The sequence below is a fragment of the Streptomyces sp. NPDC032822 genome, assembly GCF_055578825.1.
This window is the reverse complement of the sequence record NZ_JBVIOL010000002.1, coordinates 544,378-600,664: the sequence shown is the minus strand read 5'-3', so window position 1 is coordinate 600,664 and position 56,287 is coordinate 544,378. Positions and strand designations below refer to the sequence as shown.

General features: G+C 71.8%; 52 protein-coding genes (2 of these 52 running past the window's edge). 25 read left to right on the top strand and 27 right to left on the bottom strand.

The genetic code is table 11. From position 1 onward, the window contains the following. From ACZ5VD_RS08345 to ACZ5VD_RS08325, 5 genes are all read left to right on the top strand, one after another. Nucleotides 1–162: the 3' portion of an MmyB family transcriptional regulator gene (locus ACZ5VD_RS08345; protein ID WP_468551300.1), read on the top strand. 510 nt of this gene lie to the left of the window's left edge; only the last 162 of its 672 coding nucleotides appear in the window; its start codon lies off the left edge, out of view; the stop codon is at nt 160–162. 125 nt (nt 163–287) lie between these two features. Continuing rightward, complete coding sequence (locus tag ACZ5VD_RS08340; protein WP_468551301.1) at nt 288–1,439, top strand: NAD(P)/FAD-dependent oxidoreductase; 1,152 nt, start codon at nt 288–290, stop codon at nt 1,437–1,439. Beyond that, nucleotides 1,436–1,738, top strand: coding sequence for a (2Fe-2S)-binding protein (locus tag ACZ5VD_RS08335; protein ID WP_468681509.1), 303 nt, complete (start codon nt 1,436–1,438; stop codon nt 1,736–1,738). The genes ACZ5VD_RS08340 and ACZ5VD_RS08335 overlap by 4 nt, the downstream gene beginning before the upstream one ends. Beyond that, nucleotides 1,731–3,146, top strand: a complete 1,416-nt coding sequence (locus ACZ5VD_RS08330) for an FAD-dependent oxidoreductase (RefSeq protein ID WP_468681507.1) — start codon at nt 1,731–1,733, stop codon at nt 3,144–3,146. The genes ACZ5VD_RS08335 and ACZ5VD_RS08330 overlap by 8 nt, the downstream gene beginning before the upstream one ends. Nucleotides 3,147–3,249: 103 nt before the next feature. Then, nucleotides 3,250–4,152 carry a dihydrodipicolinate synthase family protein gene (locus tag ACZ5VD_RS08325; RefSeq protein WP_468551304.1) on the top strand — a complete coding sequence of 301 codons (903 nt, stop codon included), beginning with the start codon at nt 3,250–3,252 and terminating at the stop codon, nt 4,150–4,152. A gap of 70 nt (nt 4,153–4,222) precedes the next feature. Here the strand turns inward: ACZ5VD_RS08325 and ACZ5VD_RS08320 are convergent, their stop codons facing one another. The 6 genes from ACZ5VD_RS08320 to ACZ5VD_RS08295 are packed head-to-tail and all read right to left on the bottom strand — an operon-like array spanning nt 4,223 to nt 11,657. Then, nucleotides 4,223–5,854: a glycoside hydrolase family 13 protein gene (locus ACZ5VD_RS08320; RefSeq protein ID WP_468681505.1), complete on the bottom strand. Its 1,632-nt coding sequence runs from the start codon at nt 5,852–5,854 to the stop codon at nt 4,223–4,225. A gap of 47 nt (nt 5,855–5,901) precedes the next feature. Continuing rightward, nucleotides 5,902–6,756 (bottom strand): carbohydrate ABC transporter permease, encoded by an 855-nt coding sequence (locus tag ACZ5VD_RS08315; RefSeq protein ID WP_468551306.1) that lies wholly within the window; start codon nt 6,754–6,756, stop codon nt 5,902–5,904. Then, nucleotides 6,746–7,717, bottom strand: a complete 972-nt coding sequence (locus tag ACZ5VD_RS08310; RefSeq protein WP_468681503.1) for a carbohydrate ABC transporter permease — start codon at nt 7,715–7,717, stop codon at nt 6,746–6,748. Before ACZ5VD_RS08310 ends, ACZ5VD_RS08315 begins: the two co-directional genes overlap by 11 nt. Beyond that, on the bottom strand, nt 7,714–8,976 hold the full coding sequence (locus ACZ5VD_RS08305; RefSeq protein ID WP_468681500.1) for an ABC transporter substrate-binding protein: 1,263 nt from the start codon (nt 8,974–8,976) through the stop codon (nt 7,714–7,716). The genes ACZ5VD_RS08310 and ACZ5VD_RS08305 overlap by 4 nt, the downstream gene beginning before the upstream one ends. Nucleotides 8,977–9,015: 39 nt before the next feature. Further along, nucleotides 9,016–10,611, bottom strand: a complete 1,596-nt coding sequence (locus tag ACZ5VD_RS08300) for an FAD-dependent oxidoreductase (RefSeq protein WP_468681499.1) — start codon at nt 10,609–10,611, stop codon at nt 9,016–9,018. Further along, a complete protein-coding gene (locus ACZ5VD_RS08295; protein ID WP_468551310.1) occupies nt 10,608–11,657 on the bottom strand; it encodes a LacI family DNA-binding transcriptional regulator in 1,050 nt (349 codons plus the stop codon). Before ACZ5VD_RS08295 ends, ACZ5VD_RS08300 begins: the two co-directional genes overlap by 4 nt. A 170-nt stretch (nt 11,658–11,827) precedes the next feature. Between ACZ5VD_RS08295 and ACZ5VD_RS08290 the strand changes: the two genes are divergently transcribed. The 3 genes from ACZ5VD_RS08290 to ACZ5VD_RS08280 all read left to right on the top strand — a co-directional run bounded on the left by ACZ5VD_RS08290 (nt 11,828) and on the right by ACZ5VD_RS08280 (nt 16,253). Continuing rightward, a complete protein-coding gene (locus tag ACZ5VD_RS08290) occupies nt 11,828–14,155 on the top strand; it encodes a hypothetical protein (protein ID WP_468681497.1) in 2,328 nt (775 codons plus the stop codon). A 205-nt stretch (nt 14,156–14,360) separates the two neighbouring features. Next, the gene (locus tag ACZ5VD_RS08285) at nt 14,361–15,362 is read left to right on the top strand and encodes a proline racemase family protein (protein WP_468681495.1); all 1,002 of its coding nucleotides are present in this window, start codon (nt 14,361–14,363) and stop codon (nt 15,360–15,362) included. Nucleotides 15,363–15,563: 201 nt separating this feature from the next. Next, complete coding sequence (locus ACZ5VD_RS08280) at nt 15,564–16,253, top strand: GntR family transcriptional regulator (RefSeq protein ID WP_468551313.1); 690 nt, start codon at nt 15,564–15,566, stop codon at nt 16,251–16,253. A gap of 55 nt (nt 16,254–16,308) precedes the next feature. Here the strand turns inward: ACZ5VD_RS08280 and ACZ5VD_RS08275 are convergent, their stop codons facing one another. From ACZ5VD_RS08275 to ACZ5VD_RS08260, 4 genes are read right to left on the bottom strand one after another with little or no spacing between them, the layout of a single operon-like run. Next, a complete protein-coding gene (locus tag ACZ5VD_RS08275) occupies nt 16,309–17,115 on the bottom strand; it encodes an ABC transporter ATP-binding protein (protein WP_468681493.1) in 807 nt (268 codons plus the stop codon). 20 nt (nt 17,116–17,135) lie between these two features. Next, complete coding sequence (locus ACZ5VD_RS08270) at nt 17,136–17,915, bottom strand: ABC transporter permease (protein ID WP_468551315.1); 780 nt, start codon at nt 17,913–17,915, stop codon at nt 17,136–17,138. Continuing rightward, nucleotides 17,912–18,685 carry an ABC transporter permease gene (locus ACZ5VD_RS08265; protein WP_468681490.1) on the bottom strand — a complete coding sequence of 258 codons (774 nt, stop codon included), beginning with the start codon at nt 18,683–18,685 and terminating at the stop codon, nt 17,912–17,914. Before ACZ5VD_RS08265 ends, ACZ5VD_RS08270 begins: the two co-directional genes overlap by 4 nt. Beyond that, on the bottom strand, nt 18,682–19,653 hold the full coding sequence (locus tag ACZ5VD_RS08260; protein WP_468681487.1) for an ABC transporter substrate-binding protein: 972 nt from the start codon (nt 19,651–19,653) through the stop codon (nt 18,682–18,684). The genes ACZ5VD_RS08265 and ACZ5VD_RS08260 overlap by 4 nt, the downstream gene beginning before the upstream one ends. A gap of 186 nt (nt 19,654–19,839) precedes the next feature. Here ACZ5VD_RS08260 and ACZ5VD_RS08255 point away from each other — a divergent pair, with 186 nt between their 5' ends. Then, nucleotides 19,840–20,658, top strand: coding sequence for an IclR family transcriptional regulator domain-containing protein (locus ACZ5VD_RS08255; protein WP_468551318.1), 819 nt, complete (start codon nt 19,840–19,842; stop codon nt 20,656–20,658). Here ACZ5VD_RS08255 and ACZ5VD_RS08250 read toward each other — a convergent pair. From ACZ5VD_RS08250 to ACZ5VD_RS08240, 3 genes are read right to left on the bottom strand one after another with little or no spacing between them, the layout of a single operon-like run. Continuing rightward, entirely contained in the window at nt 20,609–21,547 is a 939-nt protein-coding gene (locus ACZ5VD_RS08250) for a PDR/VanB family oxidoreductase (RefSeq protein WP_468681485.1), read from the bottom strand. The genes ACZ5VD_RS08255 and ACZ5VD_RS08250 overlap by 50 nt on opposite strands. After that, entirely contained in the window at nt 21,544–21,759 is a 216-nt protein-coding gene (locus ACZ5VD_RS08245) for a hypothetical protein (RefSeq protein WP_468551320.1), read from the bottom strand. Before ACZ5VD_RS08245 ends, ACZ5VD_RS08250 begins: the two co-directional genes overlap by 4 nt. After that, nucleotides 21,756–22,823, bottom strand: coding sequence for a Rieske 2Fe-2S domain-containing protein (locus ACZ5VD_RS08240; RefSeq protein WP_468681483.1), 1,068 nt, complete (start codon nt 22,821–22,823; stop codon nt 21,756–21,758). The genes ACZ5VD_RS08245 and ACZ5VD_RS08240 overlap by 4 nt, the downstream gene beginning before the upstream one ends. A 690-nt stretch (nt 22,824–23,513) precedes the next feature. On the opposite strand from ACZ5VD_RS08240, the gene ACZ5VD_RS08235 reads away from it, so the two are divergent. Genes ACZ5VD_RS08235 through ACZ5VD_RS08220 form a run of 4 tightly spaced genes read left to right on the top strand, consistent with a single transcriptional unit; the run spans nt 23,514 to nt 25,168 of the window. Beyond that, nucleotides 23,514–23,708: a hypothetical protein gene (locus ACZ5VD_RS08235; protein WP_468681481.1), complete on the top strand. Its 195-nt coding sequence runs from the start codon at nt 23,514–23,516 to the stop codon at nt 23,706–23,708. Further along, nucleotides 23,701–23,835 carry a hypothetical protein gene (locus ACZ5VD_RS08230; protein WP_468681479.1) on the top strand — a complete coding sequence of 45 codons (135 nt, stop codon included), beginning with the start codon at nt 23,701–23,703 and terminating at the stop codon, nt 23,833–23,835. The genes ACZ5VD_RS08235 and ACZ5VD_RS08230 overlap by 8 nt, the downstream gene beginning before the upstream one ends. A gap of 9 nt (nt 23,836–23,844) precedes the next feature. Further along, complete coding sequence (locus tag ACZ5VD_RS08225) at nt 23,845–24,435, top strand: ATP-binding cassette domain-containing protein (RefSeq protein ID WP_468681683.1); 591 nt, start codon at nt 23,845–23,847, stop codon at nt 24,433–24,435. Then, nucleotides 24,428–25,168, top strand: coding sequence for an ABC transporter permease (locus ACZ5VD_RS08220; RefSeq protein WP_468681477.1), 741 nt, complete (start codon nt 24,428–24,430; stop codon nt 25,166–25,168). The genes ACZ5VD_RS08225 and ACZ5VD_RS08220 overlap by 8 nt, the downstream gene beginning before the upstream one ends. 937 nt (nt 25,169–26,105) lie before the next feature. Here the strand turns inward: ACZ5VD_RS08220 and ACZ5VD_RS08215 are convergent. Next, nucleotides 26,106–26,453 carry a DUF1330 domain-containing protein gene (locus ACZ5VD_RS08215; protein WP_468551322.1) on the bottom strand — a complete coding sequence of 116 codons (348 nt, stop codon included), beginning with the start codon at nt 26,451–26,453 and terminating at the stop codon, nt 26,106–26,108. Nucleotides 26,454–26,794: 341 nt separating this feature from the next. Here ACZ5VD_RS08215 and ACZ5VD_RS08210 point away from each other — a divergent pair, with 341 nt between their 5' ends. The 8 genes from ACZ5VD_RS08210 (at nt 26,795) to ACZ5VD_RS08175 (ending at nt 35,603) form a co-directional block, all read left to right on the top strand. Further along, on the top strand, nt 26,795–28,096 hold the full coding sequence (locus ACZ5VD_RS08210; RefSeq protein ID WP_468551323.1) for an extracellular solute-binding protein: 1,302 nt from the start codon (nt 26,795–26,797) through the stop codon (nt 28,094–28,096). Nucleotides 28,097–28,103: 7 nt separating this feature from the next. Next, entirely contained in the window at nt 28,104–29,012 is a 909-nt protein-coding gene (locus ACZ5VD_RS08205) for a carbohydrate ABC transporter permease (protein WP_468681474.1), read from the top strand. Beyond that, nucleotides 29,009–29,890, top strand: a complete 882-nt coding sequence (locus tag ACZ5VD_RS08200; protein WP_468551325.1) for a carbohydrate ABC transporter permease — start codon at nt 29,009–29,011, stop codon at nt 29,888–29,890. The genes ACZ5VD_RS08205 and ACZ5VD_RS08200 overlap by 4 nt, the downstream gene beginning before the upstream one ends. Before the next feature lie 2 nt (nt 29,891–29,892). Continuing rightward, complete coding sequence (locus ACZ5VD_RS08195) at nt 29,893–31,263, top strand: carboxylesterase family protein (protein WP_468681472.1); 1,371 nt, start codon at nt 29,893–29,895, stop codon at nt 31,261–31,263. Nucleotides 31,264–31,271: 8 nt separating this feature from the next. Beyond that, nucleotides 31,272–32,402, top strand: coding sequence for an ROK family transcriptional regulator (locus ACZ5VD_RS08190; protein WP_468681680.1), 1,131 nt, complete (start codon nt 31,272–31,274; stop codon nt 32,400–32,402). A 92-nt stretch (nt 32,403–32,494) separates the two neighbouring features. Further along, complete coding sequence (locus tag ACZ5VD_RS08185; RefSeq protein WP_468681470.1) at nt 32,495–34,054, top strand: GMC oxidoreductase; 1,560 nt, start codon at nt 32,495–32,497, stop codon at nt 34,052–34,054. Beyond that, nucleotides 34,054–34,665: a nucleoside deaminase gene (locus ACZ5VD_RS08180; protein ID WP_468551328.1), complete on the top strand. Its 612-nt coding sequence runs from the start codon at nt 34,054–34,056 to the stop codon at nt 34,663–34,665. The genes ACZ5VD_RS08185 and ACZ5VD_RS08180 overlap by 1 nt, the downstream gene beginning before the upstream one ends. Beyond that, nucleotides 34,662–35,603 (top strand): sugar phosphate isomerase/epimerase family protein, encoded by a 942-nt coding sequence (locus tag ACZ5VD_RS08175; protein WP_468681467.1) that lies wholly within the window; start codon nt 34,662–34,664, stop codon nt 35,601–35,603. Before ACZ5VD_RS08180 ends, ACZ5VD_RS08175 begins: the two co-directional genes overlap by 4 nt. Here ACZ5VD_RS08175 and ACZ5VD_RS08170 read toward each other — a convergent pair. After that, the gene (locus ACZ5VD_RS08170) at nt 35,592–36,890 is read right to left on the bottom strand and encodes an MFS transporter (RefSeq protein WP_468681466.1); all 1,299 of its coding nucleotides are present in this window, start codon (nt 36,888–36,890) and stop codon (nt 35,592–35,594) included. The two genes, ACZ5VD_RS08175 and ACZ5VD_RS08170, sit on opposite strands and share 12 nt — an antisense overlap. Nucleotides 36,891–37,141: 251 nt before the next feature. Between ACZ5VD_RS08170 and ACZ5VD_RS08165 the strand changes: the two genes are divergently transcribed. Next, on the top strand, nt 37,142–39,193 hold the full coding sequence (locus tag ACZ5VD_RS08165) for a phosphocholine-specific phospholipase C (RefSeq protein ID WP_468681464.1): 2,052 nt from the start codon (nt 37,142–37,144) through the stop codon (nt 39,191–39,193). A gap of 64 nt (nt 39,194–39,257) precedes the next feature. After that, entirely contained in the window at nt 39,258–40,079 is an 822-nt protein-coding gene (locus tag ACZ5VD_RS08160; RefSeq protein ID WP_468551332.1) for an LURP-one-related family protein, read from the top strand. 408 nt (nt 40,080–40,487) lie between these two features. Here ACZ5VD_RS08160 and ACZ5VD_RS08155 read toward each other — a convergent pair whose 3' ends face one another. Continuing rightward, a complete protein-coding gene (locus ACZ5VD_RS08155; RefSeq protein ID WP_468551333.1) occupies nt 40,488–41,441 on the bottom strand; it encodes a DMT family protein in 954 nt (317 codons plus the stop codon). Next, nucleotides 41,438–42,235, bottom strand: a complete 798-nt coding sequence (locus ACZ5VD_RS08150) for a phosphatase PAP2 family protein (protein WP_468681460.1) — start codon at nt 42,233–42,235, stop codon at nt 41,438–41,440. Before ACZ5VD_RS08150 ends, ACZ5VD_RS08155 begins: the two co-directional genes overlap by 4 nt. A gap of 208 nt (nt 42,236–42,443) precedes the next feature. On the opposite strand from ACZ5VD_RS08150, the gene ACZ5VD_RS08145 reads away from it, so the two are divergent. Continuing rightward, on the top strand, nt 42,444–43,058 hold the full coding sequence (locus tag ACZ5VD_RS08145; RefSeq protein ID WP_468551335.1) for a TetR/AcrR family transcriptional regulator: 615 nt from the start codon (nt 42,444–42,446) through the stop codon (nt 43,056–43,058). 208 nt (nt 43,059–43,266) lie between these two features. Here the strand turns inward: ACZ5VD_RS08145 and ACZ5VD_RS08140 are convergent, their stop codons facing one another. From ACZ5VD_RS08140 to ACZ5VD_RS08130, 3 genes are read right to left on the bottom strand one after another with little or no spacing between them, the layout of a single operon-like run. Further along, nucleotides 43,267–44,367, bottom strand: a complete 1,101-nt coding sequence (locus ACZ5VD_RS08140; RefSeq protein ID WP_468681457.1) for a DUF2510 domain-containing protein — start codon at nt 44,365–44,367, stop codon at nt 43,267–43,269. Nucleotides 44,368–44,427: 60 nt separating this feature from the next. Continuing rightward, complete coding sequence (locus ACZ5VD_RS08135) at nt 44,428–45,576, bottom strand: anhydro-N-acetylmuramic acid kinase (protein ID WP_468681455.1); 1,149 nt, start codon at nt 45,574–45,576, stop codon at nt 44,428–44,430. A gap of 4 nt (nt 45,577–45,580) precedes the next feature. After that, nucleotides 45,581–46,888: an MFS transporter gene (locus tag ACZ5VD_RS08130; protein ID WP_468681453.1), complete on the bottom strand. Its 1,308-nt coding sequence runs from the start codon at nt 46,886–46,888 to the stop codon at nt 45,581–45,583. 230 nt (nt 46,889–47,118) lie between these two features. Between ACZ5VD_RS08130 and ACZ5VD_RS08125 the strand changes: the two genes are divergently transcribed. Continuing rightward, nucleotides 47,119–49,803, top strand: coding sequence for an ATP-binding protein (locus ACZ5VD_RS08125; RefSeq protein WP_468681451.1), 2,685 nt, complete (start codon nt 47,119–47,121; stop codon nt 49,801–49,803). A 99-nt stretch (nt 49,804–49,902) separates the two neighbouring features. Here the strand turns inward: ACZ5VD_RS08125 and ACZ5VD_RS08120 are convergent, their stop codons facing one another. From ACZ5VD_RS08120 to ACZ5VD_RS08090, 7 genes are all read right to left on the bottom strand, one after another. Beyond that, on the bottom strand, nt 49,903–50,694 hold the full coding sequence (locus ACZ5VD_RS08120; protein WP_468551340.1) for an SDR family NAD(P)-dependent oxidoreductase: 792 nt from the start codon (nt 50,692–50,694) through the stop codon (nt 49,903–49,905). Between the two features lie 74 nt (nt 50,695–50,768). Further along, nucleotides 50,769–51,896: a bifunctional 3-oxoadipate enol-lactonase/4-carboxymuconolactone decarboxylase PcaDC gene (gene pcaDC / locus ACZ5VD_RS08115; protein WP_468681449.1), complete on the bottom strand. Its 1,128-nt coding sequence runs from the start codon at nt 51,894–51,896 to the stop codon at nt 50,769–50,771. Next, nucleotides 51,893–53,227 carry a 3-carboxy-cis,cis-muconate cycloisomerase gene (gene pcaB, locus ACZ5VD_RS08110; protein ID WP_468681447.1) on the bottom strand — a complete coding sequence of 445 codons (1,335 nt, stop codon included), beginning with the start codon at nt 53,225–53,227 and terminating at the stop codon, nt 51,893–51,895. The genes pcaDC and pcaB overlap by 4 nt, the downstream gene beginning before the upstream one ends. 23 nt (nt 53,228–53,250) lie before the next feature. Beyond that, on the bottom strand, nt 53,251–53,856 hold the full coding sequence (gene pcaG / locus ACZ5VD_RS08105; protein ID WP_468551343.1) for a protocatechuate 3,4-dioxygenase subunit alpha: 606 nt from the start codon (nt 53,854–53,856) through the stop codon (nt 53,251–53,253). Between the two features lie 6 nt (nt 53,857–53,862). Further along, on the bottom strand, nt 53,863–54,636 hold the full coding sequence (gene pcaH / locus ACZ5VD_RS08100) for a protocatechuate 3,4-dioxygenase subunit beta (protein ID WP_468681445.1): 774 nt from the start codon (nt 54,634–54,636) through the stop codon (nt 53,863–53,865). 142 nt (nt 54,637–54,778) lie between these two features. Further along, nucleotides 54,779–55,981, bottom strand: coding sequence for a thiolase family protein (locus ACZ5VD_RS08095; protein ID WP_468681443.1), 1,203 nt, complete (start codon nt 55,979–55,981; stop codon nt 54,779–54,781). Next, nucleotides 55,978–56,287, bottom strand: partial view of a CoA transferase subunit B gene (locus tag ACZ5VD_RS08090; RefSeq protein ID WP_468551346.1) — the end only. 335 nt of this gene lie beyond the right edge of the window; the window shows 310 of its 645 coding nt (coding positions 336–645); its start codon lies beyond the right edge, outside the window; the stop codon is at nt 55,978–55,980. Before ACZ5VD_RS08090 ends, ACZ5VD_RS08095 begins: the two co-directional genes overlap by 4 nt.

Genomic DNA, 56,287 nt, shown 5'->3' with positions numbered 1-56,287 from the left:
CGGATCGTCGACGAGACGCCCAGATCCCTGGCGGACCTGGGGTACACCCGCCTGACGCTGGTCCTGCGCCCCGTCCGCCGGCCGGCGCCGGTGTCCCGACGGACGCCGCGCCCCCGCCGCACGGCGAGCCACCTCAGCGTGGTGCCCGTCCCCGAGGTCTGACAGGCACCGTCGGCGTTCAGGTCGCCGACGGCGCCTTGTCATCATGCCCGGACCCCGCCCGCCCGCATCGCGTGACCGTCTTCCAGAGCATTCCCGCAAACAGCGGCATGTGACATAGTACTGCCGTGAGCGAGCGACTGACCTGCGACGTCGTGGTCGTCGGAGCCGGAATGGTCGGCGCGGCCTGCGCCTTGTACGCGGCCCGGGCCGGTCTCGACGTCATCGTCGTCGACCGCGGTCCGGTGGCAGGCGGCACCACCGGCGGCGGCGAGGGCAACCTCCTCGTCTCCGACAAGGAACCCGGACCGGAGCTGGACCTCGCCCTGCTCTCCGGCCGCCTCTGGGCCGAACTCGCCGAGGAGTTCGGGACGTTCGTCGAGTACGAGGCCAAGGGCGGTGTCGTCGTGGCCTCCTCGCCCGGCGGACTCGACACGCTGGAGCGGTTCGCCGCGACCCAGCGGGCCGCCGGAGTGATCGCCGAACCGGTCGGCGGCGACGCGCTGTACGACCTCGAACCCCACCTCGCCCCGGGCCTGCCGGGCGCCGTCCACTACCCCCAGGACTGCCAGGTGATGCCCGCCCTCGCCGCCGCCCACCTGATCCGCGCGTCGGGCGCCCGCCTCCTCACCGGCCGGACCGTCACCGCCGTACTCCGCACCCCGGACGGCGCCGTGCGCGGAGTCCGTACCGACCGGGGCGACGTCCACACCCCCGCGGTCGTCAACGCTGCCGGCACCTGGGGCGCCGAACTCGCCGCCCTCGCGGGCGCGTTCCTCCCCGTCCTGCCGCGCCGCGGCTTCGTCCTGGTCACCGAACCACTGCCGCGCCTGGTCCGGCACAAGGTGTACGCCGCCGACTACGTGGCCGACGTGGCCAGCGACTCGGCCGCGCTGCAGACCTCGCCGGTCGTCGAGGGCACGGCCGCCGGACCGGTCCTCATCGGCGCCAGCCGGGAACGGGTCGGCTTCGACCGGACGTTCTCGCTGCCCGTCGTCCGCGCCCTGGCCGCCGGCGCGACCCGGCTCTTCCCCTTCCTCGCCGACGTCCGTGCCCTGCGCGCCTACCTCGGCTTCCGCCCCTACCTGCCCGACCACCTGCCCGCCGTCGGCCCCGACCCCCGCGTCCCCGGCCTGCACCACGCCTGCGGCCACGAGGGCGCGGGCATCGGCCTCGCCACCGGCACCGGGCGGTTGATCGCGCAGGCGCTGACCGCGCAGGCCCCCGACCTCGACCTGACGCCGTTCCGGCCCGACCGCTTCACCGAGGAGGCCGTGTGAACTCCCCTCTGGACCGGGCCGGGGCCCGGCCGGGCCCCGCCTTCACGGCCACCCTGGACGGCCGCGAGATCGAGGCCCTGCCCGGCCGCACGGTCGCCGCCGCGCTCTGGGCGGCCGGCGTCACCTCCTGGCGGAGCACCCGCGGCACAGGCCGCCCGCGGGGCGTCTTCTGCGGGATCGGCGTCTGCTTCGACTGCCTGGTGACCGTCAACGGCCGCCCCAACCAACGGGCTTGCCTGGTTCCGTTGCGGCCGGGCGACGCCGTCAGCACCCAGGAGGGGACGGGCCACGATGACTGAACGCCCCCGTCTCGCGGTGATCGGCGCGGGACCTGCCGGACTCGCCGCCACGGTCGCCGCCGCGGCCCGCGGGGTACACGTCACGCTGCTCGACGCGGCCGCGGAAGCGGGCGGACAGTTCTACCGGCAGCCCGCCACCGCACTGCGCGCCGCCCGACCGCGCGCCCTGCACCACCGGTGGCGCACCTGGGAGCGACTGCGGGACAGCCTCCACGGCCAGGTGCGGGCGGGCACGGTACAGCACTTGACGGACCATCATGTCTGGTTCGTCGAGCGGCATCACCGGGGTTTCACCGTCCACGCGCTGCTCGGCCCCGAGCAGGAGGACCCGGTCGAGGTGCGCGCCGACGCCGTGCTCCTCGCCACCGGCGGCTACGAGAAGGTACTGCCCTTCCCCGGCTGGACCCTCCCCGGTGTCGTCACCGCGGGCGGCGCCCAGGCCATGCTCAAGGGCTCCCTCGTGGTGTCCGGCCGCACCGCGGTCGTCGCCGGGACCGGCCCGCTGCTGCTGCCCGTCGCGACCGGCCTCGCCGGGGCCGGCGTGGAGGTGTCCGCGCTCGTCGAGTCCGCCGACCCCAAGGCGTTCCTACGACGGTCCCGCGCACTCGCCGCCCGGCCGGACAAGGTCGCCGAAGGCGCCCGGTACGCGGCCCTGTTGCTGCGTCACCGCGTCCCGCTCCTCACCCGGCACACCGTCGTCGAGGCGCACGGTACCGACCGGCTGGAGGCGGTCACCGTGGCCGCACTCGACGCCGAAGGGCGCGTACGGCACGGCACCGGACGCCGCGTCCCCTGCGACACCCTCGTCGTCGGCCACGGCATGCTGCCGCACACCGACCTCGCGGACACCCTCGGGTGCGACCTCGACGGGCCGGACGTCCACGCCGACGACGAGCAGCGCACCAGCGTCCCCGGCGTCTGGGCCGCCGGCGAGACCACCGGCATCGGCGGCGCCGCCCTCTCCCTCGCCGAGGGGCACATCGCGGGCCACTCGGCCGCCGCCCGCCTGCACGGCGGCCGGCCCCACCCACGCGACCTGGCCGCGGCGGCACGGACCCGGACCCGGCTGCGGGCCTTCTTCGCCGCCCTGGACAGCGTGTACACGCCGCCCGCGCACTGGACCGAGCAGATGACCGACGACACCGTCGTGTGCCGCTGCGAGGAGGTCACCGGCGGCACGATCCGCGAGGCCGTGGCGGAACTGGGAGCCGGCGATCTGCGCACCGTGAAACTGCTGACCCGGGCCGGGATGGGCTGGTGCCAGGGCCGGGTGTGCGCACCCGCGGTCGCCGGGCTCACCGGCTGCGAACTCACTTCCTCCAGGGGGCCGTTCGCCCGACCGGTGCCGCTGGGGGTGCTGGCCCGGGCGGGGGAGTACGGATCGTCCGGCGAGTCGGGGGAGGACTGAACCCCGCTGTCTGTCGGCCGCCGCCCGCCGCCTCCGTGTCACTGTTCCCGGCCCCTGACGGCCAGTAAAATGTCACACCCTATTGAGAGATGGGACCCTCCGGATGACCACCACCGACCCCCGCCCCCGTCCCTGGCACGGTGTCCTCGTCGCCACCGCCCTCCCCCTGAACGACGACCTCGGCGTCGACTACGACCGGTTCGCCGAGCACTGCTCCTGGCTGGTCGACAACGGCTGCGACGGCGTCGTCCCCAACGGCTCGCTCGGCGAGTACCAGGTCCTCACCCCCGAGGAGCGGGCCAGGGTCGTCGCGACTGCCGTGGCCGCCATCGGCGGTGACCGTGTGATGCCCGGCGTCGCCGCCTACGGCTCCGCCGAGGCCCGCCGCTGGGCCGAGCAGGCGCGCGACGCCGGCTGCGCGGCGGTGATGCTGCTGCCGCCCAACGCCTACCGCGCCGACGAGCGCTCCGTCCTCGCCCACTACGCCGAGGTCGCCAAGGCGGGCGTCCCGATCGTGGCGTACAACAACCCCATCGACACCAAGGTCGACCTGGTGCCCGAACTGCTCGCCGTCCTGCACGGCGAGGGGTACATCCAGGCCGTCAAGGAGTTCTCCGGCGATGTCCGCCGCGCCTACCAGCTCGCCGAACTCGCCCCGGAACTCGACCTGCTGATCGGTGCCGACGACGTCCTGCTGGAGCTCGCCCTCGCGGGTGCCAAGGGCTGGGTGGCCGGCTACCCGAACGCGCTGCCCGCCTCGACCGTCGAGCTCTACCGCGCGGCCGTCGGCGGCGACCTGGGCCGGGCCAAGGTGCTGTACGAGCAACTGCACCCGCTGCTGCGCTGGGACTCCAAGGTCGAGTTCGTGCAGGCCATCAAGCGGTCCATGGACCTCGTCGGCCGCTACGGCGGCCCCGTGCGCCCGCCGCGCGTCCCGTTGCTGCCCGCTCAGGAGGCCGCCGTCCGTACCGCCACGGAGAAGGCGGTCGCCGCCGGTCTCGCGTAGCCGGTGCCGGGGCCCTCCCGGAGCGCTGCCGCAGGGGGTCCGAAGCCGGAGGGCTCGGGCCTGCCGACGGTCACACCGCCAGCCACACCGCCTGGTCCGGTTCCAGCAGGCCGTCTTCGACGGGTTCGCTGGAGAGGAGGACCGAGGTGTGTGCGGGGAGCGGGTACGGCTCGTCGGAGAGGTTGACCACGCAGGCGAGGCCGGGGGAGCGGCTGAAGGCGAGGACTCCCGCGGGGGTGTTGAGCCAGGCGAGCGTGGAGTCGCCGAGCGCGGGGTGCTCGCGGCGCAGGCGCAGGGCCGTGCGGTAGAGCTCCAGCATCGATGTGTCGTCGCCGGTCTGTGCCCGCACACTGCGCTCCGCCCAGTCCGCGGGCTGGGGGAGCCATGGGGCGGTGGGGGCGTCCTCGGGGCTGAAGCCGAACGGGGAGGCGGGCCCGGACCAGGGGAGGGGGACGCGGCAGCCGTCCCGGCCGCGTCGGGTGTGGGCGGAGCGTTCCCAGATGGGGTCCCGGAGGGCGGCGGCCGGGAGGTCCTCGACCTCGGGCAGGCCGAGTTCTTCGCCCTGGTAGATGTAGGCGCCGCCGGGGAGGGCGAGCATCAGCAGGAGGGCGGCGCGGGCGCGGCGGGTGCCCTGTGCCAGGTCGAGAGGGCCCTCCGGACGGTAGAGCTCGTTGGCCGGCCAGCGTCCGGTGGCCTTGCGGCCGTAGCGGCTGGGGTGGCGTACGACGTCGTGGTTGGAGAGCACCCAGGTGGCCGGTGCGCCCACCGCGCCGAGCATGGCGAGCGAGTCGTCGATGACCCTGCGCAGCTCCGCGGGGTCCCAACCGGCCATCAGGAAGTCGAAGTTGAAGGCGGTGTGCAGGCCGTCCTCGCGGACGTAGGCGGCGAGACGTTCGGGGGTGTCCGCCCAGGCCTCGGCGACGAAGGTCCGGTCGCCGGGGTATTCGTCGGCGACGCGGCGCCAGGCGCGGTAGATGTCGTGGACCTTGTCCCGGTCCCAGTGGGGATGGTCGGTGTGCCCCTCCCCGGTCGGGTCGGTGCGCGGTGGGAGGTCGGGGAGATCGGGGTGTTTGACGAGGCCGTGGGCGACGTCGATGCGGAAGCCGTCCACGCCCCGGTCGAACCAGAAGCGCAGGATCGACTCGAACTCCGCGTGTACGTCCGGGTGTTCCCAGTTCAGGTCGGGCTGCTCGGGGGCGAACAGGTGCAGATACCAGTCGCCGTCGTCGAGCCGGGTCCAGGCCGGGCCGCCGAAATTGGAGACCCAGTTGTTGGGGGGCTCGGTGCCGTCGGGGCCCCGGCCGGGACGGAAGACATAGCGTTCCCGTTCCGGACTGCCGGGGCCGGCCGCGAGCGCGGCCCGGAACCAGGTGTGCCGGTCGGAGGTGTGGTTGGGCACGATGTCCGGGATGATGCGCAGACCGTGCCGGTGCGCCTCCTCGATGAGGTGCTCGGCCTCGGTGACGGTGCCGAACAGCGGGTCGATCTCGCGGTAGTCGGCGACGTCGTAACCGCCGTCCGCCATCGGTGACTTGTACCAGGGGTTGATCCAGAGGGCGTCCACACCGAGCGACTTGAGGTAGGGCAGGCGGGAGCGGAGGCCGGCGAGGTCACCGACACCGTCGCCGTTCCCGTCGGCGAAACTGCGGATGTAGACCTGGTAGATGACGGCGCTGCGCCACCACGGGGCAGTTGTGGACATGTGGTTGCGTGACTCCTTGGGCTGTCGGAGAGGGCCCGGCTCGACGCTCACTTGAGGCCGGAGTGGGACAGCCCCTCGACGAAGTGGCGCTGGGCCAGGACGAAGACGATCAGCATCGGCAGGACGGTCATGGTGGCGGCGGCGAGCTGGGTGTTCCACATCTGGCCGCCGTAGGCGTCGGTGAAGCGGGTCAGCGCCTGGGGCAGCGTGAACATCTCGGGCGAGGTGAGGTAGACCGTGGGTTCCAGATAGAGGTTCCAGGAGGCGAGGAAGGTCAGGATCGCCACCGCCGACAACGCCGGTCTGGCCAGCGGCAGGCAGATCCGCCACCAGATCGCGGGCCGGCCCAGGCCGTCGAGGCGGGCGGCCTCCTCCAGTTCGACCGGGAGCGTGATGAAGAACTGCCGCATGATGAACGTGGCCAGCACACACGGTCCGGCCAGCGAGGTCACCAGGATCAGCGGCCAGTGCGTGTTGATCAGGCCGGCTGATTTAAACAGCTGGAACAGCGGCACGATCGTCACCTCGCTCGGCACCAGCATGCCGGTCAGCACCACCATGAACAGCGCGTTCGCCCCGGGGAACCGGATCCGGGCGAACGCGTACCCGGCCAGACCGGACACCGCCAGGGTGATCAGCGTGACCAGTACGGCGATGTAGACACTGTTCAGGTACTGCCGGGCGAAGGGCTGAAAGCGGAACGCCTCGGTGTACGCGGACAGGGTGGGCGAGTCGGTCCACAGCGACGGCGGGGACTGGAAGATCTCCGCCAGTGGTTTGACCGACGCCGCGACCATCCAGACCGTCGGCACCACGAACGGGATCGCCAGCACGGACAGAGCGACCACCAGCAGTACCGACCGGCCCCTGCGGCTCCGCACGGAGCGCCTGTCAGTCCTCATAGAACACCCACTTACGGCGCAGCTGCCATTGCAGCAAGGTGAGCAGCATGACGAAGGACAGCAGCATCAGGGCCAGCGTCGAGCCGTAGCCGATGTCGTTGAACTCGAAAGCCTGCTGGAACACGTAGTAGACGAGGACCGTGGTGGACAACCCCGGCCCGCCACCGGTCAGTACGGCGATCTGGGCGAAGGACTGCAGCGCCCCGACCACCGTGACGATGACGGTCAGCAACACCGTCGGCGAGATCAGCGGCAAGGTGATCCGGGTGAAGACCGAGCGGCTGCTCGCGCCGTCGATCCGGGCGGCCTCGTACAACTCCCGCGGCACGCCCTGCAGGGCGGCCAGGAACAGCACCACGTTGACCCCGACACTGCGGACCACCTGGGTGAGGATCACCGACACCATCGCGGTGTCCCCCTGCTGCAGCCAGTTCGGCCCGTCGATACCGACCGTGTCCAGCAGGCTGTTGATGCCTCCGTTGTCCTGGAGCAGGAAGCCCCAGACCAGGGTCCAGGCGACGACGGAGACCACCACCGGGGAGAAGAACAGCATCCGGAACACCGTGACTCCGCGGAACTTCCGGTTCAACAGGACGGCGATCAGCAGCCCGAGCGTGATGTTGACGACCACCACCCCGCCGGAGAAGACCAGCGTCGCCAGCAGCACCTTGGGCAGCTGGGGATCGTGGGCCAGGGCCGCGTAGTGCTCACCGCCCACGAAGTTCTGCCTGCCGGTGAAGATGTTCCGCTCGTTCAGGCTGTACCAGATCGCCATGCCCACCGGCAGCAGGACGAACACCGCCACCCCGGCGAGCTGCGGCAGGATGAACAGATAGCCGGTCAGCACGTCTCGCCGACGAGTGGTCCAGAAGCTCGGCCCGGTCGTCCGTGCGGACTTGGCGGCGGCGGGCGAGGCCGCCCGCCCGCCGGTCCGCTCGGCGGCCTGCGTGGTCGTGGTCACTTGGCCAGAATCGGTTCGATCGCGGCGCAGACCGAGCGCAGGACGGCGGGGATGTCGGCGTTCGGACGCCACATCGCGTCCAGCGCCGTCTTGCCCTTCTGCGCGATCTCCGCCGGACTGGCGTGGTTGGGCAGCGTGACGGCCTTCGGCAGCTGGTCGACCACCGCGTCCTGCAACTGGGCGGCGTCCAGGACCTTGTTGTTCGCGGCGAGCTTGGCCCCGGTGAGCAACGACTTCCGCGGCGGCGGGAAGTACTGGGCCAGCTTCGCGGCGTTCGCCGGATTCGTCAGGAACGCGAGGAAGTCCGCCGCCTGGTCCGGGTGCTTGCTGGAGGCCAGTACACCCACCCCGGCCTGGCCGAGGACCGCGTACTTCCCGCGGGGGCCCTCGGGCAGCGGGTAGAGACCGAAGTCGAACGAGCCGGTCAGCAGGGAGGCGCGGGAGACCTGGGCGATCGTGAAGGCGGCGTCGCCCGCGAAGAAGTCGGCGGTGGTGCCCGGGCCGGGCATCGCCTGGGTCTTGAACGCCGCGTCGTGCAGGAAGGTGAAGGCCTTCTGCATCTCGGGACTGGCGAAGGTGCAGGTCTTGCCGTCCGGACTCCACGCTGCCGCGCCCCAGCCGGTCCACACCGTGGCCAGCATGTTCCACGCCTTGTAGTCGAAGTCGCGGACGACGAAGCCGGCCTTGCCGGTCTTGGCGTGGACGGCCGCTCCGGCGGAGGCGACCTGGTCCCAGGTCGCGGTGGCCGGGTCGATCTTCTGGCCGGCCTCGGCGAGCAGGTCGGTGTTCACGTAGAGGGCGTAGGGCGAGTTGGAGAACGGGTAGGCGTACAGGGTGCCCTCGCGGCTGAACTCCGCGGTCACGCTGTCGAGCAGGTCGCCGTACTTCCAGCCGGAGGTGGCCTTGAGCTTGTCGGTCAGCCCGACGAGCGCGTCGGAGGCGATGAGATCGGTCGACAGGTCGCCCATCCAGGCGAGGTCCGGGGCGTTGCCGCCGGCGATCTGCGTGGTGAGCGTCGTGTTGTAGTCGGCGAACGGCAGGCTCTCGAAAGTGATCTTCGTGACGTCGGGATGGCTTGCCCGATAGGCGTCGCCGATGCTGTTCAGCAGCTTCAGCTGAGCCTCGTCCGAGGTCCAGACCGTCATCCGCAGCTGTGCCGCCTCGTCCGAGGTGTCGGCCGCCGGGCCGGCACAGCCCGCGCCGAGTGCGAGCACCGTCGTCAGGGCGACAGCGCTCAGCGCCTTTCTGGTTCTGGTCATGTGTGGGTTCCCTTCGAAGTGTGATCCGGCCGGTCCGGCTCAGTAGCCGACGATCTCCGGCCAGTGCAGTTCGACGCCGGCCTCGACCAGGCGGCGCTGGAGCTGATCGACGAGTGCGGGTTCGGCGGCGACCTGCTGCGGGCTCAGCCCGCGGTCGAGACAGAGAGCGGTGAGTTCGCCCGCGGACTCGCCGATGTTCCATTCGACCGGGTGGAGCCGGTAGGCGCCGTTGGTGATGTGGGTGGTGCCGATGTTCTTGGCGGCGGGGATCAGGTTCTGGATGCGGACCGGGACCAGAGCGCCCAGCGGGATCTCGAACGGCGCCGACTCGACGTCGATGTAGTTGTCGCCGCCGGTCGAGGGGTGCAGGTCGATGCGGTACATGCCCACCCCGACGGACGCGTCGAACCGGGCCGGACCGCCGTACCCGCGGGCCTTGATCGAGATGTCCTGCTCGCGGACGGTGGTCAGCGCCCTGATCCGGCGGGACTCCCGGATGTACGGCGCCTGCGCGAAGCCGTCGGTGGTTCCCACCAGGTCCCCGCGCAGCCGCAGCCCCGGCCACCCGCGGCCGCCGTCGGGCCGCGGCGCCTCGGTCTGCAGCCAGTAGACGTACGCCCTGGACTGCGCCTTCGCCGCGGCCAGGTGGCGCGCTCGTTCGTCGGTGTCGATGATCGAGCCGCCGACGTAGTCCAGTTGCGGCCAGTTGGCCAGCACGACATCGCTGTCGTACAAGCCGTCGGTGAAGGTCTGCCGGGCGGCGATCCGCCGGAACTGCCACAGGTCCCGGTCGCCGGCGTCGAACCGCGGATCACCGGAGACGTCCTGCTCCGGATTGACGATCATGGTGCGCTGCTCCGGCACCAGGGTGCGCGGATCGGGGGCCGTGAACGACAGCATCGGCGCCCCCCAGAAGGGCAGTTCGAACGAGCGCCACTCGTCGTAGTCGTCGGGCCGCGCGATGGTGTGGTCCCCGGCCGTGTGATCGAAGACGAAGCACCACGCGATCGACTGCACGTTGGCCGGGTCGGCGACGTCGGCGGCGCTCGGCTCACCGGTGTCGGACCGCGCCTCGGCACCGACGACGTACTCGGTGCCGGTCAGCGGCAGCAGGTCACCGGTCTCGGTGCCGTCCAGCACGAACCGCGCCGTGATCACGCTCTCCGCCCCGGTCCGCGGGTCCGCGACCGTCACCGTGCGGACCACCCCGTCCACGACGTCGGCCGCCACGGGAACCGCGGGCTGCAGCACGGTCAGCCGGCCGCTCGACCGGTACGGCGCGAGGAGGGCGTCGATCACCGCGAGGGCCACCCGCGGCTCGTGGCACAGTCGGCTCACCCGGCCGCGGCCCGGGTTGAGTTCACGGTCCGCGCGAGCCGCCGCCGACAGCGGATAGTGGTCCCGGTAGTAGCGACGGATGTTCTCCCGCAGCGTCCGGTAGCGGGCGGTGACGCCGAACTGCTCCACCCAGACGTGCTCGTCCGGCGGCACCGCCTGAGACGTCAACTGGCCACCCAGCCACGGGTACTCCTCGGTCATCACCACCCGATGACCGCGTTCCAGCAGCGCGAGCGCCGCCGCCACCGAGCCGAGACCGCCGCCTATGATCGCCACCTCCGTGGCGACGGCGTTCACGCGAGCCCCGCCGACCGGGCGACGATGGTGTCGCCCGCTTCGACCTCGGCCACCAGGAGCCGCTGGGCGTCCAGAGCGGCCCACTCCTGCGGGTCGGTGACGATCAGCCGCTGCAGCAGCTCCAGCGCTTCGACGGCGACCTGTTTGCGTGGCACCCGGAAGCCCGTCAGCGCCCGTCCGTCGGCACGATGACCGCGCACCTCGCCGAGCGCGGCGACCGAGATCTCGCCCGGCACCTCCACCCCGGCGGCGGCGAGCGCGAGGATGACGTCCTCGGTGAGGAAGGCGTCCTCGGCGATGATCAGCGTGGCGCCGGTGGCCCGGGCCAGCCGCGGCAGGTCGGCCACGCGCTCCTCACCGACCAGCATGAACGCCATACGGCCCGCCGCCGAGGCGGCCTCGACCGCACCGCGCCGGTCCCGTGCGGTGGCGGTGTCGCGGCCCCGGTGCACATACAGGGCCTGGCGGTGTCCGTTGCCCGCGGCCTGGTCGATCACGGCGACCGTCGGAGTGACGTAGTCGATGCCGACGTACGGCACGGCCGCGGCCGTCTCGTCCCTGCGGCCGACCGCGACGAACGGGAACTGCTCGGCGACCAGCCGCTCCAGCTCGGAGCCGACCATCTGTTGACCGAGCAGGATGCAGCCGTCGGTGAGCCGTAGACGGGTCTTGCGGTGGAACAGGCTGCGGGTGCCGTTCTCGACCGGCGAGGACGTGAAGAACAGCAGGTCCCAGCCGATCGTCTCGGCCGCGCGCTCGATCCCGTTCAGCAGCGGGCCGTAGAAGTCCATGCTCTCCGGCGAGAGGGCTTCCTCGTAGGTGAAGACGCCGATGATCTGGTTGTCCAGACCGGCCAGTCGGCGGGCCGCCGGGTCGGCGACGTAGGTCGCCTCCTCAAGTGCCCGCTTGACCCGCGCCCGGGTCTCCTCCGGGATACGCACGTTCGTGCCGTCACGGTCGTTCAGCACCACCGAGACGGTGGTCTGGCTGACGCCCGCGATCTCAGCGATCTCGCGCTGGGTCACCCGGCGCGGCTTCGGTGGCATCGATCCTCCGTTGATAATGCGTATCTGCAACGAACATTCGTGACCTTAAGCCGCTGGAAACAAGAACGCAATCCCCCCTTGACCGACGGGTCATCAGGTTGAGATGGTCCGTCTCGCCGCGTTGAAGATAGGCATTATCACTACCGTGCGCGGCCAGACAGGAGCAGACGATGACAACCCCGCATGCTCAAGGTCCCCGCCTCAGCCGTCGCGGTCTCCTCGGCGCGGCGCTCGCGGCCGGTGTCGTACTGATCGCCGAGCCCACCGCCGTGACGGCCCACGCGGCGGCCGGCGACGTCACCCTGACGGCCGGCGGGATCAGCCTGCTGGCGAGCGTCGGCGGCCGGCTGGCCATACGTGACGCGGCCGGTGTCACCCGCTCCGCCGGGTCGAAGTTCCAGATCAAGGACCAGCTCACCGGCATCCAGCTGTCCATCGGCGGCACTCCGGCACTGGCCGCCCTCCCGGACGGAACGCCGGCGATCCGGATGGACTACACCTTCGACGCGGCCGCCGGCCCGACCACCGTCGTCGGCTGGTTCAGCGTCACCACCGGGCACGCCCGCCTGGAGTGGCGGATCACCGGCGCGGACACCCTGGTGCCGGACGGCTTCCTGTTCAGCCGGGCGATCCAGGCACCGACCGCGCCCGACGACTACCTCGCGATCACCGAATGGGTCCGCGACACCGGCGGCGGCATCCCGTACGAGGACACCGTCGGCGTCGCGCACACCTCGACCTGGGGCAGCCGGCACGGGCTGTTCCTGCTGGAACGGTCACGTCAGGCCTGGACGAACGCGACCTGGGTCCACGCACCGGGGGTGGCCGACCCGGCCGGCGGGTGGACCAGCCGGGCCGACTTCTTCTTCTCCGAGACCAGGCCCTCGGCCACGGCCACCATCGGCCTCGGCCGCGAACTCGGCCTGGAACTGTCCACCGACCGCGACTTCAACCTCTACCAGGTCCCCGGCGAGCCGATGCGGCTCACCGCCCTGGTCGCCAACGGCGGAGCGGCGCGCTCGGCCGAACTGCGGCTGTCGGTACGCGACTTCGACGGCGCGTACCTGGCCGCCACGACCGTGACCGGCAGCATCGCCGCGGCGGGCACCTGGCAGCACACCTTCACCGTGCCCGCGCCGGCCGCCGGTATCGCGCTGGCCGAGGTCGTCGTACGGTCCGCGGACGACGAGGCCTTCGCCCGGACCAACCTCGCCACGCTGGCGCCGTACACCTACCAGGCCGGTGCGGACAGCATGTTCGGGATCGCCAACTACCCGTGGCTGCAACGGCCGAGCGCCGACGCCGTACTCGACCTCTGGCAGCGGGTCGGCATCTCACTGGTCCGCATCGCCTACGACGGCGGCCCGGGCCTGCCGCCCTCAGCGTTCGACGCACGCGGCATCCGCCACAACATCGAACTGCAACCCTCACTCGAAGCGACCGACACCGAGGCCGCCGCCTGGGCGGCCGACAAACTGACCGTGGCGCAAGCCGCCGAGGCCGGCTACTTCGAGGTCGGCAACGAACTCAACCGGCCGTTCAACACCGGAACGGCCGCCCAGGCCTACCTGGACAAGGCGCTGCGCCCGGTCTTCGACCGGCGGGCCGCGACCGACGCCACCGTCAAGCTGATGAACAACGGACTCGCGGGGATGGATCGACCGTGGGTGGAGAACTTCATCGCCGCAGGCGGCTGGGATCTGATCGACGCGTTCGCCTACCACCCCGGCCGCGGCAACTTCACCCCGGACCACATACCGCCGGGCGATGACTGGAGCACCGGCGCCGAGGGCACCTACTGGAACTTCTACGGCGGACTGAAGCAACTCAAGACGCTGATGGCGCAGCACGGCGAGAAGGAGATCTGGCTGACCGAGGCCTACGCGCCGACCAGGCCGAACAGCTGGTGGCACGACACCTACCGGCACGCCGCGGAGAACGTCCTGCTCAGCCTGGCCCTGGCGAAGGCCGAAGGCGTCACGTGCGTGTGCTGGTACCAGTTCCACGACAGCGTGCTGGGGATGCCGCAGGTCGCCGACCCGGACAACGTCGAATACCACTACGGGCTGATGCATCGCGACCTCAGCCCGAAGCCGTCGCTCCTGGCGTACGCGACCGCGGCCCGCGTCCTCGATCAGGCCACCTTCCAGGGCCGGTTGACCTTCGCCGACCCGCAGACGTTCGGCCTGTGGTTCGACACCCCCGACGGTCCGGCGGTCGTCCTGTGGAACCGGGCCGACGGCTACCTGTTGAACACCGCCGGCCAACGCACCGACTGGCACTTCCCCGCCCCCGAGGTCTGGGTCGACCCGTGGCCGACCAAGACCCTGCTCACGGTCGACGCCGGCAACGCCGTACGCGAGCTGGACGCCATCGGCCGCGGCCGGCAGCTGTCACCGGCCCAGGGCCGGGTGACCCTCACACTCGACGGGGCACCCCGCGTCTTCTACGGCCTGACGCCGGTGGCCGCGGCCGGCGGCCCTACGCTGGCGGGCTGACGCGCCACCGTCGTGAGGACGCGCGGACGAGGAGGCGGCCACGTGCCGGGGACCCGGACGGTTCCCGGCACGTGGCCGCCCTCCGCGGCCGTCACGCGCCTGCCGTGCGAACAGGACGAACGGGCCACCGCACCTTCGGCGGCGTAGGAGACTGGACACCCTCGGCCTCCGGCGAGGAGGCAAGGTCACGTCCATCAGGAGCGTCATGCGCAGCGCACTCGTCCTGCACGCCGTCGACTCGCACACCGAGGGCATGCCCACCCGCGTGATCACCGGCGGTATCGGCACGATCCCCGGCGCGACCATGAACGAGCGGCGCCTGTACTTCCGTGAGCACCGGGACGACGTCAAGCAGTTCCTGATGAACGAACCGCGTGGGCACGCGGCGATGAGCGGCGCCATCCTCCAGCCGCCGACCCGGCCCGACTGCGACTGGGGCGTCGTCTACATCGAGGTCTCCGGCTATCTGCCCATGTGCGGGCACGGCACGATCGGCGTGGCGACCGTCCTCGTCGAGACCGGAATGGTCGAGGTCGTCGAGCCGGTCACCACGATCCGGCTCGACACCCCGGCCGGAGTGGTTGTCGCCGAGGTGGCGGTGGAGGACGGCGCGGCCCGAGCCGTCACCCTCCGCAACGTCCCGTCCTTCGCGGTCGCCCTGGACCGGAAGATCACCCTCGCCGACGGGCGCACGGTGACATACGACATGGCATACGGCGGCAACTTCTACGCCATCCTGCCGCTGGAGCAGTTCGGGCTGCCCTTCGACCGCTCCCGCAAGGACGACATCCTCAAGGCCGGGCTGTCCCTGATGGAGGTGATCAACGCCGAGGAGGAGCCGGTCCACCCCGAGGACCCGTCCATCCACGGCTGTCACCACGTTCATCTGGTCGCCCCCGGTGCCACCGCCCGCCGCTCACGGCACGCGATGGCCATCCACCCCGGCTGGTTCGACCGCTCGCCCTGCGGCACGGGTACCAGCGCCCGGATGGCCCAACTCCACGCGCGGGGCGAACTGCCCCTGAACACCGAGTTCGTGAACGAGTCGTTCATCGGCACGCACTTCACCGGCCGGCTCCTCGGCACCACCGAGGTCGCGGGCCGCCCCGCCGTCCTGCCCAGCTTCACCGGACGCGCATGGATCACCGGCACCGCCCAGTACCTGCTCGACCCGACCGACCCCTTCCCGGCCGGGTTCGTCCTCTAGCGGGGCTCGGGGCAGCGGGACTTCCGGGCGGGAACCGCCTTCCGGGCGTGAGCGGGTCGCCCTCCGGGCCGGGCCCGGGACTGTGACGGCATCGGCCGCCGCATGGATACTGGTGCTGCGTGACATTGCACCGGCACGCACCGCGGAGCGCCCGCACCCCTGCCGACGCGCCGCCCCACCCCGCCCCCGAGGAGACCCTCCATGCCCACCCGGACCAGCAGCTCGCCTCCCGCCGGCCCGGTTCTGCCCACCCTCGGCGGCAAGAAGCGCAGCTACCGGGAGAGGGTCGCCGACGCCCTCAGGGCCGCCCTCGTCGCCGGCGAGCTGCTGCCCGGCGAGGTGTACTCCGCGCCGACGCTCGCCGCCCGCTTCGGCGTCTCGGCGACCCCGGTGCGCGAGGCGATGCTGGACCTGGCCAAGGAGGGCCTGGTCGACACCGTTCCCAACAAGGGCTTCCGGGTCACCGCCGTCTCCGAGAAGCAGCTCGACGAGTACACCCACATCCGTGCCCTCGTCGAGATCCCGACGGTGGTGGAGCTGGCCAGGACCGCCGACCCCGTCTCCCTGGAGGCGTTGCGCCCGGCCGCCCGGGAGATCGTGCACGCGGCGGTGGCCGGTGACCTCATCGCCTATGTCGAGGCCGACACCCGCTTCCATCTCGGTCTGCTCGCCCTCGCGGGCAACGCGCACCTCGTCGAGGTCGTCGGCGACCTGCGCAAGCGGTCCCGGCTCTACGGGCTCACCGCCCTGGTGCGGGAGGGCCGTCTGCTCGCCTCCGCGGAGGAGCACCTCGACCTCCTCGACGCCCTGCTGGACCGCGACGAGCGGGCCGTGCACGCCGTCATGACCCGTCACATCGGTCATGTCCGAGGTTTGTGGGCCGCCAAGTAGCCCTGCCCTTCCGTGCGGGCCACCCACGCGCGTCACCCGGGCGAGCCGACCGCGCTCACCGCGCGTCCTCCTTCCGGCCGGGGTCGGTCCCGCCGCGCTTCGCCGCCTGGATCTGCTCGTACACATGGGTCCGCAACTCGGCGAAGCGCGGGGAGACCCGGGTGTGCAACTGGTCGCGTTCGGCGGGCAGATCGACCTTGAGCTGCTCCTGCACGACGGTGGGGGAGGCGGACAGGACGACCACCCGCTCGCCCAGGTACACGGCCTCGTCGATGTCGTGGGTGACGAACAGGATGGTGATCCCGCGCTCCCGCCACAGTCCCCTTACCAGGTCCTCCAGGTCGGCGCGGGTCTGGGCGTCGACCGCCGCGAACGGCTCGTCCATCAGCAGCACCTGGGGCTCGTAGGCCAGCGCGCGGGCGATGGCGACCCGCTGCTGCATGCCGCCGGACAGCTGCCACGGGTAGGCGCCGGCGGCGTCTTCGAGGCCGACCGACCGGAGGGCGTCGTCGACCAGCTCCCGGCGTCGGGGCCTGCTCAGGTCCTTCTGTTTCAGGGGGAGTTCGACGTTCTGGGCGACCCGCATCCAGGGGAACAGGCTGCGCCCGTACTCCTGGAAGACGAAGGCCATCCCGGGCGGCGGGCCGTTCACCCTGCGGCCGTCCAGGAGGACTTCGCCGGCCGTCGGTGTCAGCAGTCCGCCCATGCACTTCAGCAGGGTCGTCTTGCCGCAGCCCGACGGGCCGACGAGGCAGACGAGTTCGCCCGACTCGACGGTGAAGGTGAGGTCGCGCACCGCTTCGACCCGGCGGCCGGACCCCTCGTAGACCTTCTTGAGGCCGGATACGACGAGTGCGTGCATGGACCGCCCTTTCACGGGACTCACGAGGACCGCCTGGTGGCGGCGCGCAGGCCGTGGTACCAGGCCAGGACCCGCCGTTCGACCAGGTGGAAGACGACGGAGAGCAGGAAACCGAGCAGGCCGAGGACGAGGATCCCGGTCCACATGTCGGGGATCGCGAAACTGCGCTGGAACTGGACGACGGTGAAGCCGATGCCGTTGCTGGCGGCGAACATCTCGCTGATGACCATCAGGATGATGCCGATCGACAGGGCCTGGCGCAGTCCCGCGAAGATCTGCGGGCTCGCCGAGCGCAGCACCAGGTGCGTGAGGCGCGAGGGCCCCTTGATGCCGTAGGAGCGTGCCGTTTCGGCCATCACCGGGTCGACCGCGCGGACGCCCTCGACCGTGTTGAGGAGGATCGGCCACACACAGCCGCTGGCGATGACGGTGACCTTCATCGTGTCGTCGATGCCCGCGAACAGCATGATGACCGGCACGAGCACCGGCGGCGGGACGGCCCGCAGGAACTCCAGGACCGGTTCGCAGACCGCGCGGACCCGCCGGTAGGAGCCGATGACGGTGCCGGCGGTGACGCCCACGACGGCCGCGAGCAGATAACCGCCGGTCAGCCGCAGCAGGCTGGGCAGGACGTCGTCCTTGAGCCGGTCTCCGGTCCACACGTCCGGGAATGTCGTCATGATCGTGCGCAGGGGCGGCCAGAACACGTTCGTGCTGTTGTCGGACGCGAACCACCAGCCCACGAAGAGGAGTACGGGCAGGGCGAGCACGAACAGCAGCCTCAGCAGGACGCGCCTCACACCGCCACCTCCCCGCGCACCGACTGGTGCCAGGCCAGGGCGCGTCGCTCCACGGTACGCGCGCCCACGTTGATGAGCAGCCCCAGCACACCGGTGACCACGATCAGCGCGTACATCTCCGGGACCGCCTGCGAGTTCTGCGCGACCGCGATCCGGGCACCCAACCCCGGTGCCCCGATGACGAGTTCGGCGGTGATGGCGAGGATCAGGGCGACGGCCGCGGCCAGCCGGATGCCGGTCATCACGTACGGCAGCGCGGTCGGCCACAGCACGTGCCGGACGCGCGCCCAGGTGCCGAGACCGTACGACCTCGCCGTCTCCTCGGCGACCGGGTCGACGTCCTGGACGCCGTAGAGGGTCTGGATGAGGATCTGCCAGAAGGCGGCGTACACGACGAGCAGGAGCACCGAGCGCAGTTCGGTGCCGTACAGGAGGACCGCCAGGGGGATCAGCGCCACGGAGGGGATGGGGCGCAGGAACTCGATCGTCGAGGCCGTCGCCTCGCGCAGGTAGGGGACCACGGAGATCAGCACCCCGGCGACGACGCCCGCCGCCACCGCGATCACCAGACCCAGTGCCCAGCCGGTGAGGGTGTCGCCGAGCGCGGTCCAGAAGGCGCCGTCGCCGAGTTCGTCGACGAAGGCGCCCGCGATGCGGCTGGTCGGCGGGAAGTACTCCTCCTTGACGAGGCCGAGCCGCGGCACCGCCTCGCCCAGGGCGAGGAAGGCCGCGAGCCCGGCGGTGCCGAGGGCCGCGTTCTCACCCCTCACGGCAGGAGCGCGTCCAGGTCGGGGGTCTTCTTGAAGAGCCCGTCCTCCTCGCCGAGCTTCTGCAGCGCCTCGATGGAGGCACGGTCGGCCGCGGCCGGCCACTTCGGCAGGGTCACGTTCGCCAGCACCGCGGCCGGGATCTTCGTGTACGTGGTGACGATCTCGCGGACCTCGTCCGGGTGGGCGTCGGCGTAGGCGAGGGACTCGGCGGTGGCCTCCTGGAACCTCTTCACCAGGTCCGGGTTCTTCTGGAGGTACTGCGACGAGGTGAAGTACATGGCGACGGTGAGGTTCGGCGCCACGTCGACCAGGGGCGAGGCGATCTCCGTGCCGCCCTGGCTCTTGACGGTGGCGAGCGCCGGCTCGACGACCATGGCGGCGTCGATCTGCCCGCCGTCGAGGGCGGCCGGCATCTGGTCGAAGGCCAGTTCCACGAACTTCACCTTGTCCGGGTCGCCGCCCGCCTTGCGCACCGACTCGCGCACCGCGCTCTCGTTGATGTTCTTCAGCGTGTTGATGGCGACCTTCTTGCCTTCCAGGTCCTTCGCGGACTTGATCGGGCTGTCCTTCTTCACCGTGACCGCGCCGAAGTCCTTCCCCTCGACGCCCGTCGAGGCGATGCCGTTGGCGATGGCCTTGATGGGGACGCCGTTGGACTGCGCGACCATCAGGGACGTCATGTTGGAGAACCCGAACTGGAACTGGCCGCTGGTGACTCCGGGCACGATCGCCGCACCGCCCTGGGCGGTCGTCATCTCCAGCTTCAGACCGTGCTTCTCGTAGAAGCCCTTCTTCTGACCGAGATAGACGGGCGCGACATCGACGATCGGGATGATGCCCACCTTGACGGTGGTGGTCCCGCCGGACGAGGCTCCCTTGTCCGACGTCCCGTCGTCGCCGGACGAACCACAGGCCGACGCGGCGACCAGGCAGGCTCCGGCCGCGAGAACGGCGAATGGACGACGCATGGCTCCTCCTGTGCAGACTTCATTGTTCCGACAGGGTGTGCGCAGACCGCACAGTGGTGCTCAGCGCGAAAGGTAGAGCCCTGGAGGGTTCCGGTCAATGCCTATGGCCGACAATATTGTTGACAGTTATCGAAGTGCGCACTCAGCCCACGCGGTTGACGTGCTTCGCGTCCCCTGGAGGCGACGATGCCCGCAGCAGCCCGCGCGCCCCATTTCGTCCGGTCCTTCGAGCGCGGCCTCGCCGTCATCCGCGCCTTCGACGCCGATCACCCGCAACTGACACTCAGTGAGGTCGCACGCGCCTGCGGCCTGACCCGGGCGGCGACCCGCCGCTTCCTGCTCACCCTCGTCGACCTCGGATACGTGCGCGCGGACCACCGCACCTTCAGGCTCACCCCGCGCGTGCTGGAACTCGGCTACTCCTACCTGTCGAGCTTCTCGCTGCCCCAGATCGCCGAACCGCATCTGGAGCAACTCGTCGAGCGCACCCGGGAGTCGTCGTCCCTGTGCGTGCTCGACGGCGACGACGTCGTGTACGTGGCCCGGGTGCCCGCCCGCCGCATCATGACCGCGGCGATCACCGTCGGCACCCGCTTCCCGGCCCATGTCACCTCGGTGGGCCGGGTGATCCTCGCCCATCTGCCGGACGAGGAACGGGAGATGCGGATCGGCCGCGCCGACCTGCGACCGCTGACGCCCCGCACCCTCGTGTCGGCGCGGGCGCTGCGGGCCGAACTCGACCGGGTGCGCAGGCAGGGATACGCCCTCGTCGACCAGGAGTTGGAGGAGGGACTGCGCTCGATCGCCGCCCCGGTGCGGGACCGGGACGGCGAGGTGGTGGCGGCGGTGAACATCCCGGTGCACGTCAGCCGCAACTCCCTGGCATCCGTACGCCGGGACCTGCTACCGCACCTGCTGGAGGCGGTGGTCGGCATCGAGACCGACCTCGGGCTGTCTACAGGTCGAGGACGAGCCGCTTCCCCCGGCACCGGGACACACAGATGAGCATCGTCTCGCCGGCCTCCCGCTCCTCGTCCGAGAGCACCGAGTCCCGATGGTCCGGCGTCCCTTCCAGGACGTCGGTCTCGCAGGTCCCGCAGGTGCCCTCGGTGCAGGAGAACAGCACCTCGATGCCCGCGGCGCGCACGGTGTCGAGCACGGAGACGTCCACCGGCACGGTGAGCGTACGGCCGCTCTGCGCCAACTCGACCTCGAACTCGGTGTTCCCGCCCGCCTCCTGCTCCTTGGGCTGGAACCGCTCGACGTGCAGCACCCCGGCCGGACACCGTGCCTCCACCGCGTCGAGCAGCGCCCCGGGACCGCAGCAGTAGACCAAGGTGCCCTCGGGGACGTCGTCGAGCACCGAGGGCAGGTCCAGCAGACCGGCCTCGTCCTGGGGAGCGACGGTGACCCGGTCCCCGTACCGCCCCAACTCGCCGGTGAACGCCATGGAACGACGGCTGCGTCCGCCGTACAGCAGCGTCCACTCGGCGCCGGCCGCCTCGGCCGCGGCCAGCATCGGCAGGATCGGTGTGATGCCGATGCCGCCCGCGACGAAGCGGTAGCGGGGTGCGGGACGGAGCGCGAAGTGGTTGCGGGGGCCGCGTACCCACACCTTGTCGCCCTGCCTCAACTGCTCGTGCACATGGGCGGATCCGCCGCGTCCCTCGCTCTCGCGCAGCACGGCGATCCGCCAGGCGGTGGCGTCGGCGGGATCGCCGCACAGCGAGTACTGCCGCTCCAGGCCGGGGCCGAGGACGACGTCGATGTGCGCGCCCGGCTCCCACCGCGGCAGGTGCTCGCCCAGCGGGTGGCGCAGGGTGAGGGCGAGCACGCCGTCGGCCGCGGACTCCCTGCTCCCGACGACGAGTTCGGCTTCGTACACGTCACTCATGAGGTGTTTCCCTGCGGCTCGTGACCTGGTGGCTCGTGTCCTTGCGCGGAGTGTCCGGTCGGGTGGGCGAGCATCCACTCCCACATCTCGATGGGGTCCTGCGAGGTGTGCTCGCGGCCGCAGTGACAGGTGCCGTGCAGGACGTCCGTGCCCGGCAACCAGTCGATGCGGTAGATCTCGCGGGGCGTCCCGGCGGAGAGCCCGCTGCTCACAGCGCCTTCTCCACGGGCTTGTCGCCCTCCTCGACCAGCCGGGCGAGGATACGGCGGGCGGCGAGCCCGCCGGTGTCGATGTTGATGCTCAGCTCCTGATAGCCGGTCCGCTCCGAACCGAGCGTCTCCTGAAGCAGGTTGAGCGCGTCGACGTCCTGCATGACGACCGTGTGGTTGTTGGCCCGCAGGAACTCGGTGACCTCGGCGTCCTCGGTCGCCCAGTCCCGCGAGACCATCCAGAAGTCGTACACCTTGCCGTCGGCGGACGGCGTGATGGCGTACGTGATCTCGGTGTGGAAGCCGTTCGGGTCGCTGCCGTCGGCCTCGGGCACCACCCCGACCGGTGCGATCCTGCTGTGCAGCAGATACAGGCAGGGCGCGTGGTACTCGATGTCCTGCCAGCGGGTGATCCGGCCCGCTATGCCGGTCGAACGGGCGTAGAACGGCGGGCACTCGGCGTCGTCCATGTGCCGGCTCACCCGGACGATCCCGGCGCCCTCGTCGACCTCCGTGGTGATCGGGGTCTCGGCGACCTCGGGGGTGCCGATGTAGCCGCCGTGCAGATACGTCTCGTGGGACAGGTCGAGGAGGTTGTCGACCAGCAGGCCGTAGTCGGCGTCGATCGGTTCCATGCCGTGCACGGTGACCCAGCCGGGGGAGTCGAGGTGGCGGGCCCGCGGGATGGTGTCGGCGTCGGCGAGCGCCGGGTCGCCGATCCACACCCAGATGAGGGCGTCCTGCTCGACGACCGGGTAGGAGGCGACCCTGGCGGTGCGCGGGACGCGTTTCTGGCCCGGCACGTACACACAGGTGCCGGTCCGGTCGTAGGTGAAGCCGTGGTAGCCGCAGACTATGCGGTCGCCGTCGAGGCCGCTCTTGGAGAGCGGGTAGCGGCGGTGCACGCACCGGTCGTGCAGGGCGACGGGGGTTCCCTCCGCCTCGGTCCGGTAGAAGACGATCGGCTCACCGAGGATCGTCCGGCCGAGCAACTCCTCGCGGCCCACTTCGTGGCTGTAGGCGGCGACGTACCACTGGTTCCTGGCGAAGGCGGTGGTGTGCGGCATCGTTGCGGCTCCCGTCGTTGGGTGATGACGACATCGTCCAGAAGAGCGTCACGGCGCCGCAATACCTCTTCCGCCTCGCGGAAGAACTTGAGGAAAGTGCCTGTTCAGGGCAGGTGGTCGTCTGCGGGAGTGAAATCAGGAGTGCGCTGGGTCGGCGACCTCGTTGAGCGTTTCCGTCGGTGCGTTGCGTCAAGCTCGGTGCTTCCGCTTTGCGATATAGGGCAGCTTTGAGAATTTTCTATCGATTGTTGTGCCGTGAACTGGTGGTACACCGGCAGAAGCCACATCGCCGCAGATCAGACATGATCATCTTTGCGTTGAGGGGCCGCGGGGTCGAATCCGGGTCGAATGAACCCCTCCTCCGACTCGCCGACGGGCAGGTGCAGGTCAGGAGTGGGTTAAGACGGCGTGGTGGCAGGCAGCGCGAGAGAGCTTGCGGCGCTCGTGGCCTGAAGGGGCCTGACCGTATCGACGGGCCGATGTCGGTGCACTCCGGCTTCGCAGGCCAGCTTCTCGGTCGGCGTCGCGACCAGCGGCGTGGCCTCGGCGAGCGCCGCGGTCAGCGTGGCTGTCAGTATCGCCACCTGAGTCCGACTGTGACTGAGCCCGGTGCCGTGGTGACGGCAATCATCCGCCGCCACGGCACCGGGCCAGTCCTTCAGAACCTAGCACCGCGAGGTGGAGGAAAACATGAACCGCAGGAGCACCGCGGGCATCGCCCTGTCCGTCGCCGGTCTTTGCGTGCTGGCCGCGCTGGCCGCCGTGGCAACCGCGTTCGAACTGTCGGGGGCGATGCGTGTCGCAGCCATCGCACTGCTGGTCTGCGCCATCGCCGGGGCGGCTGCCGTGGTGGGGTCTTCGGTGGTCAGGAGCAGTCGTGAGTGAGACGTCCGTCATCGAGTTCCACGGTGTGACCAAGAGATTCGGAGAGGTCACGGCTGTGGAGGACCTCACCTTCGCCGTGCGCCCCGGGCGGATCGTGGGCCTCCTGGGCCGCAACGGCGCGGGCTAGAGCACCGCGCTGCGTGTCCTGCTCGGCCTGGTCCGGCCAACGACCGGACACGCGAGCCTGTTCGGGCACGCGTACCAGGATCTGCCGGACGCCCCTCGCCGGATCGGGGTCAGCATGGACACGATCGGCCCGACCCCGGGTACGACGGGCCGCCGCGACCTACGGATCTGGGCGCGGAGCCTCGGCCTCCCCGAGAGCCGGGTAGAGGATGTACTGGACCAGGTCGGTCTCTCCGACAGCGCCGACCGCAAGGTCAAGGGTTACTCCACTGGTATGCGGCAACGGCTCGCGCTGGCCACCGCGCTGCTCCCTGACCCCGAACTCCTGGTCCTTGAAGAGCCGGTGAACGGGCTCGACCCGGACGGCATCCGGTGGCTGCGTGAACTGCTGCGCACGCTCGCGGCGGAAGGGAGAACCGTCCTGCTCTCCAGTCACCTGCTCGCCGAGGTCGAGCAGACCGTCGACGACGTCGTCATCCTCCAGCGCACTCTGCGCTACTCGGGCGCGCTGGCGAGGCTCACCACCGACGGCGCCGACCGTCTGGAGGACCGGTTCTTCGAACTGGCGGGCGCGAGCGCTTCGGGTGGTACCCGTGACTGACGCACTGCGCGGTGAATGGCTCAAGGCCCGGAGCGGCAGCGCGTGGATCGTGCTCCTGGTGTCCGGCACCTACATGTCGGTCATGACGAGCTTCGGCTACGGCTCCGAGGGGGACAAGGCGCTCGGCCAGGGCAGCGGAGATCTCGCCGCCGTGACCGACGACGTCGTGCGTGCCTGGATGATGAGCTTCCTCTTCGTTGCTCTCTACGGCGCCGTCGTCGTCACGCGCGAGTACAGCTCGGGCTCGATCAGTCGCTCCGTTCTCGTGACCGGGCGTGCACGCCTGTTCGGCGCCAAACTCGCCGTAGGCGCGCTGTTGGGTGCGCTGTCCGGAGTGGTCGCGGTGGTCTTCTCGGTGCTCTCGGCATGGGGCGTACTCGCCGTGTACGGGCGGGACTTCGCCTGGACGAAGGGGACGACCCTGATCGCGGCGGGCGTCTTCGTGTGCAATGTCCTCGCCGCTCCCTGGGGAGTCTTCATCGGCTGGATCATCCGTCATCAGATCGCTTCGGTCGTCACGGTCATGGCATTGACCCTGCTGGTCGACCCCGGTCTCCAGCGGCTCGCCCCGAAGGCCGCGAGTTACCTGTTCACGATCGCGATGAGCTCGGTCTACCGGGATGTGGGCCACGCACTGCTGTCCCCGCCGGCGGCCCTCCTGGTCATCGCGAGCTGGCTCGCCGCCGCCGGCTTCGCCGCGTACCGGCTCCTCCGCGTCCGCGACCTCACGTAAGGCAGGCAGACAGCATGTCCACCAAGACCGAGACGGCCCTCGTGCCCCCCGAGCTTCTGGCCCGTCCTCGGCTCGCCGCCGACGTGTCGGTGCACGAACCGGCCGACGAGGGGGCATCGTGGCTGATCCAGCAGAGCCAGGCACGGTACTTCCGGTCGGCCGTCGGAGGCGAGTCGGCTGTAGCTGCCGGTGAGGTCACCGAGCAGGGCGAGATCGGAGACAGCCGGAGGCTGTCGGTGGAGGCCCAACGGGCCGTGTGCGAGAGGGAGGTGTCGTTGGGGGAGTGGGTGTTGGGTGCTGTGGGGCACGGTGGGGTCGTCTCGCAAAGACGTGGACGCCACCCAGGCCCGCTAAAACCACGGGTGGTCTCCGGGACCGACCTCCAATCGGTGCCGGCCAAGGCCTCCAGGATTGCCGTCCTGGAGGGCCTCGTATGCCTGGCCCCGAGTGGAGGCAGGCGTCCCCATCGCAGCTCGACCGAGGTCGAAACAGAGCCCCGCCAAAGTCCCCCACTCGTGATCCGCACCGGTCAACTCGGTTACCGCAGAGGGCAGTTGCAGAGGCTACTGCCCTCTGACTGCCTCTGCAGCCTGTCCTAGCAGGTCACAGCCTCATCGCCCCCGCACAAACGCAGGTCAGAAAGATGTGCTAGCTGTACCACTGGTTCCTGGCGAAGGCGGTGGTGTGCGGCATCGTTGCGGCTCCCGTCTCTCTGTGATGGGCACATCATCCGGAAGGGCGTCGCGGTGCGGCAATGCCCCTTCCGCCTCACGGAAGGGAATCAGTGAAACCGCAGGTCGGAGAGTGATCGCGGGGGCCGGGTCGGCCGGGGCCCGGCGCCGGGTGAACGCGCGCCGGGCGGTGGGGCGGTGCGAGGCGGACGAAGCCGTCGCCGAGTGGCCGCCGTCGCACGCGGCGTGCGCGTGGCGCGGGAGGGCTACCGGGCCGCCAGGGACTCCCGTATCGCCTGGGCGGTGCCGCTCGCGTCGTAGCCCTCGGGGACACCCGGTACCAGGATGATGTCGCCGACGATGTGACGTGAGCGCAGCGAGGCGATCTCCTGGTAGGCGGCCGAGTCCCACCAGGCGCGCGCCTCGGTGATCGAGGGGAAACCGATCACGACGACATGCCCGGGCCAACTGCCCTCCTTCACCTCGTGCTGGGCCCCGTGGACGAGGAAACGGCCGCCGTACGGAGTGAAGGTCGCGGTGATGCGCTCGATGTACTCGGCGATCTCCGGGTGCGGAGCGGCTTCCTGAAGGTGGGCGATGGCGTAGGCGGACATGGTGTCCGGTCCTTCCGTCGGGCGGGAGTCCTTCCGGTCCTTACGCCGACGATCGTGGCACCCGGACGCCCCAGGGGTCGATGACCTCACAGGTAAGCGCCCGCCGAGGACGCCGAGCGGCGTGAGGGCGGTGGCGCCTAGGCCACGCCCGGATTTCGCTACATCTTCCGAAATTATTCGGGACGGCTCCGTGCACATGGCCGAAATACGCCCCTCGTAGCTTCGCTCCCAGGCCCCCGGGGTCCCCGGACGGAAAAAGCTACTTCCCCCGAAATTCCCCGCCGACCTCCCCACCGACATCCCCCACTGTCCTCAGCGCCTCCATGAGACAGGAGCCCAAGGTGCCTCACCTCTCCCGACGCGGTGCCCTGAAGCTGACCGCCGGACTGGCCGTACTCGGCACCCTCGGCCTGACGGGCTGTGGGCGCCAGGACGCCACCGCCGCCGCGAAGGCCTCCGCCCCACCCGTGGACGACTCCCCGGCCACCGGTACCGTCGACGTCTGGGCCGCCCAGGGCGACGCCGACGTGCTGGCGAAGGTGATCAAGCCGTTCAAGGCCGCGAACCCCGACCTCACCGTGCGGGTCACGCTCATCCCGAACGCCGACTACTACACCAAGCTGCAGTCGGCCATCGCGGCCGGCAAGGGGCCCGATGTCGCCCAGTTCTTCCCCGAGTCGCAGGCCCAGTTCCTCGACCCGTCGATCCTGCGGGCCGTACCCGACGGCCTCGTCGACCCCGACGGCTTCTTCGAGAGCCTGTGGTCCGCGGGCGTCGCCGACGACGTGGCCTACACCGTTCCCTGGTACGCCTACACCTATGCGCTCGTCTACCGCTCCGACCTCGCCGAGAAGGCCGGCGTCCAGGCGCCGGCCACCTGGGACGAGATGGTGCCGTTCCTCAAGTCCCTCCAGGGCGCCGGTGCCGGGCACGGCCTCGGCGCCGACAACGGCTGGGACATCTTCAACGGCCAGGACGTGGCGATGTACGCCTGGCAGGCCGGCGGCTCGCTTCTCACCGACGGCGGCAGGTGGACACTCGACACCCCGGCGATGGTCGACGCGCTGAAGTACAACGCCTCGTTCTTCACTTCGGGCGTCGCCGACACCGCCACCCCCACCTTCCTCGACGCGCAGCCGTACTTCGTCGGCGGGAAGACCGCCATGATGATCACCGGCCCGTGGGTCGTCGGCCAGCTCGACACCGCCGCGAAGAAGGACGGCTGGACGGCGTCCCACGTCGCCACCGCCCCCCTCCCGGCCGGGTCCTCGGGCAACGTCTCCTTCGCCGGCGGCGGCACCTGGGGCGTCCTCGCGAGCGGCGACAACGCCGACGCCTCCTGGAAGCTGGTCCGGTACATGGCCCGACCGAGCACCCAGGTCGCCCAGTTCAAGGCGTACGGCTCGCTCCCGGCGGTGCTCTCCGCCTGGGGCGACTCCGCGATCAGGGCCCGCCCGCTCCTCGCCGCCTTCCTCACCCAGCTCAAGAACACCAAGGCGTTCCCGCAGGTCGGCACCTGGCAGCAGGTCGCGACCCGGATCGGCAAGGAGATGGAGGCCGTCGCCAAGGGCACGGCGACCGCGGAGAAGGCCGCCGCGAACATCCAGTCCTACGCCGAGAGCCTCGGCTCGGGCACGAGGTGAGCCGCCGATGACCGCCACCCTCGTCACCCCGCGGCGGACCTCCCGCGGCGCCCGCCGCACCCTGGTCGCCTGGCTGTTCCTCGCCCCGTTCGTCCTCGTGTTCCTGCTCTACACGGCCGTCCCCACCGTCGCCGCCCTGGGGTTCAGCCTCACCGACCTGCGCGGCACGGACCTGCGACACCCCTTCGCGGTCGACTTCACCGGCCTGGACAACTTCGTCCGGCTGTTCCAGGACGCGACGTTCCTGCGCGACCTCCTGAACACCGCCCTGTTCGTGGCCGTCGGCGTGCCGTTGACCATGGGCATCGGCTTCGTGCTGGCCCTCGTACTGAACTCCGGCATCCGCCGGCTGCGCGGCACCTTCCGCACCCTGTTCTTCGCGCCGGTCGTCACCAACGTCGTGGCGGTCGCCCTGATCTGGCAGTACGCCTTCCAGGCCGACGGCACCGTCAACCAGGCGCTCGGCGCGGTCGGCCTCGCCGGACCGAACTGGCTGGACGACCCGAACCTCGCCATGCCGGTGGTCATCCTGCTCGGCGTGTGGCGCAACTTCGGCACCGCGATGGTGCTGTTCCTCGCCGGTCTGCAGGCCGTACCGGACGACGTGTACGAGGCCGCCGCCCTCGACGGGGCGGGCCGGTGGCGGCAGTTGAGGCACATCACCGTGCCGCTGCTGCTGCCCACCACCCTGATGGTGTCGGTGCTGCTGACCGTCTTCTACCTCCAGGTCTTCGACGAGCCGTACCTGCTCACGAACGGCGGCCCGCTCGGCTCCACCGAGTCCGTGGCGCTGTACACCTACCACCAGTTCGGAGCGGGCGAGTTCGGGATGTCCTCGGCCGCCTCCTTCGTGACGCTCCTGATGGTGGCCCTGGTGAGTCTTGTCCAGTTCCGACTTCTGAGGCCCCGCTCATGACCGCCGTCACCGCGCCGCGGACCGCCGAGACCGCCACCGACCGGAGTGCCGCGCCTCGCCGGTCTCTCGCCCGGCCGCTCCTGTACGGCGCGCTCGTGCTGTGCGCGCTGCTCACCCTGCTGCCCTTCCTCTGGGTGATCAGCGGCTCACTGCGCAGCCTCGCCGACATCCGCTCCGACCCCGGCGCCTGGCTCCCGCACCACGTCACCCCCGACAACTTCGTGCGACTGTTCCGGACCGAGGGCTTCGGGCGGTTCATGGTGAACAGCATCGTCGTCGCGGTCATCGTGGTGGCCGGCAACATCGTCGCCGCGTCGGCCGCCGGATACGCCCTCGCCAAGCTCGACTTCGCCGGGAAGCGGATCGCGTTCGGCGCGGTCATGGCGGCCATGATGGTGCCGTTCACCGCGGTGTTCGTCACCCAGTTCGTGATCACCGTCGACCTCGGCCTCGCGGACACCCTCACCGGGATCGCCCTGCCCGGCGTGGCCATGCCGATGTCCGTGTTCATCATGCGGCAGTACGCCACGTCGATCCCCGACGAACTGCTGGAGGCGGCCCGGATCGACGGCGCGGGAGAGTTCCGGATCTTCTTCGGGATCTTCCTCCCGTTGGCCGGGCCCGCCGTCGCGACGATCACGATCATGTCGTTCCTCACCTCGTGGAACAACTTCATCTGGCCGCTCATCGTCGCCCAGAGCATGTCCACCTACACCCTGCCGGTGGGCCTCGCCGCCACCAGCCAGGCCGCCGCCCATGTCACGGACTACGGCCTGATGCTGGCCGGTGCGCTCGTCGTGATGCTGCCCGTCCTGATCCTCTTCCTGTTCCTGCAGCGCTACTTCGTGCAGGGCATCTCCGGAACGGGAATGCGGTGACCATGACGGAGTCGGTCCTGGACACCCCCGCGGGCACGATCGTGGGACGCCAAGTCAACGGCGTACGCCGTTACCTGGGCATCCCCTACGCCGAAGCCCCCACCGGTGCGAGGCGGTTCGCCGCGCCGGTCCGGCGGGGACGGTTCGCGGAGCCCTTCGACGCCTCCCGGCACGGTGCCACCTCGCAGTGCGTCCCGCTGTTCGCCACGACCACGATCCCCGAGCCGTCGGTACCGGGCGACGACGTGCTGAACATCGGCGTCGACGCACCGGCCGCGGACCGTGCGCCGTGCCCCGTCCTGGTGTGGATCCACGGCGGCGGCTTCCTCGCCGGGAGCCCCGCCAGCCCCTGGTACGACGGCAGCGCCTTCGCCCCCGACGGCGTCGTCCGCGTCACCGTCGGCCACCGGCTCGGCGTGGACGGGTTCGCGGTCCTGGACGGCGTCCCCACCAACCTCGGGCTGCGCGACCTGCTGCTCGCCCTCGACTGGGTGCGGGAGAACATCGCCGCGTTCGGCGGTGATCCCGGCCGGGTCACCGTGGCCGGACAGTCCGCCGGGGGAGCGGCGGTGCTCGCACTGCTGTCCTCGCCGCTCGGCCAGGGGCGCTTCCAGCGGGCGGTCAGCCTGTCCGGGGGGTTCTTCGAAGGGGGAGGGGCGCCCGGTTTCCTCGGACGGCTCGGGGAGCGGCTCGGCGTTCCGGCGACCCGGGCCGGGTTCGCCGCCCGTGACGTGGCGGACATCCAGCGGGCCGTCCTCGGCCTGCGGGACGAGGGGGCGGCCGGTGACCCGCTGCCGCTCGGCCCGTTCGTCGGCGACGACCTCCTGCCGGTGCCCGTCGCCGACGGACTGGGCGTGCGCGGGCAGGACGTCCCCCTGTTGATGGGCGCCACCGGGGACGAGTTCGACGCCGGGGCGGCGCCCGGGGCCGGGTCCTCCGGTCCGGCGAGGGACGCCGCCCGGGCCGCGGGCACCCGCCCGACCGACACCCTGTTCCGCGCCGCCTGCCCGCGCACCGCGAGTGCCCGGCGTGCCGCCCGCGCCGGCACCTGGCTGTACTCCTTCGAGTGGCCCTCACCCGTGCTGGGCGGCGCCGCGCACTGTGTCGACCTCCCGTACTTCTTCGACGTGCTCGACGCCCCGGGAACCCCCGAGGCACTGGGGCCCAACCCGCCCCGGGAACTGGCCACTTCGATGCACGCCGACCTGGTCGCGTTCCTCCATGGCGAGGAACCCGCCTGGACGCGGGCGACCGGCACGCCCGGCGATCCGGCGCGCGAGTACGGCCGCCCCGGCGCGCCGCTCGTCGCCGACACCACGGGCGTGTTCGACCCCGTCGTGCGCACGGTGTCCGAGGCGGCGAAGGGGTGCTGATGTCCGGGATGAACCAGAGCGCTGTCCGGCGCGTCAACACCTCGGTCGTGCTGCGCGCCCTCGCGGTGTCGGCCGGTCCGACGACGCTCACCGCGCTCGCCGAACAGGCCGGCCTCTCCCGCCGCACCATCGAACTCATCCTGGACTCGCTCGTCGAGGCCGGCTGGGTGGCGGAACTGGACCGGGTGCCGATCAGCGGCTCCGCCGGACGCCCCGCCCGCCGCTACGAACTGCGCGCCGAACACGCCCTGTTGGCGGCCGTGTGCATCACCACCTCGGACGCGTCCGCCGTCGTCGCCGACGTCCGTGGCCGCATCCTCGGCCGGGCGCAAGGCCCCCTGCGGGCGTATCAGGACCCGCGGACCACGCTCGACGACGCGGCCGCCCTGGTCCGGGAGGCACTCGACGACGCGGGCGGTTCCGCGGACCGGCTGCGGGCCGGCGCGGTCGCGGGCGGCGGCGCGATCGACGACGAGGGCGTCGTACGACGCCTGGTGCACACCACGCGCTGGGAGGGCGTGCACCTGCCCGAGGAACTCGACCGGCGCATCCCGATGCCCTGGTTCGCGGACAACGACACCAATCTCGGCGCGCTCGCGGAGCGTTGGCGGGGCGTGGCCGGCGACCACGACAACATGGTGTGGGCGATCCTCGGCAACCGCACCGGCCTCGGCATCCTCATCCGGGGTGCCGTGCACCGCGGTCTCGACGGCGCCGCGGGCGAGATCGTCGAGGCCCGCTCGATCCCGACCGGGTCGGTGGAGAACCACCCGATGGCCTGGCTGAGTTCACCGGATCCGGCCAGGCGGAGCGTGGCCCTGGACCGGTTGGCCGCCGCCCGGGCCGGCGAGGCGGGCGCACTCGCCGAGGTCGACGAGTTCGTGGAGAACATCGCGTCGATCCTCACCATCCTGTCCTGGACGGTCGCCCCCTCGCTGATCGTGCTCGGCGGCGGTCTGGAGGACGGCGCCGACGTGCTGCTGCCCCGGGTGCGGGAGGCGCTGCGCGACGCCCGCGCCCCCGCGATCGAGCTGCGCGCCACCGGCCTCGGCCGCGACGCCGCCCTCGTCGGCGCCGTCAAGCTGGCCCTCGACCGCATGGACACGGAACTGTTCGGCCCCCTCGTCCCGCGCACGTGAACGCCCACGGCGCCCTCGCCGCCCCAGCCGAAGCCGACGCCTCCGCAGCCGTCCCCCCATGTTCCCCGCGGCCCGACCCCTGGAGTCCCACCGTGACCGAAACCCCCCGCACCGACGTCCTCATCGTGGGCAGCGGCATCATGGGCTCCCTCGTGGCCCGGCGGCTGCGCGACAGCGATCCGGCGCTGCGCATCACCATGGTCGACGGCGGCAGCGCGATCGGCGCGGCCCCCGGACTGCATCTGCACGACCTGGACGACCCGGACCTGTGGGCGCGCTACAACGAGCGGGTCGCCACCGGCGTCCAGGGCATGTACACGGGCGCCGAGGTGGTGCGCGAGGTCGCGGACCGCCTCACCGACCTGACGCCCGGCATGTTCCACGCCCTGGCCTTCGGCGAGGACGCCGAGGCGATGCCTGCGGCGGCGTTCGCGTGGAACGCGGGCGGCATGGGCGTCCACTGGACGGCCGCGACACCGTGGCCCGCCGGGGACGAGGTCTTCGACTTCGGCGACCCGGCCGGCTGGGCCGCCGACCTCGACACCGCGCGCCGCCTGCTCGCCGTCACTCCCTCCGCGATCGGCCCGACCGAGGTCGGACACCTGGTCCTCGATGTGCTGCGCCGGCGCTACGGAGGCCTCGGACCGGACGACCGGCGGCCCCAGCCGATGCCCATGGCCCTCACCCCGACCCCGGCCGGACCGATGCCCCGCACCTCCCCGGCGACGATCCTCCCCGCCCTCGCGACCGGCGCCGACCCGGCGTTCACCCTGCTCACCGGCACCCTCGCGACGGCCCTGCCGGTCTGCGGGGACCGGATCACCGGGGCCCGGCTGCGCCGCGTCGCGGACGGCGCCGACTCCGAAATCCACGCGGACACCGTCATCGTGTGCGCCGACGCACTGCGCACCCCCCAACTGCTCTTCGCCTCCGGAATCAGGCCCCCCGCGCTGGGCCGGCACCTCAACGAGCACGCGTTCATCACCGCCCGGGTCCTGCTCGACCTCGACCGGTTCGGCATCGGCGTCGACGCCCTGCCCCTGCCGCGCCCCAGCGAGTTCAGCACGGACTCGCTCTGGCTGCCGCAGAACGGCGCGGCGCAGCCCTTCCACGGCCAGATCATGAACCGCACCTACCTCGACGAGGCGGGCCGGCCCCTCGCCCACTCGGTGGGCCTCTCGCTGTACGCCCCTGTCGTCTCGCGCCCCGACAACCGCCTCGTCTTCTCCGAGACCGAGACCGACCTCGCCGGAATGCCCCGGATCACCGTGGAGTTCGGCTACGGCGACACCGACCGGGCCCTGATCGACCGGGCGCTCGCCGAAGTCCGTTCACTGGCCGCAGAGTTCGGCCCGTTCGACCCCGCGACCGAGAGCGCCCTGCTGCCACCCGGCTCGTCCCTGCACCAGACCGGCACCGTGCGCTGCGGCACCGCCGACGACGGCACCAGCGTGTGCGACCCGGACGGCAGGGTGTGGGGCTACGACAACCTGTACCTCGCCGGCAACGGCGTGATCCCCACCCCGATGGCCGCCAACGTCACGCTGACCGGCGCGGTGACCGCGCTCCGGGCGGCCCGGGCCGTGACCGCCCGCACCACCGCACCCGCCCCGCACCGACCACTCGCACGCACCGACCAGGAGACCCACTGATGATCGACATCGCGAAGGAATACCGCGTCGCCCTGCCCGCGTGGATCGACGACGAACTCGCCGACGTACCCGCCGCGATACCCGGCCGTGACGACCGGATGCGTCTCGTGCACCGCCTCGCCGACCGCAACTGGCGCGAGGGTGACGGCGGCCCGTTCGCCGCCCTCGTCGCGGAACGGGACACCGGCCGGATCGTCTCCGTCGGCGTGAACGTCGTCCTCGCCTCCGGCGTCTCCAGCGCCCACGCCGAGGTCGTCGCGCTGGGCCTGGCCCAGACGGCGACCGGCGGTTGGGACCTCGGCGGCGAGGGCCTGACCGCCCACGAACTGGTCGTCAACTGGCGTCCCTGTATCCAGTGTTACGGCGCCGCCATGTGGTCGGGCGTGCGCGGACTCGTGGTCGCGGGTGAGGGCCCGGAACTGGAGGAGATCACCACGTTCGACGAGGGACCGCTCGGCGCGGACTGGGCCGGGCAGTTCGCGGCACGCGGCATCGAGGTGACGGGGGACGTACTCCGCGACGAGGCCCTCGCGGTGTTCCGGGACTACCGCAAGGCCGTCGACGCCGCCGCCGGCATCGTCGTCTACAACGCCCGCGGCGGTGCCGCGTGACGACGCCCCGCTTCGCGACCGACATCATCACCTTCTACCACCCCGCGTTCTGGGGGCTGGAGTCCGCGGACGCCGTACGGGACTGGGCCCTCGCCCACCCCGACCGCTTCTGGGAGCGGGTGATGGCCGCGCTCGCCGACGCCGGGATCACCGGTGTCGAGCTGACCTTCGCGCCCGGCGACCTCGACTCCGCGCTGCGCGCCTTCGGCAGCGCGCCCGCCTTCCGGCGCGAACTCGCCGCCCGGGGCCTGTCGGTCGTCAGCGCCTTCATCGCCGACAGCGACGCCCCCGACTGGCGGCACGGCGAGAACCTGCCCGCGATCGTCGCCGACGCGGAGCGTCGCGCCGCCTTCCTCGCCGAGGCCGGGGCCGAACTCCTCGTCGCCGGGCTGCCCATGCGCACGACGTACGGCGAGCGGCCGCCCTTCTTCGTCGACGCCGCGTACATGACCCGCATGGCGGACATCGCCCACGTGGTCGGTGAGGCGGTGGCCCGGCAGGGCGTGAAGCTCGCCTTCCACACCGAGTCCCACAGCACCCTCTGGTACGAGCGGGACATCGACCTGTTCATGGCCCTCACCGACCCGCGCTACGTGTGGCTGTGCCCCGACTCCTGCCACATCGCCCTCGGGGGCGGGGACCCGGTGGCCGTCGCACGCCGCCACACCCCGCGCATCGCCCTGGCGCACTGGAAGGACGCGGTCGGACCCATCGACGTCGCCCTCACCGTCGACGAGACGGTCTACGCCGCCCAGCAGCCCTACATGGCCACCCTGGGCACCGGCATCGTCGACTGGCGGGGCTGGGCCGACGCGATGGCCCGCACGCCCGGCGCGGGCACCGTCCTGATCGAACTGGACGAGGCGGCCGACCCGGTGGCCGCACTGCGGGCGGGGAAGGCCGTCGCGCAGCGGTGGGCGACGGCCTCAGCGGCGTAGCTCCTGGTGCGCGGTCTCCGGCAGCCGCAGATACACCAGCGACGACACCAGACAGAGCGCGGCCACGTACCAGGGAAAGACCCCCGCGTGCCCCAACTCCTTGAACAGCGTGCCCACATACGGTGCCGTGCCGCCGAACAGCGCGACGGTCAGCGAGTAGGGGAAGCCGATGCCGGCGGCCCGCACCCGGGGCGGGAACACCTCGGCGTTCACCGCCGCGCTGATCGAGGTGAACCCGGTCAGCAGCACCATGCCCGCGCACTGCACGAGCAGCAGCACCACGAACGAGTCGCGCAGCGCGTGCAGCAGCGGCACGCTCAGCAGGGCGAAGCCCAGACCGAAGAAGAGGAGCAGCGGACGGCGCCCGAAGCGGTCGGAGAGCAGGCCCCCGAGGGGCTGGAGCAGGCCGAAGAAGGCGAGCGAGATCGTGCCCGCGAGCAGCGCGTCCGACTTGTCGACGCCCGCGTTGAGTTCGGCGTACGTCGGCAGGTACGACGTCCACGTGTAGTACGCGATGGTGCCGCCCGCGGTGATCCCGCAGATCAGCAGCGACTCGCGCGGGTGGTGGCGCAGCGCCTCCAACAGCCGGGGGCGCGGCCCCTGTTGCTGTTCCTCGCTCCGGGTCTCCTCGGCGCCCCGCCGGATCCAGAAGCCGACCAGGCTGAGCACCGCGCCGAGGACGAACGGCACCCGCCAGCCCCAGCCGTTCATGTGCCCCTCGCTCAACGTGCCCACGAGCAGGGCGGCGAGACCGGAGGCGACGAGCTGCCCGACGGTCGTCGACACGTACTGGAAACTGGAGAACAGCCCGCGCCTGCCGGGGCCCGCCGACTCGACCAGGAAGGTCGTCGAGGCGGCGAACTCCCCGCCCACGGACAGGCCCTGGAGCAGCCGGGCGAGGACCAGGACCACCGGAGCGAGGACGCCGACGGCGTCGTAGGTCGGGGTCAGCCCGACCAGCAGACTGCTGCCGCCCATCAGCAGGATGGTCACCGTCAGCGCGGCCCGCCGCCCCTGCCGGTCCGCTATCGCGCCCATCAGCAGCCCGCCGACCGGCCGCATGAAGAAACCGACCGCGAACACCGCGAACGTCGACAGCAGCGGCACCAGCGAGTTGTCCGCGCTCTCCGGGAAGACCTCGGCCGCGATGTAGGTGGCCAGAAACGTGTAGGCGTACCAGTCGTACCACTCCACGGCATTGCCCACGGAGGCGGCGAGGAGCTGGCGTACCGGCCGTCTCGTCGGCGTGGACGCCGACGTCTGCGTCTCTGTCATGATCGCGACCATCCCCCCGTCGCGGCCCCGGCACACCCCCCGTACCGCCGACTTTCACATCAGCGTCACCAGACCCTTCCCTGACGTTTGGTGCTCTTGGAACACTCCTTTCGCGCGCATTCCGTCATTCCGTCCCGTTCCGGCCCTCCGCCTTCCCCGACTCCAGCTCCCTCAGCCCCCAGACCTCCAGGCCCTCGGACCCCCGATCACCCATCTCCTGATCCCCCGATCCCGATTCCCCACAGGATGAGAGGCACCCCTCCATGCCCGACGTCAACCGGCGCCGATTCCTCCAGCTCGCGGGCGCCACCTCGGCGTTCACCGCGCTGTCCAACAGCATCCAGCGCGCCGCCGCGCTCCCCGCCCACCACCGCACGGGGACGATCGAGGACGTCGAGCACATCGTCGTCCTGATGCAGGAGAACCGTTCCTTCGATCACTACTTCGGCTCACTGAGAGGTGTCCGCGGCTTCGGCGACCCGCACCCGGTCACCCTCCGGAACGGCGCATCGGTCTGGCACCAGTCGGACGGCACCAAGGACGTCCTCCCGTTCCACCCCGACGCCGACGACCTGGGCATGGCCTTCCTCCAGGACCTCCCGCACGGCTGGAACGACGGTCACGCCGCCTTCAACTCGGGCAAGTACGACAAATGGGTGCCGTCCAAGGGTTCCACGACGATGGCCTACCTGAACCGGGACGACATCCCCTTCCACTACGCGCTCGCCGACTCCTTTACCATCTGCGACGCCTACCACTGCTCGTTCATCGGCTCCACCGACCCGAACCGCTACTACATGTGGACCGGGTACACGGGCAACGACGGCACCGGCGGCGGCCCGGTCCTCGGCAACGACGAGGCAGGCTACGGCTGGACGACGTACCCCGAGCGCCTGGAGAAGGCCGGGATCTCCTGGAAGATCTACCAGGACGTCGGCGACGGCCTCGACGCGGCCGGCGGCTGGGGCTGGATCGACGACGCCTACCGCGGCAACTACGGCGACAACTCGCTCCTCTACTTCAACCAGTACCGGAACGCGAAGCCCGGCGACCCGCTGTACGACAAGGCCCGCACCGGCACCGACCACAGCAAGGGCGAGGGCTACTTCGACCGGCTGAAGGCGGACGTCAAGGGCGGCAAGCTGCCGCAGATCTCCTGGATCGCCGCCCCCGAGGCCTTCACCGAGCACCCCAACTGGCCCGCGAACTACGGCGCCTGGTACATCTCCCAGGTCCTGGACGCGCTCACCTCGGACCCGAAAGTGTGGGCGAAGACGGCCCTGTTCATCACGTACGACGAGAACGACGGCTTCTTCGACCACCTGGTCCCGCCGTTCCCCGCGTCCTCCGCCGCCCAGGGCAAGTCGACGGTCGACGTCGGCCCCGACCTGTTCAAGGGGGACGGCAAGAGCGTCGCCGGACCGTACGGACTCGGCCAGCGCGTGCCCATGCTGGTCGTCTCGCCCTGGAGCAAGGGCGGTTACGTCTGTTCCGAGACGCTCGACCACACCTCGATCATCCGGTTCATGGAGCGCCGCTTCGGCGTCCACGAGCCCCACATCTCACCCTGGCGACGCGCGGTCTGCGGCGACCTGACCGCCGCCTTCGACTTCTCCCACAAGGACACCGAGCCGGTCCCGCTCCCCGACACCGACGGCTACGAGCCGCCGGACCGCGAGCGCCACCCCGACTATGTGCCGGTCCCGCCCGCGAGCCCGTCCCTGCCCAGGCAGGAGCGTGGCCTGCGGCTCGCCCGGCCGCTCAAGTACGCGCCGTACGTGGACGGTTCGGCGGACGCGGCGAGCGGGACGTTCACCCTCGCCTTCGCCTCCGGCAGGAAGGCAGGCGCCGCGTTCCTGGTGACCTCGGGCAACCGCGGCGACGGCCCCTGGAGTTACACCACCGAGGCCGGCAGGACGGTCGAGGACACCTGGAACGCGGCGTACTCGAACGGGTCCTACGACCTGACCGTGCACGGCCCGAACGGCTTCCTGCGCGTCTTCAAGGGGCCGAACGGGACGGCCGGTCCTGAAGTCACCGCCCGCCACACCGGCGACGACGTCGAGCTGACCCTCACCAACAGGGCTTCCCGCACCGTGCGGTTGAACGTCGCCGGTGGATACGGCGAGCGCGGCCGGACCTTCACCGTGCGCCCCGGCACTGTCGTGAAACACACCTTCCGCCTCGCGGCGAGCCGGCGCTGGTACGACCTGACCGTCACCTCCGAGGCCGATCCGGCGTTCCTGCGGAGGTTCGCCGGACACGTGGAGAACGGGCGGCCCGGGGTCAGTGACCCGGCCGTCATGACTGGGTAAAGCCTTCCGGAGGGCCGGGATCCGGGCTGGTCAGGGACCGGGAGGCTCGGGATAGTGTGCGTCGGTGACCACGCAATCGAACACACCTGCAGGCTGGTACCCGGATCCGCACGGAGCGACCCAGACGCTCCGCTACTGGGACGGCGCGCAGTGGACCGAGCACACGAGCCCGAACGAGCCGGGCCAGGCGGCACCCCAGGTCCCGCCGCAGCCGGCCGGTCCGGACCCGCGCGTCCAGCGTCAGGTGCAGCAGCAGGCCGGGGTCGTGGCGGGCGGCCCCGGCGGGGGCACCCTGTTCAGCGAGCCGGTCCTGGTGGTGAACCAGAAGGCCAAGCTGATCGAGCTGACCAACGAGTACAAGGTCAGCGACCAGAACGGCAACCAGATCGGTTCGGTCGTCCAGGTCGGGCAGAGCGCGCTGAAGAAGATCCTGCGCCTGGTCGCCAGCATCGACCAGTTCATGACCCACAGGCTGGAGATCCGTGACGCCCACGGCCAGCCCGTGCTGCTGCTGACCCGGCCTCGGAAGTTCCTCAAGTCCCGGGTGATCGTGCAGCGTCCGGACGGCTCGCCGGTCGGCGAGATCGTCCAGCAGAACATGATCGGGAAGATCAACTTCGGGATGATCGTGAACGGCGAGCAGGTCGGTGCGATCAAGGCGGAGAACTGGCGCGCGTGGAACTTCGCGATCGTCGACCACACCGACAAGGAGGTCGCCCGGATCACCAAGACCTGGGAGGGCCTCGCCAAGACGATGTTCACCACCGCGGACAACTACGTCCTGCAGATCCACTACCAGCTGCCCGAGCCGCTGCTGAGCCTGGTCGTGGCGACGGCGCTGACCGTCGACACGGCACTCAAGCAGGACTCGCGCGGACTCGGTTGATTCGGTTCACACGGACCGGTTCGAGCGGTCCGGTTCACACGGATCGGTTCGAGTGGGCCGGTTCACCCGCCCTTGTTCACGCGCGCCGGTTCACGTTGACCGGATCAGACGGCCGAGTTCACGCGAACCGGCTACGCGGACCGATTCACGCGGACCGGCTTACGCGACCGGGTTCACGCGAGTCGGTCGCGCGCCGGTTCACGCAGACCGGTTCTCGCGGGCCGGTTCACGCAGACCGGCTCACATGTATGGGTTCACGCGAGCCGGTTCGCACCGGCCGATTCACGCGGCCGGGGGTTCACGAGGGCCGGTCCACACCGGCCGATTCACGTGGCCGGGTTCACACAGACCGGTTCACGCGGGCCGGTGCACAGACCGGCTCACATGCGCGAATTCACGCGAGCCGGTTCACAGTGAAGTGAGGTGTCCCGGCTCGGGTGACGGCCGGGGTACCAGCGCCGGTTCCGCCGTCGCCGACTCCGGCGTCAGCGCCAGGACCGCGGCCACGGGGTGCTCCTCGTGGTCGTCCACGGCCGGCCCATCGGTGTTCGGCACCCGCGACAGCAGCACCACGCCCCATGCCGCGAGCCCGGCCCCCGCCAGCGCGAGCAGCACGCCCGCCGCGCCGCCCTGGAGCCCCTCGCCGAGCAGGGCGAGGCCGATCGCGGCGGCGGCCACCGGGTTCGCCAGGGTCACCATCGCGAGCGGGGCGCCGAGGCCGCCCCGGTAGGCGGTCTGGGAGAGCAGCAGGCCACCGGCCGCGAACGCCGCCACGAGCAGCGCCACCCCGATCACCTGGACGCTGAGAAGCGACTCGGTGCGGTCCGTCACGGCCACCGTCACGGTCTGGGTGAGCGCCGAGGCGACCCCGGAGGCGAAGCCGGACGCGGAGGCGTGCCGCAGGCCCGGACGGGCGCCGCGCCGTGCCAGCACGCCGATCAGGGTCGCCGTCACGCCCGCCACCGCCACCGCCTCGGACCCGCTCAGCACCTGCTCGGGTGCCGAGCCCGACGCCGTGACCAGGATCGCGGACAGGCCGAGCAGTGTCAGCGCGGTACCCCGCCACTCCACGGCACTCACCCGCCGCCCCGCGACCCGCGCCCCCATGGGGACGGCCGCGACCAGGGTGAGCGCACCGAGCGGCTGGACCACGGTCAGCGGTCCGTACTTGAGCGCGACGACGTGCAGCAGCGCGGCCGACGCGTTGAGCACGACCGATCCCCACCACGCGCCCGAGCGCAGCATCCGGGCCAGGCCCGAGCCCGGGTGCCGGGAGGCCAGGCGTTCCTGGGCGACGGCCGCGCCCGCGTAGGCGACGGCGGAGAAGAGGGACAGGACGACGGCGAGAAGTGTGGCGTTCATCGACCCGCTCCGACGAGAACCTGCTCCTGGGCGGGTACGACCTCGTCCTGGTCGCGGTCGGCGGTGGTCGCCGTCCGGCGCGGCGGACGGATCACCGTGAGCGCGAGGCCGAGCAGGGTGCCCGCCACGATCGCGTCCAGCCAGTAGTGGTTCGCCGTCCCAACGATCACCACCAGCGTCAGCAGCGGGTGCAGCAGCCACAGCCAGCGCAGACGCGACCGGGTGGCGACGATCAGGCCGATCGCCAGCATCAGCGCCCAGCCGAAGTGCAGCGACGGCATCGCGGCGAACTGGTTCGACAGCTGGTCGGTCTGCGGCGGCCCGTACACGGAGGGGCCGTAGACCTTCGCGGTGTCCACCAGGCCGGTGGCGGCGAGCATCCGGGGCGGGGCCAGCGGGAACACCAGGTGCAGTACGAGCGCGGCGGCGGTGAGCGCGGCCAGCACCCGGCGGGCCCACACGTAGTGCGCCGGGCGGCGCAGATAGAGCCAGACCAGGAAGGCCACGGTGGCCGGGAAGTGGACGGTCGCGTAGTAGGTGTTCGCCACGTGCGCGGGCAGGTCGCCGTGGAACAGCAGGGACTGCACCGAGCCTTCGCCGGGCAGATGGAGGGTCCGTTCCAGGTCCCACACGCGGTGCGCGTTGTGGAAGGCCTCACCGGTGTGGCCGGTCGCCAGCTGCCGGCCGAACTTGTAGACGAGGAAGAGTCCTGCGACGAGCAGGAGCTCACGGACGAGCGGCGGTCGCGCTATAGCGCGGGACGCCGCCCGGGAAGGCTCGGTGCGGGCATTCATCCCCCGGCCCTTTCGCTGACGGTGGTGCGTGTGCTGCTGCCGGACGGGTGGGTGACTCGTCGAGCGGCCGAAACTCATCGATACGGGTGAGTACCGATACGCCAGTGTACCGATACGGTCCCGTTCCGGTACACTGGCGTATCGATTGATCTACGCCACACTGGAAGGGCGGGCCCCGCCCGCGGGGACCCGAGTGAGGAGAAGGGCCATGACGTCGCAGGCCGCGGACGGACCGGAGTCGGTCGCCGCCTCGCGCCGCTCCAAGATCACGCCGGAGCGTGAGCAGGAGTTCTTCGACGCCGTGATCGAACAGGTCAAGGAGTGCGGCTACGACGCCGTGACCATGGAGGGGATCGCCGCCAGCACCCGCTGCAGCAAGTCCACCCTCTACCGGCAGTGGCGCACCAAGCCCCAGTTCGTGGTCGCCGCGTTGCGCTCCCGCCGCCGTTCACGCCTGGACGGCATCGACACCGGATCCCTCGCCGGGGATCTGCGCGAGGCCGCGCGGGCCACCGCCAAGTGGTCGACGACCGACACCAAGCTGCTCCAGGCGCTCGGCCATGCCGTCACCCAGGACGAGGAACTCGCCCGGGCGCTGCGCGAGGCGCTCGTCAACCCGGAGATCGCCGCCCTGCGCGAGATCCTGCGGCGCGGGGTCGAGCGGGGCGAGGTCGCCGCCGACCACCCCGCGCTGGAGTACATCCCGGCCCAGATGTTCGGCGTCGTCCGCGCCCGGCCCGTCGTGGACGGGAAGTACGCCGACCAGGAGTACCTGGTCCGGTTCGTGGAGGCCGCGGTGCTGCCCGCGCTGGGACTGACCTAGGACTCAGGCCGCCGTACCGGGACGACCCGACGGCGACCTGCTCGCGCCGCACCGTGGGGACGGGGGCGGCGCGCACCCCCCGGCCGGGTGGGGTTCCCTTGAGCGGAGAGGAACCCCACCCGGCCGACGTACTCCCGGGACCCCGGCCGGAACCGCGGCCGGGCCGGCGTCCGACCGGCAGGCCGGGCGGACGGACGGGCCCCGGACCTCAGACGTCCTGGCCGCTGCCGCCGCCCGTCGACACCTTGATGCCCGAGGTGATCTCGTCGAGCACGGCCTGTGTCTCCTCCACGTCGACGCCGAAGCGGACGACGACCATCTGCTGGGCGTTCGCGGGGGCGGGGAAGGCCAGCGACTGGACGTAGCCGTCGGAACCCTTGCTGGTGACCGCCTTCCAGCGCACCAGGTAGCCCTTCTGCCCGGCCACGGTCACCGCCTTGGAGGCCAGCACGTCGTGCGAGGTGATCTTGCCGTAGGTGGTACCGCCGTAGGATTCCTCGGCGTTGGCGGAGATGTCCGCCTTCGCGATCTCCTCGGCCGTGTTGCCCTTGGTGCCCAGTGCGAGGGCCGGGGCCGAGTACGCGCCGCCCTTGGTGCAGGACTTGGAGGTGTCGCCGGGGCACTTGTAGGAGTCGTTCGACGTGACCGTCGCCCCCACCTGGATCTGCTGGCCGTACCAGCCGTCCGGGATGGGCAGGCTGATGCCGTCGATCGCGTCCGTCACCGAACCGCTCTCGATCTTCGGCGCCTCGGACTGCTCGGGCGAGGGCGACGCACCGCCCGAGCCACCGGATCCGCCGGAGTCACCGTCGCCCCCGGAGCCGCCGTTGCCGCCGAAGGGCCCGCCCCGGCCGCCGGGACCGGTGCTCTGTCCGCCCGGCCCCTGCGAGTTGGCGGTGTTGTCGCTGCCGCCGTCGTCACCGGAGAGCGCGTACACGCCCCCGCCTATGCAGGCGAGGGCCACCACCGCCGCCGCGACCGCTATCGCCGTGCGCGGCCCGCGCCGCGAGCCGGTGGGCGGCTGCCCGGGGTACCCCGGATATCCGGGATGCGCCGGATACGGGCCGACGCCCGCCGTATGCGGTCCGGCGTCCGCCGGGTACGGGCCTGCACCCGCCGGGTACGGGCCGGCGTCCGCCGCATACGGTCCGGCGTCCGCCGGTGCCTCGGAAGGACCCCCCGCGGCGGCCGATCCCGCCGGGCGGGTCTGATCCGTCCATGCCTTGCCGTCCCACCATCGCTCGGTGGCGGGACCGTCACTTGTCTGCCCGGGATCGGGGTACCACCCTGAGGGAGTCTCCTGCGTCATGCCCCCACCGTATGAGGCCTCGGTGAAAGAGGCATGAGAGGGACGGACCCAGAATTCGCCTCATTCCAGGACGATCCGCACAGGACGCTCCCGTGCGGGCGGCGGCAGGCGCAGTCCGTCCCGGCCGGGAGTGACCGAACCGAGCAGACTCGCGTGCCGGGCACCGGTGCTCGCCGGATCGGTGCCGGGCAGTCCGTGCACGGTCAGAAATCCCAGGGCGGCGAAGGCGTACGCCTCCTTCGCCGCCGCCGGCAGTCCCAGTTCGTCGGAGCTGCGCACCGCCGGAAGCAGCCGCCCGAGCCGCTCCATCAGCACCGGGTTGCGGGTCCCGCCGCCCGAGACGATCACCTCGGTGGCGCCCGTCGCGCGTACCGCGTCGGCGACCGTGCGGGCCGTGAGCACGGTCAGCGTGGCGATCACGTCCTCGGCGGGCAGGGTGCCGACCCCGGTCAGCGCGTCACGCAGATACCCGAGATGGAACAGTTCCTTTCCGGTCGTCTTGGGCGCGGGCAGCGCGTAGTACGGCTCGGCCAGCAGCCGCTCCAGCAGGACCGGATGCACCCGCCCCCGTGCGGCCAGTGCCCCGTCGACGTCGTACGCCAGGGCCCCGCCGCTGAAGCCGCGGGCCGCCGCGTCGATCAGGGCGCACCCGGGCCCGGTGTCGAAGGCGGTCCCGTCGGGCGCGGTGAGGTTGGCGATGCCGCCGAGGTTCAGCGCGACCGGTGTGCCCGGCCGGCCGCGCAGCCACAACAGGTCGACCAGGCTGACCAGCGGCGCGCCCTGGCCGCCGGCCGCGATGTCCCGGGGCCGGAAGTCGGCGACCACGGGCAGCCCGGTCGCCTCCGCGATCCAGGCGGGCTGCCCCAGCTGCAGCGTGCCGTGCACCCGCCCCTCGGACACCCAGTGGTAGACCGTCTGCCCGTGCGACGCCACCAACTCCGCGCCCCCGTCGCACAGTTCACGGTCCGCACGGACGGCCGTCGCCGCGAAGGCCCGCCCGATCCGGGTGTCGAGGCGGCACACCTCGGCCATCGACACCGACCCCGGCGGCAGTGCCGCACCGAGCACCTCGCGCAGCTCGTCGTCGTACGCCTCGCTCACCGCCCCCAGCGTCTTCAGGACGAGACGGTCGCCGCACAGCCGTAGGTCGGCCGCCGCCGCGTCGATCGCGTCGTACGACGTCCCGGACATCAGACCGATCACCCGCATGTGCTCAACTCGCCTTCTGCCCGGAGGACATGGTCGTCTTTCGTCCGGGGGACACGGCCAGCGCGAGCGTGCTCACCGCACAGGTGGCCGCCGCGTAGTACGCCGGGACGTCCAGGTTCCCGGTCCGCTCCACCGCCTCGGTGATGATCAGGCCCGCGCAGCCGGAGAACACCGCGTTCGACAGGGCGTAGGCGAGTCCCAGCCCGGTGTAGCGCACGGTGGTCGGGAACAGCTCGGCGAGCATCGCGGGACCCGGCCCCGCCATCAGCCCCACCACCGCTCCCGCGCCGCACACCGCCAGCCCCTTCACCGGGTCCGAAGTCCCGGGATCCTGAAGGAGGTTGAGCAGCGGGACCGCGAGAACGACCACGAGCACCGCCCCCGTCGCCATCACCGGCCGCCGGCCGACCCGGTCGCTGAGCAGGCCCGCCGGCAGGATGGTGGCCGCGAATCCCAGGTTGGCCAGCACGGTCGCGATCAGCGCCTGCTGGAAACTCGCGTTCAGCGAGCTCTGCAGATACGACGGCAGGACGACCAGGAAGGTGTACCCGGCCGCCGCCCAGCCCATGATCCGCCCGGCACCCAGCGCGATCGCCCCGGCCACGGCACCGGCGGGCGGGCGCTCCCGCGATCGTTCCTCGCCGAAGGCCGGCGTCTCCTCCAGCCGCAGCCTCAGCCACAGTGCGCCGAGCCCCATCGGCAGCGTCAACAGGAACGGCACCCGCCAGCCCCAGTCGCCCAGTTGGCCCTCGCCGAGCACGGTCGCGAGCAGCGCCGCCGCTCCCGCGCCGGCGAGCAGCCCGAGCGCCACCGTGAACGACTGCCACGCCCCGTACAGTCCGCGCCGCCCCGGCGGAGCGGACTCCGTCAGCACCGACACCGCGCCCCCGAACTCCCCGCCCGCCGACAGCCCCTGAAGCACCCTCAGGAACGTCAGCAGCCACGGAGCCGCGGCACCCACCTGGTCGTAGGTCGGCAGCGCGCCGATCAGCGTCGTCGCCCCCGTCATCAGCGCGATCACCAGGATCAGCACCGGACGGCGGCCGATCCGGTCGCCCAGCCGGCCGAACAGGGCCGCGCCGACGGGCCGGAAGAAGAACGCGAGCCCGAAGGACGCGTACGTCCGCACCAGCGCCTCCGCCTCGCCGCCGCCCTCCGGGGTGAAGAAACGCGCCGCGATGACGGTGGCGAAGTAGCCGTAGACGCCGAACTCGTACCACTCGATGAAGTTGCCCACCGAACCGGCGACCAGCGCCCGGCGGGACCGCGGTGTTCCCCGCTCGTGGAGGGTGACGCTCTCCCCGGTGCTCATGGCTTCTCCCGGCTGATCATGGCCTCCCACGGCTGTTCCGTGCCCTGCGGACGGCATCTCTGACTGATGGTCACGTTTGCTGACGACCGGCCCCGGGCAAGGCGTTTCGCCCTCCTCTACCGCATGTCACCTGTCACGGCAACAGGTACCCGGACCGGCCTCCGCATCGGCATCCGGAGGGCTACGCTCAAGGTCTGTACGTCATTCGGGCGACTTGGGGAGGTAGCGGGATGACGGAGGTACGGTCCACGGCGGCCGCCTCGGCCTCGCTGTGGGAGCGCGACGAGGAGGTCGCCGCCGTCGTACGGGCCATCGACACCCTGGGCGCGGACAGCTCCTCCTCGGGCAGCCTGCTGATGATCCGGGGCGAGGCGGGCTTCGGGAAGACCGCCCTGCTCGCCCGGACCCGCCGCCTCGCCGAGGAACGCGGCTGCACGGTCTGGTCGGCGCGCGGCGGCGAGACCCTCCGGTCCGTCCCCTTCAACGTCGTACGACAACTGCTGCAGCCCGTCCTGATGTCGCTGATGCCGGAGGAGGCCCGCGAGTACCTGGGCGACTGGTACGACATCGCGGGCCCCGCCCTCGGCCTCACGGAACCCGGGGAGCGGCAGGCCGACCCGCAGGGCGTCACCGACGGCCTGGTCTCCGCGGTCCGTCGGCTGGCCCGCCGTGACTGGCCACTGGTCCTGCTCGTCGACGACGCCCACTGGGCCGACCAGGAGACCCTGCGCTGGCTCGCCGCCTTCGCCGAGCGGCTCGACGACCTCTCCGTCCTGGTCGTCGTCGCCCGCCGCCCCGGCGAGATCAGCGGCGAGAGCGCCCGGCTTCTCGACGCCGTCGCCGCCACCGCCGGACTGCCCGCCACCACCCTGAGCGCCCTGACCCCGGCCGCCACCGCCGGACTCACCCGCGCCACCCTCGGCGCGCACGCCGACGCCGCGTTCTGCCGCGAGGTCTGGGCCGTCACCGCCGGCAACCCCTACGAGGCCGTCGAGCTCCTCGCCAAAGTGCGGGACAGCGACCTGGAGCCCGCCGAGGGCGCGGCCGGCGAACTGCGCGCCCTCAACCGCGCGGCCCGCGGCGGCGGACTCGTCGCTCGCCTGGAGGAACTCGGCATCAACGCCACCCGGTTCGCCTGGGCGGCGGCCATCCTCGGCACCGGCATCAACGTCGGCCTGGTCGCCAAACTCGCCACCCTCGGCGACGAGGAGGCCGTGCGCTGCGCCGAACTCCTCGGCAGCGCCCGAATCCTCACCGCCCCCGACCCGGCGAACGGCCGGTCCGACCACGGCGACCTGGAGTTCGTCCACCCGCTGATCGCCACCGCCGTCTACGAGTCCATCCCGCCCGCCCTGTGCACCGCGATGCACGGCATCGCCGCCCAGGTCGTCACCGACTCCGGGCTCGGCGCGGCGGCGGCTGCCCGCCATCTCCTCCAGGTCCACCCGGACGACGACGAGGAACTCGTCGAGCAGCTCCGCGAGGCCGCCCGCGAGCACCTCGCCGTCGGCGCCCCCGACGCCGCCCGCCGCTGCCTGGAGCGGGCCCTGCTGGAACCCCCGCAGCCCGAGGCACACGCGCGCGTCCTCTTCGAACTCGGCTGCGCCACCCTCCTGACCGCGCCCGCGAAGACCATCGACCACCTCCAGACCGCGCTCGCCATGCCGGGCCTCGACGGCGACGAACGCGTCGACGCCGTCTTCCGCCTCTCCCAGGCGCTCCTGCACAACGACCAGCTGGAGGAGGCCGTCCGCACCGTCGAGACGGAGGCCGCCCGGCACGCGGCCGGGCCCGCCCGGATGCGACTGCAGGCCGTCCAGTACATGTGGGAGGGCCTCTACGCGGGCGACGCCGCCTCACCCGGCCGCTCGGCCCGCCTCGCCGAACTCGCCGCCACCTGCACCGGCCGGGACAACTCCGAGCGCGCCCTGCTCATGCTCCGCGGCTTCGACGCCATGACCCACGGCGAGAGCGCCGAGGAGGTCGTCGCCCTGTGCGACCGCGCCCTCGTCAACGGCCGGCTCGCGCCCGGACTCGGCTGGACCGACACCGAGTGGGGCCTCGAACTGCTCCTGATGCTCGCCAACGCGTACGCCTACACCGACCGGCTCGACCGCGCCGACACCCTGTACACGGAAGCCCTGCGCGCCTACGAGTCGGCCGGCTGGAGCGGCGGCCACCTCGCCCTGGCGCACGCCTATGTCGGACTCGGCCACCGCAGGCGCGGCCGGCTCCGGGAGGCCGAGACCTCCCTGCGCGAGTCGCTGCGCCTGGCCGAACGCGTCGGCCGCGGGCTGCCCCTGTACTGGAGCGCGACCTGCAACCTCGTCGACACGCTGCTCGCCCGCGGCCATGTCGAGGAGGCCTGGGCGATCGCCGAACAGTACGGCTTCGCCCCGCCCTACCCGTCTACCATCGTGCTGCCCGACCCGCGCTCCGTGCGCGGCCGGCTGCTGCTCGCCGTCGGCCGCACCAAGGACGGCATCAACGAACTGGAGGCCGCCGAGAAGGCGGCGGCCGTCCGCGGCCACCACAACCCGGTCCTCGTCCCCTGGGCCTTCGACCTCGCCCGCGCGCTCGCCACCGAGGACCCGGGCCGCGCCGCGCGGCTCGCCACCGACGTCCGTCGGCACGCCGAGCGCCTCGGCACCGACACGGCCATCGGCGAGGCCCTGCGCTGCGCCGCCGCCCTGGAGACCGGCCAGCGCGCGGTCCGGCTGGCCGCGCAGGCGGTCGCCTACCTGGAGGCCTCGCCCTGCCAGTACGAACACGCGGCGGCCCGCGTCGAGTACGGCACCCTCGCCCGCTCGGTCGCCGAACTCAACCGGGGCCTGGCACTGGCCCGTTCCTGCGGCGCGGACGGACTGGCGGCACAGGCGAGAGCGGTCCTGGAGACGGGGCGCGGGCTGCGGTAGTCCGGAGGGACACGCCGGTCCGTGGGGCCGCGGCGGGTCGTGGGGTCGCGGTGGTGGTGGCGGTCCGGCGGACGGCGGCGCTCGCGGGTGGGGCCGTGCTCAGAGCGCCAGAAGCTGGTCGGTGACCGCCGTCAGCCGCTTCTGTACGTCCCTGTCGTACGCCGCCTCGTGCGCCCGCGCCGCCCGCGTGCCGTCGAAGTAGCCGCCGCTGCCCCGCTCCCGGGTGGCCAGCGCCAGGACGCCCGGGGCGCCGTCCGCGACGGAACTCAACGGACTGACACCGCCCTCGCGGACCATCGCCGTGTCCATGAAGGTCGCCGGATGCAGCACGTTCACCGCGACACCGGTGCCCTCCAGCTCCTCGGCGAGGGCGAACGTGTGCGCGGCGAGCGCGAACTTCGCGCGGCAGTACGCCGGGAAACCGCCGTAGCCACGGGTGAACTCGGGATCGTCGAAGGCGAGCGGCTCCTGGCCCGCCGAGCCGACGTTCACGATCCGGGCCGGCGGGTTGGCGCGCAGCACCGGCAGCAGGGCCCGGGTCAGCACGACCGGCGCCAGGTAGTTCACGGCCAGCCGCAGTTCGTGCCCGTCGGCGCTCAGCTCGCGCCCCGAACCGGGCGAACCGCCGCCCACACCCGCGTTGTTGACCAGCACATCCAGCTCGGGATGCGCCTCGGCGACCCGGTCGCCCAGCTCGCGCACCCGCGCCAGCGAGGCCAGATCGGCGACGAACCCCTCGGCCGCGCCCTCACCGCGCAGCTCCTCGACCAGCCGCTCGGTACGGGTGGCGTCACGGCCGTGGGCGAGGACGAGATGCCCGGAGCGGACCAGTTCGAAGGCGAGGTACCGGCCGAGCCCGGAGGTGGCACCGGTGAGCAGAATCGTGGACATGCCTCCACCGTAGGCAGACGTAGGCAGGCTGCGGGGGCGGGTGCGTGGTGCTGGTGAGGCTACGACCAGCAGGGTCACCCAGGGCTGCCGTCCTCCTCGGCCAGCACCCGCTGTGCCGCCGCGAACGCCGAGTTCGCCGCCGGGACCCCGCAGTACACGGCCGTCTGCAGCAGGACCGCGCCGATCTCCTCGGGGGTGAGGCCGTTGCGCCGGGCCGCCCGGACATGCATGGCCAGCTCGTCGTAGTGGCCGTGCGCGACCAGCGCCGTCAGTGTGATCATGCTGCGCTCGCGGCGGCTGAGCGTCGGGTCGGTCCAGATCTCGCCCCACGCGTAGCGCGAGATGAAGTCCTGGAAGCGTGCGGTGAAGGGGGTCTGCCGGGCCTGTGCCCGGTCCACGTGTGTGTCCCCGAGAACCTCGCGCCGCACCTCCATGCCGCGCGGGGCGACCCCGTCGAGGTGGGCCCGCAGGACGGTCAGGACGGCCTCGGGACACTGCGCCGCCGCCAGGTGCGAGGCGCCCGGCAGCTCCACCAGCGTGGCCCCCGGCACCGCGTCCGCGATCTCCCGCAGATGGGCCGGCGGGGTCGCGGGATCCTCACGGCCGGCGACCAGCAGGGTGGGCGCGGAGATCTCCCCCAGCCGGTCCCGCAGGTCGAACGCGCCCAGCGCGTCACAGCAGGCGGCATACGCCTCGGGATCGGCGTCCCGGTGGTCCCGGACCAGCTCCGGCACGGTGAACCCGGGCGTGAACCAGCGCGCCTGAGCGCTCTCCACCAGCCAGTCCATGCCCTCGGCGCGGACCCGCGCGGCCCGCTCCTCCCAGGCCTTCGCGCCGTTGAAGTGGGCCGAGGAACAGAGCACGGCGAGCGACGACACCCGCTCCGGGTGGTGCACGGCGAGATGCAGGCCCACCGCACCGCCCAGCGACACCCCGGCGTACGCGAACCGTTCGACGCCGAGGGAGTCGGCGAGCGCGAGGACCAGGCCGGCCAGGTCACCGACGCTCGCCCCGGGCCCGATCAGGTCGGCCGCCGAGCCGCCGTGGCCCGGCAGGTCCCAGCGGATCACCCGGTGGGCGATGGACAGTTCGGGCGCGACCTTGTCCCACAGGGCGAACGAGGTGCCGAGCGAGGGCCCGAGCAGCAGCGGGGGAGCGGAAGCGGGCCCTTCGGCACGGTGGTTGAGGAGGGTGTCGGTCAACGTCGCTCCAGAGCACGGTCGGTGAGGACTCCGGCGGAGCCGGTGTAGCGGGCGGGGTCGGTGGCTGCGTCGAGGTCGACGTCTTTCAACTCCGGTTCTTCAGCGAGGAGTTCGGCCAGCGAACGGCCCTCGGAGTAGGTGCGCCGGGCGAGGTCCGTCAGCAGGGCCTTGGCGCGCGCACGCCCGAGCGCTGGGGCCAGCTCGGCGGAGAGCCGCTCCGTGACGATCAACCCGTGGGTGAGGTCGAGGTGTTCACGCATGGCGTCCGCGTGCACCCGCAGTCCCGCGGTGAGTTCGGCGGCGTCCCGGGCAGCGCCGCCGACCAGCCGCAGCAGGTCCCGCAGCGGTTCCCACTCGGCGTGCCAGGCCCCGGCCGGCCGCTCGTCCTCGGCGGCCAGCGACCCGTACAGCGTCGCCGCGAGCTGCGGGGCCCGTCGCGCCGCGGCGGCGATCAGCGTGGACCGTACGGGATTCGCCTTGTGCGGCATGGCGGACGAGCCGCCGCCGCTGCCCTCGGCGACCTCGGCGATCTCGGTCCGGGACAGCGTGAGGACGTCCACGGCGACCTTGCCCAGCGCGCCCGCGGTGAACGCCAGGCACCCGGCTAGGTCGGCGACCGGGGTACGCAGGGTGTGCCAGGGCAGCGACGGCACGGCGAGCCCGGTCTCCTGGGCGAAGGGCGCGAGCAGCACGGTCGGGTCGTCGGCGCCGTACGCCGTGAAGGCCGCCAACGTACCGGCGGCTCCGCCCAGTTGGGCGGGCAGCGAGCCGCGTACCGACGCCACCCGGTCCCGGGCGTCCAGCACCAGCGAACGCCACCCCGCGGCCTTCAGCCCGAACGTCGTCGGTACGGCGTGCTGGGTGAGTGTCCGTCCCGGCATCGCGGTGTCGCGGTGCTCGGCGGCGAGGCGGGCCAGCGCCCGCTCGGTGCGGCCGAGGTCGGCGAGGACCGGTTCCAGCGCGCGCACGGCGACCAGCATCGTCGCCGTGTCCATGATGTCCTGGCTGGTCGCGCCCCGGTGGACGAACGGGCCGTACACATCGCCGACGGCCTGCGTGAGGTCGGCGACGAGGGGGATGACCGGATTCCCGCCGGCCCGGGCGCGATCCGCCAGCGACCGCACGTCGAAACGGCTCGCGTCCGCCGCCCGGGTCACCGCCGCCGCCGCCTCGGCCGGAGCGAGTCCCAGCGCGGCCTGGGCCCGGGTCAGCGCGGCCTCCGCGTCCAGCAGCGCCTGGAGGTAGGCGCCGTCACCGGTCGCGGAGGCGGCGGAGGAGCCTGCCCGACCGGGGGCGAGCAGGCCGAGGTCGTCGGGATCGACTGGGGGCACCTCCCGCCCGAAGGGTGGGGGAGTCACTGGAACTCCAGGAAGACCGTCTCGCCTTCGCCCTGAAGGCGGATGTCGAAACGGTACGTGCCGTCGCCCTGCAGGGCCGCGACCAGCGTGTCGCGTCGCTCCGCGGGCAGCCGCGCGAGCAGCGGGTCCGCGGTGAGCGCGGCCTCGTCGCCCGGCAGGTAGATCCGGGTGTACAGGTGCACCAGCAGCCCGCGCGCGAAGACGCACACGCTGACGTACGAGGCGCTCTGTCCGCGCGAGCCGGGCCACAGGGTGCGGGCGGACCAGTGGCCGTTGGCGTCCGTCTGGACGCGGCCCCAGCCGGTGAACTCCACGCCGTTGCGGCCGAGGAAGCCGCCGGTCGCGGGGTCGCGCCGCATGGAGCCGTCGGCCGTCGGCAGGTTGCCCTCCGGGTCGGGGCCCCACAGTTCGAGGAACGCGTCCGGCAGCGGATTGCCCTCGCCGTCGTACACGTACCCCTGCACGGCGATGGTGTCCGGGTGGCCGACCGGGGCGATGTCGCCGCCGCCGGGGAACGGCAGGGCATGACCGTAGAACGGGCCGACCGTGTGCGACGGGGTGGGCAGCACGGTCTCCGGACGGCTCGGGTCGATCTTCGTCATGGCAGGTCAGCGCCCTTCTTCGATCCAGGTGGCCTGCGGTCCGTCGAGCACGATGTCCCAGTGGTAGCCCATTGAGAACTCCGGCACCGACAGACCGTGGTCGTACGTCGCCACCAGCCGCCGGCGGGCCGCGTCGTCCGTCACCGACTGGATGATCGGGTCGTAGGGGAACAGCGGGTCGCCCGGGAAGTACATCTGCGTCACGAGCCGCTGGGTGAACGCCGAGCCGAACAGCGAGAAGTGGATGTGGGCCGGCCGCCAGGCGTTGACGTGCTGGCGCCACGGGTACGGGCCCGGCTGGATCGTCGTGAAGTGGTAGTGCCCGTGGTCGTCGGTCAGGGTGCGGCCCACGCCGGTGAAGTTCGGGTCCAGCGGGGCGTCGTGCTGCTCGCGCTGGTGGGCGTAGCGGCCCGCCGAGTTGGACTGCCATATCTCGACCAGCTGACCGCGCAGCGGGCGCCCGCCGCGGTCGAGCAGTCGCCCGGAGACGGTGATGCGCTCGCCGATCGGCTCGCCGTGGTGCTGCCGGGTCAGGTCGTTGTCGAGCTCGGTGATGTCCCGCTCCCCGAACGCGGGGGAGTGCAACTCCACCAGCTCCGGGTCCTTGCCGACGTCGATGGTGATCGGCGGCTGCTCGGGGTGGCGCAGGACCGACGAACGGTACGGCGCGTAGTCGCGGCGCGGCTGGTGCTCGACGGGCGCGCCGTCGGCGACACGCTTCTCGTAGGCGGCGTGCTCGGCGGCGATTTCCTGGTCGATGTCGTGCTGGGTGAGTGTCATGGGGAGGTCCTGTGGGTTCCTGACGTTCGCGTGGGAACAGGGTCGGGATGACGCGCCCCCAAGGGGCGCGGGGCTGTGTCGACAGGTGGCTCCGGCGCGTGGGCGCGGCCGGCCACACACGGCCCGCGGTCGCGGGCGATGCTCAGCGCTCCAACACGAGGGCGAGTCCCTGACCGACACCGATACACAACGTGGCGACGCCGACTCCGCTTCCACGACGGGCCAGTTGGTGGGCGACCGTGCCGGCAAGCCGCGCACCGGAGGCGCCCAGCGGATGCCCGAGGGCGATGGCGCCCCCCTGCGGATTGAGGATCGCCGGATCGAACTCGGGCCACTCGGCCACGCAGCCCAGCACCTGGGCGGCGAAGGCCTCGTTGAGCTCCAGCACCGACAGATCGTCAAATGCCTTGCCCGCCTTGGCGAGGGCCCGGTTGACGGCCTCGACGGGGGCGAGCCCGAAGTAGTGCGGGTCGAGGGCGTTGACCCCGGTCGCGGAGATCCGGGCGAGGGGTTCGCGGCCGGTGGCCCTCAGGCCGTCCTCGTCGACGAGGAGCAGCGCGGCGGCGCCGTCGTTGAGGGGCGAGGCGTTGCCCGCGGTGACCGTTCCGTCGGAGGTCCGGAAGGAGGGCTTGAGCCGGGCCATCGCCGCCAGGGAGGCATCCGGGCGTACGCACTCGTCGGCGCCGAAGACGACCGGCTCACCCTTGCGCTGTGGGATCGGCACGGGTGCGAGCTCGGCGTCGAACAGGCCCTCGGCCTGGGCGCTGGCCGCCTTCCGGTGGCTGTGCAGCGCGAACTCGTCCTGCTGCTCACGGCTGATCTTGTGCTTGTCGGCGATGAGTTCGGCCGACTCGCCCAGCGGGATCGTCCACTGCGGCTCCATCCTCGGGTTGACCATGCGCCAGCCCAGCGTGGTGGAGAACAGCTCGGTGTGCCCGGCGGGGAACGGCCGGTCGTTCTTGGGCAGGACGTACGGCGCCCGGGTCATCGACTCCACGCCACCGGCCACGGCGACGGAGGCGTCCCCGACCGCGATGGCGCGGGCGGCCTGGATGACGGCCTCCAGCCCCGACGCGCACAGCCGGTTGACGGTCACGCCCGGCACGGTGGTGGGCAGTCCGGCGAGGAGGGCGGCCATGCGGCCGACGTTGCGGTTCTCCTCGCCGGCGCCGTTGGCGTTGCCGAAGTACACGTCCTCGATCCGGGACGGGTCCAACTCCGGTGTCCGGGCGAGGAGTTCACGGATGGCGTGGGCGCCGAGGTCGTCCGGGCGGACGGCGGCGAGGGCGCCGGTGTAGCGGCCGATCGGGGTGCGGACCGCGTCGACGACGTAGACGGTCTTCACTTCGGGTCCTCCGCGACGGTCAGTTTGGCATCGGTCTTGGCGGTGATCTCGTCGACGCTGACACCGGGCGCGGTCTCGACGAGCGCCAGGCCGTCCGCGGTGACGTCCAGGACGCCGAGGTCGGTGATGATCCGGTTCACACACGCCTTGCCCGTGAGCGGCAGCGCGCACTCGGCGAGGATCTTCGGCGAGCCGTCCTTGGCGGTGTGGGTCATCACGACGATGACGGTGCGGGCGCCGTGGACGAGGTCCATCGCGCCGCCGATCCCGGTGATCATCTTGCCGGGGACGGCCCAGTTGGCCAGG

What these genes read in the sequence shown, in the direction of transcription:
- ACZ5VD_RS08330 (WP_468681507.1), top strand. Translation starts at nt 1,731, where the DNA reads ATGACTGAACGCCCCCGTCTCGCGGTGATCGGCGCGGGACCTGCCGGA.
- ACZ5VD_RS08325 (WP_468551304.1), top strand. Translation starts at nt 3,250, where the DNA reads ATGACCACCACCGACCCCCGCCCCCGTCCCTGGCACGGTGTCCTCGTC.
- ACZ5VD_RS08320 (WP_468681505.1), bottom strand. Translation starts at nt 5,854, where the DNA reads ATGTCCACAACTGCCCCGTGGTGGCGCAGCGCCGTCATCTACCAGGTC.
- ACZ5VD_RS08315 (WP_468551306.1), bottom strand. Translation starts at nt 6,756, where the DNA reads ATGAGGACTGACAGGCGCTCCGTGCGGAGCCGCAGGGGCCGGTCGGTA.
- ACZ5VD_RS08305 (WP_468681500.1), bottom strand. Translation starts at nt 8,976, where the DNA reads ATGACCAGAACCAGAAAGGCGCTGAGCGCTGTCGCCCTGACGACGGTG.
- ACZ5VD_RS08295 (WP_468551310.1), bottom strand. Translation starts at nt 11,657, where the DNA reads ATGCCACCGAAGCCGCGCCGGGTGACCCAGCGCGAGATCGCTGAGATC.
- ACZ5VD_RS08290 (WP_468681497.1), top strand. Translation starts at nt 11,828, where the DNA reads ATGACAACCCCGCATGCTCAAGGTCCCCGCCTCAGCCGTCGCGGTCTC.
- ACZ5VD_RS08285 (WP_468681495.1), top strand. Translation starts at nt 14,361, where the DNA reads ATGCGCAGCGCACTCGTCCTGCACGCCGTCGACTCGCACACCGAGGGC.
- ACZ5VD_RS08280 (WP_468551313.1), top strand. Translation starts at nt 15,564, where the DNA reads ATGCCCACCCGGACCAGCAGCTCGCCTCCCGCCGGCCCGGTTCTGCCC.
- ACZ5VD_RS08275 (WP_468681493.1), bottom strand. Translation starts at nt 17,115, where the DNA reads ATGCACGCACTCGTCGTATCCGGCCTCAAGAAGGTCTACGAGGGGTCC.
- ACZ5VD_RS08260 (WP_468681487.1), bottom strand. Translation starts at nt 19,653, where the DNA reads ATGCGTCGTCCATTCGCCGTTCTCGCGGCCGGAGCCTGCCTGGTCGCC.
- ACZ5VD_RS08255 (WP_468551318.1), top strand. Translation starts at nt 19,840, where the DNA reads ATGCCCGCAGCAGCCCGCGCGCCCCATTTCGTCCGGTCCTTCGAGCGC.
- ACZ5VD_RS08250 (WP_468681485.1), bottom strand. Translation starts at nt 21,547, where the DNA reads ATGAGTGACGTGTACGAAGCCGAACTCGTCGTCGGGAGCAGGGAGTCC.
- ACZ5VD_RS08240 (WP_468681483.1), bottom strand. Translation starts at nt 22,823, where the DNA reads ATGCCGCACACCACCGCCTTCGCCAGGAACCAGTGGTACGTCGCCGCC.
- ACZ5VD_RS08235 (WP_468681481.1), top strand. Translation starts at nt 23,514, where the DNA reads ATGAACCGCAGGAGCACCGCGGGCATCGCCCTGTCCGTCGCCGGTCTT.
- ACZ5VD_RS08215 (WP_468551322.1), bottom strand. Translation starts at nt 26,453, where the DNA reads ATGTCCGCCTACGCCATCGCCCACCTTCAGGAAGCCGCTCCGCACCCG.
- ACZ5VD_RS08205 (WP_468681474.1), top strand. Translation starts at nt 28,104, where the DNA reads ATGACCGCCACCCTCGTCACCCCGCGGCGGACCTCCCGCGGCGCCCGC.
- ACZ5VD_RS08200 (WP_468551325.1), top strand. Translation starts at nt 29,009, where the DNA reads ATGACCGCCGTCACCGCGCCGCGGACCGCCGAGACCGCCACCGACCGG.
- ACZ5VD_RS08195 (WP_468681472.1), top strand. Translation starts at nt 29,893, where the DNA reads ATGACGGAGTCGGTCCTGGACACCCCCGCGGGCACGATCGTGGGACGC.
- ACZ5VD_RS08190 (WP_468681680.1), top strand. Translation starts at nt 31,272, where the DNA reads ATGAACCAGAGCGCTGTCCGGCGCGTCAACACCTCGGTCGTGCTGCGC.
- ACZ5VD_RS08180 (WP_468551328.1), top strand. Translation starts at nt 34,054, where the DNA reads ATGATCGACATCGCGAAGGAATACCGCGTCGCCCTGCCCGCGTGGATC.
- ACZ5VD_RS08170 (WP_468681466.1), bottom strand. Translation starts at nt 36,890, where the DNA reads ATGGTCGCGATCATGACAGAGACGCAGACGTCGGCGTCCACGCCGACG.
- ACZ5VD_RS08165 (WP_468681464.1), top strand. Translation starts at nt 37,142, where the DNA reads ATGCCCGACGTCAACCGGCGCCGATTCCTCCAGCTCGCGGGCGCCACC.
- ACZ5VD_RS08155 (WP_468551333.1), bottom strand. Translation starts at nt 41,441, where the DNA reads ATGAACGCCACACTTCTCGCCGTCGTCCTGTCCCTCTTCTCCGCCGTC.
- ACZ5VD_RS08150 (WP_468681460.1), bottom strand. Translation starts at nt 42,235, where the DNA reads ATGAATGCCCGCACCGAGCCTTCCCGGGCGGCGTCCCGCGCTATAGCG.
- ACZ5VD_RS08145 (WP_468551335.1), top strand. Translation starts at nt 42,444, where the DNA reads ATGACGTCGCAGGCCGCGGACGGACCGGAGTCGGTCGCCGCCTCGCGC.
- ACZ5VD_RS08140 (WP_468681457.1), bottom strand. Translation starts at nt 44,367, where the DNA reads ATGACGCAGGAGACTCCCTCAGGGTGGTACCCCGATCCCGGGCAGACA.
- ACZ5VD_RS08135 (WP_468681455.1), bottom strand. Translation starts at nt 45,576, where the DNA reads ATGCGGGTGATCGGTCTGATGTCCGGGACGTCGTACGACGCGATCGAC.
- ACZ5VD_RS08130 (WP_468681453.1), bottom strand. Translation starts at nt 46,888, where the DNA reads ATGAGCACCGGGGAGAGCGTCACCCTCCACGAGCGGGGAACACCGCGG.
- ACZ5VD_RS08125 (WP_468681451.1), top strand. Translation starts at nt 47,119, where the DNA reads ATGACGGAGGTACGGTCCACGGCGGCCGCCTCGGCCTCGCTGTGGGAG.
- ACZ5VD_RS08120 (WP_468551340.1), bottom strand. Translation starts at nt 50,694, where the DNA reads ATGTCCACGATTCTGCTCACCGGTGCCACCTCCGGGCTCGGCCGGTAC.
- pcaG (WP_468551343.1), bottom strand. Translation starts at nt 53,856, where the DNA reads ATGACGAAGATCGACCCGAGCCGTCCGGAGACCGTGCTGCCCACCCCG.
- pcaH (WP_468681445.1), bottom strand. Translation starts at nt 54,636, where the DNA reads ATGACACTCACCCAGCACGACATCGACCAGGAAATCGCCGCCGAGCAC.